The following is a 45,738-nucleotide window of genomic DNA, read 5'->3' as shown; positions in this document are numbered from 1 at the left end:
GCCCATCGGTGGATCGAGGTTAAGAGACTAGGGGGCGGGCGGTTCGGGTACTCGGCATGCGCGGATTCGCCTGTGGGAGCATCCTCCCGTCATCACGTGGCCCGGCGGGGCGTTCGCGTCCGGGCGGTTGCCGGCGGCCATCCGCTGGCCGACGAGGTGGCGGACGGCGCCGAGGCCGTCGGGGCGGTGCGACCCGTGGCGGGCGGCGCGCCCTACGGCTCGGACCTGCGCCTCTACGCCGCGGCCGGGGTGCCGACGCTCCAGTACGGCCCTGGCGACGTCCGGCTCGCGCACTCGCCGCGGGAGTCGGTCGACCTCGGCGAGCTCGTCAAGGTCACGCGTGCGCTCTGCGTCCTCGCCGTCCGCCGGCTCACCACCCCCGCCCCCTGACCCCCTGGACCGCGCTGAGACCGTCCGGATCCCGGGCGGGGTTCCGCCGGGGGCGCGCACCGCCTACCATCAGGCCGGTCAGCAGCGTCGCGACGAGAGGACCCGCCATGCCCCTGGAGAACCCGTTCTACACGCCCGAGATCCAGGGGCCTTACGAGCTGCGGTCGATCGGCCGCTTCGAGCTCGAGGAGGGCGGCGTCATCCCCGACCTCCAGCTGGCCGTCGCGACCTTCGGCGAGCTCAACGAGACGAGGGACAACGCGATCCTCGTGCCGACGTGGTTCTCCGGGACGCACGCGACGTGGTGGCAGGTGTACATCGGCGAGGGTCGCGCGCTCGACCCGACGAAGTGGTTCATCGCCGTCGTCAACCAGATCGGCAACGGCCTCTCGACCTCGCCCCACACGACCGATGACCCGTCCATCGCCATGTCGCGCTTCCCGCAGGTCCGCATCGGCGACGACGTCCGTGCACAGGAGCAGCTGATGCGCGAGCACTACGGTGTCGAGCGGTTCGCGCTCGTCGTCGGCGGCTCGATGGGCGCCCAGCAGACGTGGGAGTGGGCCGTCCGCTACCCCGACAAGGTGCTGCGGGCCGCGCCGATCGCCGGGACGGCGCAGAACACGCCGCACGACACGCTCTTCACGAAGACGCTCATGGACGCCATCACCTCCGACCCCGGCTGGGAGGGCGGCGAGTACGCCTCGCACGAGGATGTGCGCGACGGCCTGACCCGGCACGCCGACATCTGGGCGACGATGGGGCTGACGACAGACTTCTGGAAGACGGAGTTCTGGAGGGGCATCCCGCCGATCGCCGAGGGCCTGGAGTTCTCGACCTACGAGGAGTTCCAGCAGAACTTCGTGCGGGCCCTCTTCACGATGATGGACCCGAACGCGCTGCTGACGATGGCCTGGAAGTGGCAGCGCGGCGACGTCGCCCGCAACGCCGGCGGCGACCTCGCGGCCGCCCTCGCGCGCGTCACTGCCAAGGTCTTCGTCATGCCGATCGAGCAGGACATGTTCTTCCCGCCGCGCGACTGCGAGCCCGAGGCCGCGATGACGCCGGGCGCCGAGGTGCGGATGCTGCACAGCATCGCCGGCCACTACGGGCTCTTCGGCTTCGAGCAGTCCTACCTCGACGAGCTGGACGCGCACCTGCGCGAGCTCCTCGACACCCCCGTCTGACCCCGCCTCATCGCGACCGTGGGTGAGATCGCCGAGGACCACCGGCTTTCACCCACGGTCGAGGGAGGGGCAGGGGTCGTCGGCCCTCCCGCCGACGACCCGGGGGGATGGGCGTGTGGGGGATGAGACCCGGGGATGACCTCGCGGACGGCGCGACACTGGCTGGCCCCCCGGGGCAGGACCTGCCTCGACTGCGGCGATCGCCCGTCGCACCGTGTCGGGGTCCTCACCGAGGGCCTCGGCGAGCCAGAGCAGCCCGGGGGCGCACTGGAACGGTTGTAGGCCAGGCGCGGGTCCGTCGAACCCTGCTTGCGCCCGTAGGAGCCGACGCTCGCACCCAGCCCGGCGTCGAGCCGGGCCCCCGAGCCATGCACGAGGTGGTAGGCGGCGTGAGGGACGGCGAAGACCAGAACGGAGCCGAGCCCCAGCGCGGCCAGGTCGCGGCTGCGGCGCCATACCGCCGCTGACAGGATCGGGACCGGGGGCGGGAGGCGGCAGAGCGCCATACGCTGCAGGCATGAGCGACGAGTCCCTCCACCGCATCCTGGAGCTCCCGGACCGCACCGGGGTCCTGACCACGATCAAGCGCGACGGCCGGCCGCAGATGTCGGTCGTGAGGCATCACTACGACCCGGCCACGCGCACGCTGTCCGTCTCGGTCACCGACGACCGCGCCAAGACCCGCAACCTGCGGCGGGACCCGCGAGCCAGCTACCTCGTGGCCGGCAACAGCCAGTGGGAGTATGTCGTCGCCGAGGGCACCGCCCGGGTGGGCGAGGTGGCGATCGATCCGCACGATGCGGCGGCGGACGAGCTGGTCGAGCTCTACCGCCAGCTGAGCGGCGAGCACCCGGACTGGGAGGAGTACCGCGCGGCGATGATCGAGCAGCGGCGCCTCGTGCTGCGCATCGTGGTGGACCGCGTCTATGGCATGGCGCCGTGACGCGCGGGCGCCTCGCGGGACGTGGTGTCGGGGCCCGCGCTCAGGCGTCGCTCACTGCGTGCACTGCGGTGCTGCAGTGGTCGTGGGCATGGGTGACGCGGGCCGCTTCGTCGTGACCGCACTGATGTGAGGACGCAGGGCCTGCGCGATCGCCAGCTCGTCAGGATCCCCGTCGTGGCTCTGCTCGTGGGCCAGGGCCGCCCGAAGGATCGTCCCGGTCAGCAGGGCATCACCCGGGTCGAGCCCGCTGAGGCGGATTCGCGTCTTGAACGGGGCATCGATGGCCACGACCCCGTGGTTGGGGCAACCACCGAGGCACTGGACGAACCGGGCGCGGAGCGGCCTTCCGTCCACCTGCTCGGGCCCGTTCTGGGCCATCAGGGCGGCCTGCATGCGGGGGCCGAAGGAGCCTCGGTTGGGCCGGTCGTAGCGGGGACAGGTCCCGCAGATAAGAATCGTCATGATGGTGGGTGCGAAGGTGGGGCGGGCCAGCCGTACGTCGCGGCCGCCCGCCCCACCCGTCACGGTCGCTGCAGGACCGTCTCGGCTGCGGCGTCGTGGATGATGTCGGCGGCGTCGCTTGGTGCGGATGGACGGAATGCTTCGTCCTCAGGTTCCTTGTGGAAGCGGCCGTCCTTCATGACGAAGTCCATCTTGGAGGGGTCCTGGAGAATGGTGATGTCCTCGAGGGGGTCACCATCCACGACGATCAGGTCGGCGAGATAGCCCGGTTGCACCTTGCCCAGCTCATCGGGCTGCAGCATGATCTCGCCGCCCCACGCCGTCGCCGAGATGATCGCCTCCATCGGCGTGAAGTCGAGCAGCTCGACGAAGTGCTGCAGGTCCCTGGCATAGGTGCCGTGCGGGGTCCAGGCGAATCCGTAGTCTCCACCAGGCAGTATCTTGACGCCCCGGCGGTGCATCTCCTTCAGTCCCGAGATGGCCGCATCCAGCTCTCGCCTGTAACCGACGGCCTCGGCTGCCTCCTGGGGGAAGCCGAAGGCCTCCGCCTCGTAGAGGGTCGCAACGAGCCAGTTCAGTCCCGGCGCCACGAACACCCAGTCGCGGTTGGCCTCGAGCAGGTCGAGGCCCTCGGCGTCCGTGTAACTGGCGTGATAGATGATGTCGACCTTGTGCCGCAGGCACATCTTGACGCTCTCGGCGGAACGTGCGTGGGCGCATACCCGGCGCCCACGACGGTGCGCCTCGGTGACGGCTGCGGCGACCTCCTCGTCGGAGAAGTAGGTGTCCTCGGCGTGCTTGGACCCCGTGATCTCCTCCCCGGTCATCGAGAGCTTGATCTGGTCCACGCCGATGTCGACCAGCTCTCGCACAACTCGGCGCATGCCTTCGGGGCCATCGGCGAACTTGGTGATGCCCTTGACCAGAGCACCTCCGGTGACGGCGATCTCAGGTCCGTTGGCGAGATATCTCGGGCCGGGGAATCGACCGGCAGCGATGGCGTCGCGGCAGACGACGTCCAGACGGTCCTTGGCGGACGCGGCGCCCAAGCACATGGTGTAGCCCGAGTCGAGATAGGTCCGCGCAGACTCGAGGGCGAACAGGAGGTGCTCCTCCACCGGGAGCGTTCCGAGACCGTCCAGGTCTGCACTGTTGTTCCACGTGAAGTGCGTGTGGGCGTCGCACAGCCCGGACATCAGCGTGCGGCCGCGTCCGTTGACGGTGCGTGCGCCCTCAGGGGTCGCGTCGACGTGCCCGACCTGACGGATCCGTCCGTCCGTCACCAGGACGTCGCCCCGGTATGGCTGTGCACCAGTGGAATCGATGATGTTGACGTCCCGGAAGTGGACGGCGTTGCTGGTCGTACTCATGACTGCTCCTCGTTGAGCGTGCAGGTCGGGATGGTGGTAGGGCAAGACGTGTGGGGAGATCTCTCCACTTGACTCAGAGATGAGCGACGAGCTGCTCGGTGACCTCGGTAGCTGCCTCCAGGGCCGTCCAGTGACCCACGCCCGGGAGGATGACCACCGAGGCGTTGTCGCGAGCCTCGGCGAGGCGCTGGCTGGCCGCCGGCGGTCCCACCTTGTCCTCGTCACCGGTGATGAGGAGCAGGGGGAGGTCAGCAGGCAGGGCGCCAGGCTCGGTCGCATTGGCGAGCGCCTCACAGTTGCGGGCATAGCCCTCAGGGTCTTGGCGCATGATCAGCTCGCGTACGAAGGCGGCTACCTCGGGCTTGGACTCGCGCGTCTGCGCGGACAGGGCGTTGGCCACGACGCCCGGCGCGACGGCCGCCGTGCCCTGGTCGCGCAGCAAGGCTGCGCGATCCCGCTGTGCCTGTCGAGCGGCCTGGGCAGGCACGTCGACGGCGCCGAGGAGGACCACCTTGCGGACGAGGTCTGGGTGACGGGACGCGAAGGATCGCACGACCAGGGTGCCCATGGAGTGGCCGACCACGTCAGCCGGCCCGCAGTCGAGCTCCCCGAGCACGGCTGCAAGGTCGTCGGCGTGGGATTCGATGCTGATGTCGGCCGCGAGCTCTGACCGACCGGCGCCGGCGCTGTCGACACGGATGACCGTGTGGTTGTCCTGCAGCGCGTCGGCCTGCACCTGGTAGAAGTTCGAGGTGCCACCCAGACCATGGACCATGAGAACGGCCGGTCCGCTGCCGCTGATCTCGACAGCCAGTTCGTGTCCGTTGATGTTCATTGTGTTCCAGCTCCTTCGGGTTGGGGCATGTCTGAGGGCTCAGGCCACGCTGTTGCGCTGGGAGCCAAGCCCGGTGATGGAGACCTCGACGACGTCGCCGCTGGTCATGAACTTCGGTGGCTCGAAACCGATCCCGACCCCGGCCGGCGTGCCGGTGGCGATGATGTCTCCCGGTTGCAGGGTGATGCCGGCCGAGATCGTCTCGATGAGGGTGGGGATGTCGAAGATGAGGTCAGCCACGGTGGCGGACTGCCGCATCTCACCATTGACGAAGCTCTCCACGCGGAGGGTGGTCGGGTCCGGGATCTCGTCTGCGGTCACCGCCAGCGGGCCCATGGGGCAGTGGGTGTCAAGGGACTTCCCGATCAACCACTGCTTGTGCTTGCGCTGCAGGTCGCGGGCGGTGAAGTCGTCGATGATCGTGTAACCCCACACGTGCTCGGCTGCTTGCTCCCGCGAGATGCCGCGTCCGCCCACGCCGATGATGACGCCCAGCTCGGCCTCGTAGTCCAGCTCTGAGGTGACCCCGGGGTGGGGGTCGATGTCGTCGTAGGGTCCGGTGACCGAGCTGGGAGCCTTGGAGAACACCACCGGAAATTCGGGGATGGCCTCGGAACGGTCGGGGGAGTCGTAGCCAGATCGTCCGAACTCGACCACGTGCTCCCGGTAGTTCTTGCCGACGCAGAAGATGTTTCGCCGGGGCACCGGGATGGGTGCGAGAACCCGGACCGACGAGACGGCTGTCGAGGGCAGGTCTGCCGGCTGGGCGAGCTGCGGGGCCAGCGTCGACCAGCGCTCGATGAGGTCGACGAGATCGGCTCCCCCCGGCAGCGTGTCGGTGAGGTCATGGACGACGGCGGTGTCGCCCTCCCCCGTGACCAGACCGACTCGACGGACCGAGTCCCCGTGGGTGAAGGTCATGAACTTCATGCTGCTCCAATCGAGACCATTACGACCAATATAAACCATCTCCAGAGTAGGACGGCTCGTCCCCTGCCGTCTACCCCTAGATTCCTGCGGACAGCGTCGCGACCGTGCTGGCCTATTGGTCTGAATTGGTTCATCGGGTTAGACTTGGGCATGCTCAGCCCGGATCGCGCGTTGCGTGCCCTCGTCGAGGACGGGATCTCCTGTGGTGAGCTGGCGCCTGGTTCCAAGCTGCCGACGGAGCGTGAGCTCGTTGCGACGCTGCAGCTGCCGCGAAGTGCTGTCCGCCGTGCGCTGTCCCGCCTCGAGCAGGAGGGGATGGTGGTGCGCGAGGTGGGCCGGGGGACCTTCTTGCGGGAGGGCTACGTGGCGGAGGGGGTGGCCAGGGACGCCAGTCCGGCGGACATCATGCAGGCGCGCATGGTCCTCGAGCCCTCCGTCGCCGTCCTTGCGGCGCATGCGGCGACCCAGGCGGATCTGTCCCGCATCGCCAGCTTCGCCGATCAGGGAGGCAGGTCGGAGGACTTCGACAGCTTCGAGACGTGGGACAGCAAGTTTCATCGGGCGATCGGCGAGGCGACGCACAACGATCTGGTCCTGGCCATGTTCGACGTCATCAACGCTGGTCGCGCGCTCCCCGTGTGGGGAAGCCTCAAACGGCGCACCTCCACACCGGAGCGACGACGCTGCTATCACCAGCAGCACGTCAGCATCCTCGAGGCCCTCAACGACCGTGACCCTGCTGGGGCCGAGCGCGCGATGCGCGCTCACCTGAAGTCCGTCACGGACAACCTGATCGGCAACGCCTGACCGCGGTCGCGCGGTGATGCGTTCAGGGCCCCGTCGGGACTTCCACCGGCACACTGGAAGCATCCACCCTGACTCGAGGAGCCTGCGTGAGTCAACGCGTCGATTTCACGAACGTGTCCGCCCAGGGCCTGGAGTCCTCCGCGGTCAGCGATGCGCTCGCCGGGCTGAGGGCGAACGAGGCGCGCTACTTCCACACGAAGTACGGGCACGAGTTCACGGTCAGCGAGGCCGCCGACGCCCCCGACACCGTCGCGTGGGTTGCCGGCATCCTCGAGGATGAGCGCGGCATCGTCATCGCCTCGCGCCCGCTGCAGGTGACCGTCTGCGACGTCGACGGGATCCACTGGGTGCATGTCTTCTACGAGTCCGGGCTCGGGGTCAACGTGCTCTGGACCGTCGAGCCGGGCGGGAAGCGCGCGGTGGGCTTCAAGCTGTCGGAGGGGATGGACGTCCCGGAGGAGCTGTCGTCCTTCAAGTTCGCTCGGCAGAAGTCGAAGCTCGCCGGCGTCATCCGCGGGTCCTACTTCGTGATCAAGGGTGGGTACTGACCTCCTCCCTAGAGTCGTGGTAACGCGGCTACGGGATTCCTGACGAATGTCAGGGTTGGGTGCGCCCAAAGACCGTCCTCTCCCTCGCCATCGCGGCTACGGTCAGCGAAGGTGGGACACGCTTGCAGCGGACGGGGGAGCACATGGATCACGAGATCGACCTGGTGAGCGACGGCGATGGCGTGGCAGTCATCGGAGATGAGGCTGCCATCGAGCGCTTCTTGGCCGCGGAAGGTCTGGAGTCCAGGGACCTCGGGCTGCCGCGGCTCACGAGCGCCCTCGCAACCGGGGGAGCTGCCAGTCAGATGACCTCCGTCATCGCCGCCAATTCCGGGCGTTGGGTGAAGCTGACGCCAGACTCCGCCAAGGCGCTGCACACCTTCGAGGCCATGCAGGGCTCTAGCGCTGGCGTAAGTCGAGCCGTGCTCACACAAGAGGGCAAGATCAAGCAGATCTTGGAGTTCACGACGGGCCCCGGAGCACTGCTGGCCAACCCGGCTGTGCTGGCGGGTGCCGCCGGCATCATGGCCCAGCTGGCGATGCAGCAGACCATGGACGAGATCACTGACTACCTCGCGACGATCGACGAAAAGGTCGATGACATCCTGCGCAGGCAGACGGACGCGGTTGTGGCGCGCATGATCGGCGCCGGCCTCGTGATCCAGGAAGCAATGACGATCCGCGAGCACGGTGGTCGCGTCAACGAGGTCACGTGGTCCAAGGTGCAGGCCGTGCCGGGCACGATCGCCGAGACCCAGGCTTACGCCTTGCGCCAGCTGGATGGGATCGCTGAAAGGCTGGAGCGCAAGAAGGCCGTTGGCGACCTGGCCAAGACGGCGCGCGACGCCGAGTCGGCCGTGCGCGAGTGGCTCGCCGTGCTGGCCCGGTGCTTCCAGCTGCATGACGCGATCTCCGTCCTCGAGCTGGATCGAGTGCTCGCAGCAGCCCCGGACGACCTGGAGGCACACCGAGTCGGCATTCACGCAGCACGTGAAGACCGGCGCACGCTCATCGCCCAGAGCACCGAGCGACTGATCGCACGCATGGACATGGCCGCAGACCTGGCCAACAGCAAGGTCCTCCTGCACCCGGCGGCCTCAGGTGCCGTGGTTCGGTCGAGCAATGCGGTCGCCGCCACGGTCAACGACTTTCACGAGCTGCTCGGCGTCCAGGGGGACAGGCAATCCCTTGAGGCCAGGCGATGGAGCGACGCTGCATCGCAGGTACGTGACCGGGCACTCGAGTCAGGTGCGGCAGGCGTCGATGCCGCCTGGCGCCGCGGTGACGAGGCGTTCACTCGAGCGCGGCTGATCGGCGGCCGGGTCTCGCGCGCGGTTGTCGAGCGCGCACCCCGCCGGCGCGACGCCGACAAGGATGCCGATGACAAGTCCTGAGCAGCGGGCACCCTCGGCGGCGCACAAACCGCTAGACGGTGGGGCCCGTCGGCCCCTGCTCGGCCGCCTCGCCGGACTGGGATGGTTCACCCAGATGGGAGAACCCGCAGCGACCCAGGCCGTGTGGATGCTGCTCGACGATCCCCTCCTGCGACAGGCGATGGTCGAGTACCTGGGGCGACGAACCCAGGTCGATCTCACTGGCGTCGAGTGGTTCGTGCCGGAGGTTGTGCATCTGGATCGTGCTCGCCCGGATCTCGAGGGGATGCAGGTGGTCGAGGGCGAAGCCGTTCCCCGGGTAGTCGTCGAGATGAAGTTCGGAGCGGGTCTCGGCACCGAGCAGATCGTGGCCTATCTGCGCAACCAAGACGCCCGGCTTGGGAGCTCCCCTGGCGCCATCGTCCTTCTGGTTCCGCGACAGAGACGCGCCGAGGCGGAGCGTGTGCTCGCCGCCAGCCTCGACCTGTGGAAGGGCGGTCTCGTCGACAGGGACGTGGGCCATGCGGTGGTGACCTGGGACGAGTGGCTCGATGTCTGGGACGACGCTGCTTCGACAGTGCCCTGGGGACCGCAGTCGATAGCCGCTGACGTGGCCCAGCTACGTGCCATGTGCGCCACCCTGTCCGGTAATTTCATCGCCCCCTTCTCTGGTCCCGATCTCGTGGGTTGGCGCGAGCGCGAGGGCGACCTGCAACAGTTGGTGAGGGAGGTCACCAGGGGCTTGACGGATCCCAGCTCGCGTCTCTTGCCCGCGCGGGACATGGGCGCATTCTGGGGGAGATATGTCTGTGTCTGGCCGGGCCGCGATAGCTACTACGCTGTGGCCGTCGTTCCGAGGCTTGCCGCCGTGGGTGGTACACCCCTCTGGGTCTTGTTCCACCAACAAACGGATCTGTTCCACCTCATCCGCGCTCGGATCCTGAGCAGCGTCGCTGGGCGTAATGCTCGGCAAGATGACGGATCTCTGTGGCTCCCTCTGACCGTGCCTGAAGGTCTGGCTGGGGTCGAGCTGATCGAGTCAGTGACAGCGCAGGTCAGAGAGATCGTCGCCGTCGCGACCCAGCCTGACGACGACGTGGGATAGCACTGGCCACAGGTGGCCTGGGTCCTGCGCGCCCGATGATTGACGCGACCCACGTTGTCAGGCCGGGCCGGCTGAACCCGTCCACCGGATCTCGCCGTCGATCATCACGTCCGTGGGAACGAGACCGAGGTGTGTGGCGACACGTGAAGATGCCTCGTGGTCGGGGTGGATGTGGGCGACGAGGTGGTGCACGCCGCGCCGTGCCAGCTCCTTGACCATGAGGCGGGCGGCGCCGGTGGCGTGGCCGCGGCCTTGCCAGGGCGTCCCGATCACCCAGGAGATCTCGGCGGTGTCGCCGTCGACCGGCACCGTCGCCTGCACGTAGCCCACCGGCCGTTGGTCGGGGCCTGCCAGCACGATCCAGTTGAGCCACTGCTCGGAGCCGTCCGCCGAGCGTCCTACGACCTGCCGGGCATAGCGGGCGGCCAGCTCCTCGCGGGTGGGCGGCTCGCCGCCCGTGAACAGATGGAGCGACGGGTCCGCGAGGACCTCGACCATGGCGTCGGCGTCCGCGACGCGCAGCGGCCGCAGGGACAGGGCGGGCGTCATACGGCCAGTTGATCGGCACCCCGCGAGGTCCGCAACCCCGATCCCCGCCGGACACAGTCTCTCGGCCGATCGTCAGGAGCCTGGACCGGACCCGTCAACGCTCCTGACGCGCCGAAAATCGATGGCCCGACGCCACGCTCACGCACCGCTCCCACCCCTCACGCCTCGCGACCACGGACGCCGTGCGACAGCACGTCGGCGCCCCGACCCCCGAGAGGAGGGTCGGGGCGCCGCCCGGAGCGGTCAGCGCGTCGCGACGGGATAGCCGACGACCGTCGAGGGCCCGGGGTTCGTGGCGTCGACCGGGGCGCCGACGCCGTTGACGACGGAGTCGATGCCGCCATCGCCGTCGAGCCACCTCGTGAGCAGGTGGTTGAGGCGCACGCCCGGCCTGGTCGGCGAGACGAAGGCCGTGCTCAGGTGGATGCCCTGGTGCTGGTTGAAGAAGCTGTAGCTGCCCATGCCCCAGCCCTCGAAGGACCGCACGCCGGACGTGACCTGGAACGCGGGGTAACCCTTGAAGGTGGGGGTCATCATCCAGGCCGACTGGGACGGCACGTCGTACGGCTTCTCGTTCTGGAAGAAGTAGACCCGACCACGCTCGCCGTTCCAGACCACCTCCGTGCGCAGGAAGTGCTCGACGAACAGGCCGTATGCCGTGACGTCGTCCCCGTTGACGACGACGCCGTGGTCAGCGGGGTTGACCGTCCAGCCGACACCCTCGCCGTGGTCGGCGCGCCACGCCCAGATGTTGTCGAGGATGACGTTGGAGGCGTCGACCGTCACCGCTGTCGTCGTCGACCCGGCCGCCGCGCCACCGACGCGCAGGAACACGTCGGACACCAGGGTGGGGGTGCTCCCTGCGCCGGCGGACCGACGCTTGGAGCCCGCGTTGCCGTGGGCGTCGCCGACCTGGAGGATCGTCTTCGAGCGCTTCGGCCCGGCGTCGAGCATGACCCCGCTGATCGTCACCCCCGGCACGGACGACGTCGCGATCACGGGCTGCCCCGTCCGCTGCGAGAGGGCGGGAAGCCCCAGGCCGAGCACGACCGTCCCGGGCTGCGTGACCTTGATCGTCTGCTGCAGCGAGTAGGTGCCCGGGGTGAGGAGCAGGTGCTTCCCCTCGCGCAGCGCCTTGTTGATGGCGGGCACGCGGGACGACGGCGAAGCGATGACGAACTGGTCCAGCGGGATCACGCGGCCCGAGGTCGTGGACGGGCCGGCGCTGTCCGTGCGGACGCCCGGCACCAGGACCCCGCGGGTGCCGTCCGGCTGCGTCACGAGCCGTGGCGTCTCCCGGACGACGGGAGTGCGGTCGATCGTCGTGTACGGGCCCGGGTCGGTGCCCGGGAAGGTCGTCGCGGGCGCCCCGGGCGAGCCCACGAACATCTGGTTCCACACGCCGTTGCTCCACCCGGGCAGGGTCGTGTTGCGTACGAAGAACTGCTGCTGCGAGCCGTTGACGACCGGCGGCCCGGTCAGGGTCGAGTTCGCGATGAAGCCGCCGCTGGCGTACTGCGGGCCGGCGGTGCAGTAGTCCATGAGCGTGGTGCGGCCGTTGATGACGACGTCGCGCATCGGCGCGGCCTGCGAGACCGCCCAGAACTGGGTGTCCTTGCGGCAGCCCTCGCCGCCGGCGACGTTGATCGTGAGGTTGGACAGGGAGCGCCAGAAGTTGTTGAGCGCGATGCAGCCGTTGGCGTCGCACTGGTTGTAGACGTTGATCGAGCCGTGGACGACGACGTCCGCCGGCGTCCGCCCCAGCCCGGCGACCTGCGTCCCGTAGCCGACCTGGACGACGAGCGGGTTCGCGGCGGAGCCGTAGGTGCCGGGCTCGAAGACGATGGCGTACCGCTCGGGCCCGAAGTGGTTGGGGACCTGTCGCTGCGCCACCGTGTCGAACACGCTCCGGATCTGCTCGACGCTCATCGTCGGCTTCATCACGAGCACGTTCGGCCCGAGCTGCGGGTCGGCGTAGGCGCGCAGGTCGACGGCCGCAGCCGCCAGCGCGGCCGGGGCTGCGCCAGACAGCTGATCGGGGGCGGGGACGGTGGAGCGGTGGGCGGGGTGCGCGGCATACGTGATCGCACCCGCAGGCGCGGTCACCGCCCCCGAGAGGGCGATGCTCACAGCGGCTGCGCCGATCGCTCGACGGGCTCGGGGACGGGTGATGGGGGTTCGCATCATGACTCCTTCGTGATGAGGCGGGGGTGACGTGCGTGCGCCCATTCCCTCACGAAGCGCTCCCCGGTGGGGCGATGGGCGCGGACGGACCCCTGGCCTCGCCGTGGTGCTCGCCCCGCTCACGAGGATGCGGTGGTGGCCATGACGGGGACGTTGTTCGTGCGCATCGCCGCCTGCTCGGACCTGACGGGGTCGACGACCGGTTGCGTTTGGACGAGCCGTGCCCGGGGCGGGTCGGTCAGGAGACCGTGACGGTGATGGTGTGGTGGCCGGTCGCGCCGTTCGGCGCCGGCGGGGCGAGCTCTGCGGTCTGCGGCTGCCCGGTCGCGTCGATCGCTCGTATGCCGATCGTGTGCCGCCCCGACGTGGCCGGCCACTCGTAGACCCACTGGCGCCAGGCGTCGGACGTGGCGTCCGCGCCGAGCCGGGCGTCGACCCAGGGGCCGCCGTCGACCCGCACCTGCACGCCCGTGATCCCGCGGTGCTGCGCCCACGCGACGCCCGCCACGGCGACGGTGCCGGCGGCCACTGTCGCCCCGTCGCGGGGGACGTCGATGCGGGACTGGGTCTTGACCGGACCGAGCGCCGACCAGCCGCGCGGTGTCCAGTAGCCCTGGTCCGCCGCGAAGGTCGTGACCTTGAGCTCGGTCACCCACTTCGTAGCGCTGACGTAGCCGTAGAGGCCAGGCACGACCAGGCGCACGGGGAAGCCGTGCTCGGGCAGCAGGGGCTGGCCGTTCTGCGCGACGACGAGCAGCGCGTCCCGGTCGTCGGTCAGGGCCTCCAGCGGGGTGCCGGCGGTGAAACCGTCGACGCTGGTAGACAGCACCATGTCAGCGCCGTCTCGAACCCGGGCCTCGCGCAACAGCTCTCGCACGGGCCACCCGGTCCAGACGGCGTTGCCGTTGAGGGTGCCGCCCACCTCGTTGGAGACGCACATCAGCGTCACCATCGACTCCTGCATGGGCTTGGCGAGCAGGGTCGCCCAGTCGAGGGTGACCTCGCGGTCGACCAGGCCGGTCACCCGCAGGGACCAGCCGGCGGGGTCGACCTGCGGCACGACGAGCGCCGTGTCGATGCGGTAGAAGTCGGCGTTGGGCACGATGAACGGCGTCACGCCGGCGATGCCGAGCGAGGCGCCCGCGGGCACGACGACGGGCTTGGCCACCTTGGGCACGACGAACGCCGCCCGCGCCATCGCCCCGGCTCGCGCACCTCCCGCCACGACCCGCCCCACCGCCACGGCCGCAGCCCCCGCCACGACGGCGGCGACGCCCGACCCCAGCAGAACCCGCCGCGACACCGGCCGCGGCTCGGTCATGGAGACGGCCGCCACGGTTGCCGAGGCAGGAGCCGCCCAGCGCGAGAGCGCCCACATCCCCGCCAGGCCACCGAGCAGCAACGGGACCAGGTCGGTGACGGCGGCCTGGGGGCGGGACAGCACCGCGGCCATGGCGACGCCGACCAGCAGAGCGAGGGCGACCAGGGCGCCCCGCGCCGTGCGGAGCGCCAGGAGCCCGATGCCGCAGGCGAGCACCACGAGGGTGACGGCGATCCCGGCATACAGCACGGCCTTGTCGTTGGTGCCGAAGGTCGCGACGGCAAAGTCCTTGAGCCACGGGGGAGTCCGGTCGACGAAGGCACCCCCGACCGCGTCGATCGGGGAGGGCGTGCCGCTGGACCAGGTGGCCCGCTGCGCGAAGCCGGCCAGCAGCTCGGCGACGCCGACGGTCACCGCTCCAGACGCCAGGCCGACGATCGCTCCCCGGGCGGCCGGGGAGACCCGGTCGCCTGGCCGGTCCGATGTCGCGCCGCCGTCGAGGTTCACGCCACTGACGCTATGCCTGGACCCTGGGAGGTGTGGTCCTGCGCCTGCGACGAGCCTGGGCGCCGCGCGAGGCGGGGGCTAGCCTTGGTCCATGAGGAACGGCGTTCCTCGCGACAGCCCTCAGCGAGTGCGGTTCTGCCGATCGTCCGACGGGACGACGATCGCCTACGCCGTCCACGGGGCCGGGCCCCCGCTGGTCCTCGACAGCTGCTGGCTGAGCCACCTCGAGTTCGACTGGCAGTCGCCGGTATGGCGTCACTACCTCGTCGAGCTGGGGCGCACGCGCACGGTGGTGCGGTTCGACGAGCGCGGGCACGGGTTGTCCGACCGCGAGGTCACCGACTTCGGGCTCGAGCGGCGCATCGAGGACCTCGTCGCGGTGGTGGAGGACGCGGGGCTGGAGCGGTTCGCGCTGATGGCGATGGCGCAGGGCGGCCCGGTGGCGCTGCACTACGCGGCGCGGCATCCCGAGCGAGTGACGCACCTGGTGTGCGCCAGCACCTACGCCGGCGCCCTGCGCCACGTCACCGACGACGACCGCGAGCTGGAGGCGGCCTTCGAGGCGATGATCCGCGCGGGCTGGGACCGCCGGGACCCCGTCTTTCGCCGGGTCTTCACGTCGATGATGATCCCGGACGCGACCGAGGAGCAGATGCGCTGGCTCGACGACCTGCACCGCCGCGCGGTGAGCGCGCGCACGGCCTACGAGTCCCGCCGGCAGCGGGGTCAGGCCGATGCGACCGACCTGCTGGCGACCCTCGACGTCCCGACCCTGGTGGTGCACTCGCGGCACGAGCGGATGAACGACGTCGAGCACTCGCGGATCCTCGCCCGCGGGATCCCGGGCGCCCGACTGGTGCTGCTCGACAGCCGCAACCACATCCTGCTCGAGGACGAGCCGGCCTGGCCGGTGTTCCTCCGCGAGGTGTCGGCCTTTCTCGCGGAGGGCGCGGACGGTGGTGTCGCGCCGGCGGTCTCGGCGCGCGAGCTGCTCACCCCGCGCGAGGGCGAGGTGCTGGCGCTCGCGGCGCAGGGGCTCGACAACGCCGGCATCGGCGCCATCCTGTCGCTCAGCGTCCGCACCGTCGAGCGGCACCTCCAGAACGCCTATGCCCGCCTCGGCGTCGGCGGCCCCACGGCACGCGCGGCCGCCGTGGCGCAATGGGTCCGCGAGGGCTGAGCGAGCACGAGCGGGCGGGGGCGGGCGGGGGCGACTACGCGCGGGCTGGGCGCGCGGCCTCGCGTTGGGTGGCGGCACCGATGCGATCCCGTGGCGTGCCGGCCTAGCGTCGGCTTGTCGGGCCCAGCAGCGGCCCCCAGCACGAGGAGCGCACCATGAGCAAGGCAGCCATCAGCCTGACCACCGGCCTGGAGGACCCGGAGCGCGTCACCGTCGCGTTCCTCGTCGCCGTCGGCGCCGCGGAGTCGGGCCGAGAGACCACGATGTTCCTCACCAAGGAGGCCGTGCGCCTCGCCGTCGACGGGGTCGCCCGGGGGGTCGCCTGCGACGGGTGCCCGCCCCTGCCGACCCTGCTCTCGCGGTATGCCGCCGCGGGCGGCACCATGATCGTCTGCGGGATCTGCGTGGACGCCAAGGGGCTCGACCCGTCGACCTTCCTCGACAACGCCCGCAAGGGTGGGTCCGTCCAGCTGTGGGAGTGGATCGGCGACGAGGGGGCCACGACCTTCAGCTACTGAGACTCGGGGCGGCAGGCGCCGTCGCGCGGGACATCACCCGCGATCCGCCCGATGACCGGGGGGTGAGCGGCCCCTCCGCGGGACTCGCTGATCACGCTCGCCGACGCGCGCTTCTCCGTGAGCGAGATCTCCCACCTCGACTCCGGTCGGCCCTCATCGCCGCCCTCGCGGCCCGCCACCCGGCCGTCGAGCAGCTGACCGCGGACCTGGAGGCTGGCCTCGCCCGGCTCCACGACCCCGCCATGGAGAGACCGGCCGCCTGGACCCTCGCCAACATGGCCTTCGCCCGCGGCCGCGTCGTGCGGGCGGTTCGTCATACCGGGTCCGCCCTCGCACCCGCATGCCGCAGCCACCCTCGACGGGCCGTCCTGCACGTGCCAGCCTGGACGCCATGCAGCACGACCGGCGCGTGCACCCCGCTCTGGCGGGCCTGGTCCACCGGATGTCGGGCTATGACCTGCGCCTCGACCCGCGCGCGGTGCACCACGGCGTGCCCGGCCCGAGCGCGACCGTCATCATCAGCTTCGACGAGCCGCTCGACGTGACCTGGTGCGACCAGCCCGACGCGCGTTCGCGGCAGTGGCTGCTCGCCTCCGGGCTCCACACCCGCCCGGCGCTGATCCGCACCCACGGCGTGCAGCACGGCATCCAGCTGGACCTCACGCCGGCCGGCTGCCGTGCGCTGCTGGGGGTGCCAGCCGCCGCGATCGCCCGCGGTCTCGTCGCCCACGCCGACCTGCCCACGGGCATCCCCCACGACCTGCACGAGCGGCTGGCGGGGCTGAATCGGTGGGGCTGGGACGCGCGGTTCGCCCTGCTCGAGGAGCATCTGCTGCAGGTTGCCTCCCGCGAACGGTCCGTCGTGCCAGACGATCTCGCGCACGCGTGGCGGCTGCTCGACCGCCGGGGCGGGCGGGTGACGGTATCCGGCCTCGCGTCCGAGGTGGGCTGGTCGCGGCGCCACCTGGTCACCCGCTTCACCGGCGAGTTCGGGCTGCCGCCGCAGGAGGTCCGGCAGCTCCACAGGTTCGGTGCGGCGATGCGCCTCGCGCGCGCCGGGCAGCCGTGGGTCGAGGTCGCCGCCCGCGCGGGGTATGCCGACCAGGCCCACCTCAGCCGCGAGTTCCGTGCACTCGCCGGGCAGACGCCCACGCAGTGGCGGTCCGAGGTGTTCCCCATCGTTCAAGACGATCCGGCGTGAGCCGCAGGAGGCTGGAGCCATGACCACACCAACCCTGTTCCACAGCGTCCACTTCGACGACGCCGACGCGGGCCTGACCTTCCTGCGGGCGCTGGGCTTCGACGAGCGCGCGGTCCACCGCGACCCCGACGACCCGAGCACGGTCGTGCACGCCGAGCTCGCCTGGGGCGCCGCCGGTGGCGTCATGTGCGGCTCCGCGGGGCGGGCCGTCCCGTCCGGCAGCGACTACCAGCGGCGCGTCGGCGTCGCCACCTGCTATCTCGTCGTCCCCACCGACGAGCAGGTCGACGAGGTCCACGAGCGCGCGCTCGCGGCGGGCGGCACCTCGCTCATGGCGCCGTCGGACCAGGACTACGGCGGCCGGTCGGCCTCGGTCGCCGACCCCGAGGGCAATCAGTACTCCATCGGGTCCTACGCGGGGGCGTGAGGGCGGGCCGGGGCCGTGCAGCCGTGCCAGGCCCGGGCGCGTCAGCGGCGGGGATCGATGATCGTGATGCCGGCGGGCGCGGCCGTGTCCATCGCGGGCAGCAGCCGCACCGCGTCCGCCAGGCCGACGACCCGCTCGACCAGGTCCTGCGGTCGCAGCGCACCGCCCTCGATCAGCGCCAGCATCCCGGGGTAGTCCGCGGCCGCCATGCCGTGGCTGCCGAGCAGGTCGAGCTCCCAGGCGATCACGCGGTCCATGGGGAGGCGCGGATGGCCGTCCACGGGCGGCAGCAGACCGACCTGCACGTGTCGCCCGCGTCGGCGCAGGCTGAGCACGGCGCTCGCGGCGGTCTGCTCGCTGCCCACCGCGTCGACGCTGACGTGCACCCCGCCGGTCAGGGCCTGCACCTCGGCGGGGACGTCCACCCCGGTCTCGCTGAGGACCGTGCTGGTCGCGCCCATCGCGGCGGCGCGCTCGAGCGCCCCGACCGACCGGTCCACCGCGACGACCCGCGCCCCGAGCGCGCTCGCGACCATGACCGCGCTGAGCCCGACGCCCCCGGCCCCCACGACGCACACCCACTCGCCGGGCTGCACGTCGGCACGAGCGGTGAGGGCGCGGTAGGCCGTCGCGAACCGGCAGCCCAGGCTGGCCGCCGCCTCGGTCGTGACGCCGTCGGGGATGGCGACGAGATTGGTGTCGGCGGCGTGCAGCACCACCCGCTCGGCAAAGGATCCCCAGTGCGTGAAACCGGGCTGCTCCTGCGCGGGGCACACCTGCGCCTGACCGGTGAGGCACCAGTCGCAGCGTCCGCACCCGCACACGAAGGGCACCGTCACGCGATCGCCGACCCGCCAGCGCGAGACGCCCGTGCCGACGACGCTGACCACGCCGGCCAGCTCGTGCCCTGGCACGTGGGGCAGCGCGACGTCGTCGTGCCCGGCCCAGGCGTGCCAGTCGCTGCGGCACAGTCCCGTGGCGTGCACGTCGACGACCACCCCGCCCGCGGGCGGCGCGGGGTCGGCCACCTCCCGCACCTGCAGCGGCCCGGCCAGCTCGTCCATCACGACAGCACGCACGCTCGCTCCTCTCGACTGCCCGCGAGTCTAGGTGCCCGCCCGTCGAGCCCGCCCTCCCGCCTCCCTCCCGCCCTCCTTCGTCGAGAGGCGACAAATGGGGGTGATGAGCCGGCCACAACCCCCGTTTGTCGCCTCTCAACGGGTGGGTGGGAGCCTCTCGACGGGGTGGGCGGGGGCGTCTCGGCGGGTGGTGGGGGAGGATGGCGTCATGAGCACCTGGATCGGCTTCCTGCGGGCGATCAACCTCGCCGGCAAGCGGACGTTCTCGCCCCAGCAGATCGTCGCGTGCCTGGAGGCGGCGGGGTTCACCGACGTCGCCACCCACATCAACACCGGCAACGTGCGCCTCACCACGACGATGCGCTCGCGCGACAAGGTCGTCGCCGCGATGGAGCGGGCATTCCTGGACGACAGGGGATTCGAGGTGCCGGTGGCGCTGCTGACGCCGGCGGAGGTCCGCGCGGTGGCCGACGAGCTGGACGAGGTCGCCGAGGGGCACGAGGGCAGGCACTACGTGTCCTTCCTGCCGCAGGAGCCGTCCGCGGAGGTGGTCACTGCGCTGCACGCCCTCGAGGCTCCCGGCGAGCGGGTCGTGCCCCGTGGGCGGGCCGTGCACCTGCTGCTCGGCCCCGACTACCACCGGTCGCGACTCACCAACACGGCCGTCGAGCGCGTCGCAGGGATGGCCACCAACCGCAACCGCACCGTGGTCGAGGCGATCGCGGCCAAGTGGTGCTGAGACGGGTCGCCCGGCTGGGGCAGCTACGGCGCGCCGGAGTGCGTGGGCGCGGCCGCCCTGCGGGCCCAGGGCGCCAACGGCTGGTCCGAGGTGTGGAGCGGCCAGGACACGCCGACCTGCGCGACCCTGCGGTCCAGGGCGCCGGGCATGCCCACCTCGATCGTCGACACGTGCGTGGGTGACGCAGGCAAGGCAGAGCCCTGGCGTCCGACGCGCTGATCGGCTCGAGCCGGGGCGGGGCTGCGGAATCGCGCGGCCCGCCCCGGTGTTGGGGAGGGCATGAACGTGAGCGAGATCCTCCCCCCCGGCGTCGCCCTGCCGCAGGCCAGCACCATCACGATGTTCTCCACCACCTGGTGCGGCTACTGCCGCCGCCTCAAGGGCGACCTCGACCGCGCCGGGATCGGCTACACCGAGGTCAACATCGAGGACTCGTCCGCCAGCGCCGAGCTGGTCGAGACCATCAACCACGGCAACCAGACGGTGCCGACCGTGGTCTTTCCCGACGGCAGCTCGGCCACCAATCCCTCGCTGGCCGAGGTCCGTTCGCGGCTCGGCTGAGTCTCCCGTGCCGTCGCCATCGCCGTGGTCAGCCGTATGACGCGGCTGCTGGTGGTCGCGGACACGCACGCTCCCCGGCGCTGGAAGTCCGTGCCGCCCAGGCTCGTTCCCCTGCTGGAGGGGGCGGACCTCGTCCTGCACGCGGGTGACGTGTGCGTGCCGGCGGTGCTCGACGAGCTGTCGGCGTTCGCGCCCGTCCGGGTCGTCCTCGGCAACAACGACGGCCCGGAGGTCGCCGCGTGGGGAGGCGGTGTCCCGGAGACGCTGTCGCTCGAGGTCGACGGCGTCCGCCTCGCGATGATCCACGACGCCGGTCCCCGGCAGGGGCGAGGGCGGCGGATGCGGCGGCGGTTCCCGGAGGCCGACGTTGTCGTCTACGGCCACTCCCACATCCCCATGGACCTCGTGGAGGACGGGACGCATCTGTTCAACCCCGGGTCGCCGACCGACCAGAGGCGGCAGCCGCGGCACACGGCCGGGATCCTCGAGATCGCCGCAGGCGAGCTCGTCCGCCACGAGATCGTGGCCCTCTGAGGCTGAGGCGTCCTTGCGCCTGGCGCGCGTCATCGGGTGAGTCCGCTGCTCGTCGACGAGCAGCAGACTCACCCGATCCGGGTCAGACGGTGAGGCCGAGCCCGGTCAGCAGGGCGCGGTAGCCCTCGCGATAGGTCGGGTGCTGCAGCGTGAAGCCGGTCGCCCGTAGACGCGCGTTGGACAGGCAGCGACCCTCGGCCACGGATCGACCAGGGGTGCTGACCGACCACGAGATCCCCAGCAGCGCAGCGACATACGCGCTCAGCTCGCCGCTGGTGCAGGGCTCGTCGTCGGTGACGACGTAGAGCGGGTCCGGCGCCTCGGGGCGGGTCAGGAGGTGGACGACGGCGGCCGCCGCGTCGTGCCGGTGCAGCCGATTGGTCCACCGGTGCGGGTGCGGGTCCTCGCCGCGGCGCACCTGCGCGACGATGCGGGGCTCGCGGTCGCCGTACAGGCCGCTGAGCCGGGCCACCGTGCCGTGCGGCACCGCCTCCCGGAACGCCGACTCGGCCTCGAGCAGCACCCGCGAGGTCGCGCGTGACGGCTCCGGCGTGGTGGCCTCGTCCACGAGACCGGTGGCGTCGCCATACACCCCGGTCGAGGACACGAGCACCGCCCGGCGAGGTGACCGGCCCGCCCGGGTGGCCGCCTCGAGAGCGCGCGACATCCCTTCGACATAGGTGCGCCGGTAGCCCGCCTCGTCCCGCTCGTCGGCGGTCAGGCACACCACGAGCAGGTCGGCGGACAGGTCGGGCAGGGGCGTGCGGTCGTCGGTGATGTCGGCGGCGATGCCGTGCAGCGGATCCGGGACGCGGTCGACCTGACGACGCACCGCGCGCACGGCCACGCCCAGCGACGCGAGGAGCAGCCCGATCCGGGCCCCGAGGTCGCCGCACCCGATCAGGGTGGCGGTAGTCCCATCCTCGACGCTGCGCGCCTCGACGCTGCACGTCTCGGTGCTCCCCGTGTCGGTGCTCCGCGCCTCAGTCATCGAGGGAGCTGGTGTCGTCGGGCACGTCGACGGCATACGCCCGCAGCACCTCCAGCGGCACGATCCCCAGCACGGCCTGGTTGGTCGCGGCCAGCCGCACCGGCGCGGCGGCCCCAGCCTCGTGCGCCATCAGCCAGTTGCGCGCCGTCACGCACCAGGTGTCGCCGGGCTGCAGCGCCGCGAAGCCGTACTGCGGGCGTGGCGTCGACAGGTCGTTGCCGATCGACCGCTGGTGCGCCAGGAACTCGACGGTGACGACCGCGCAGATCGAGTGGTGCCCCAGGTCCTCCGGACCGATCGTGCAGGTCGCGTCGCGATAGAACCCGGTCACGGGGTCCTGCCCGCACTCGTCGAGCGGACCGCCGAGGACGTTGAGCTGGGTCATGGGGCCAGTATGCCGGGGCCCGACGGTCGGTGGGGCCTGGGCCCGACGCCGGGTCACCGTCAGGAGGGGTGCCCGGGCGCGGGGTCCTCTGCCACCAGACCCAACGTCCACCATCCTTGGACCAAACCCTCACGATCCTCGGGGGTGCCCAGGAGGTATGGCGCGCCCCGGGGGCACGGCGGGGCGCGTCAGGAGTTGAGCGGCCAGTCGTCGCGCACCGGGGCGCCGCCCTCGACCACGTCCTCCGGCTCGTCGGTGCGCTCGGTCCACGAGTCCTGCGGCCGGTAGCCGAGCTCGAGCATCGTGTTGGTGAGGTCCCAGCGGCGGTTGGGGTTGTCGGAGATCGCATAGTAGAGCCCGAAGGTCACCTCGGCCTCGATCGCGCAGCGAAAGACCCGCTCGGTGTCGTCCTCGCTGAGCCACATGGCGTGGAGCACGTCCTCGTCGGCGTCGAACGGGTCGTCGGACATCCACCCGATGCGGAGCGCGATGACGTCCAGTCCGTGCTCGTCGTGGTAGTAGCGGCCCAGCGTCTCGCCGAACACCTTGGACACGCCGTACAGCGAGTCGGCGCGCGGCAGCTGGTGGGGATAGACGGGCCACTGCTCGAGCCGGTCGTACATCCCCATCGCGTGGTTGGACGACGCGTAGACCACGCGGCGCACCCCGGCCTCGCGAGCCGCCTCGAGCACGTTGCGGTAGCCCACGATGTTGGCGGCGAGCACGTCGTCCCAGTCGGACTCGGGGGAGGCGGAGCCCGCGAGGTGCAGGACGGTGTCGACGCCCTCCATGAGCGGCAGCACCTCGGCGTAGTCCTCGAGGTCGGCCCGCTGGAGCACTCGCTCCTGCTCGTCGTTCTTGGGGGTGCGGCCGTGCTGCACGATCTCGTAGTCGTCGCGCAGGCGGTCAGCCAGCAGCAGCCCGATGCCTCCGGTCGCGCCGGTGATGAGGATCCGTCGCCTGGTCCGCGTGGTGCCCGTGTCCGTGTCGGTGTCGGTCATGGCTCCATCATCGCGCGCAGGTCGGCCCGCATGGCGGGAAAGGCGGTGGTGGAAAAGCCTGCTCGTTCGTAAAGGTGGCGTCCCTCGGCGGTCGCCATCAGCTCGGCGCGGGGCACCCCGGTCTCGCGGGCTGCGTCGACGTCGGTCATGGGCCGACTCTCGCCACGGGCGCTGGACAGGAGGTGAACACGTGCTGCACAACCCCTGGTCACGGCGCTCGGTAGCGCGACTCGGTCGACGGGTCCAGCGCGCGCCGGCGCACCAGCTCCCTTATGGCGTGCAGCGCCACCCCACGCTGGTCGTAGACGACGTGCGCGACCAGCGCCAGGTGGCGCAGCTGCTCGTCGTCGAGCAGGTCGAGGCGCGTGAGGTCTCGGACGTACAGGACGTCGGCCTCGACGAGCTGGTGGGCGCGTCCCTCGTCGGCGTCGGCCCACTGCACGGGAGCCAGGGGCCAGGTCTTGGTCGACACGAATTCCTGCGGCACGAAACCCTGCTCGCGCAGCTCGAGGTCGATGTCGGCGAAGGTCGGCTGGTCGCGGTAGAGGCGGTGGAAGCCCACCTCCACCTGGATGCTCGTGGCGCGGGCCAACGTCTCGCGGCCGCCGCGAAAGACCATGAGCTCGGCGCCCTGGACGTCGATCTTGAGGTGGTCGAGCAGCTCGATCTCCCGGACGTCGTCGAGATGGGTCGTGGTGAGCGAGATACGGTCGACCACCGTTGCCAGCCGGGGGAAGTCGACGAGCAGCTCGAGCTGCGCGGGGTCGGGCTCGTAGAGGCTGGAGAACCCGGACGAGGCGCACAGGTGCAGGGTGTGGGTGGCGCCGTCGCCGATGGCATAGGGGAGGTAGCGCTCGAGATCGCCTGCGGCCGAGCGCAGTCGCTCGATCGCCTCGGGCTGCGGCTCGAATCCCGTGACCCGGCAGGCGCCCTCGCGCAGCATGGCGAGATAGGGCGGCTCGTCCTCGAGCGGGTTGGCCCCGATGTCGACGACCTCCGTGAGCCGCGTCGGCCCGAGCAGGTCTGCCAGACGGTCGGACTCGCGTCGTGGGGAGATCGTCCCGGACATGCTGCTCCTCGTGTCGCGCCGGCGGTCCGTCGACCCTAGAGGGGGCGGTCGTCGCGGTGGGGGTTAGCCCGGTGGCTGGTCGAGGGCAGCGCGCCGGTCGTGCAGGTGGCTGAGCTCGGCCTCGTTGCGGCACAAGGAGATCGCCGCGTCGTATGCCGTCCTGGCCGCCGCCACTCGCCCGGCCCGGGTCAGGAGCTCGGCGCGCACGGCGTCGAACCGGTGGCTCGCGCCGACCCCGCCGACCCCGCTGATCGCCGCGATAGCGGCCAGGCCGGCCCCTGGCCCGCGGGCCTGCGCCACCGCCACGGCGCGGGCGAGCTCGACGCTCGGGCCGGGCGCCACCGCCACGAGCAGGTCGTAGTGCGCGACGATCCGGTCCCAGCGGGTGTCGTCGGGCCGCGGCGCCAGCGCGTGCTCCGCCGCGATGCGCGCCTGCAGGAGGTAGGCGGCGGCCTGGACCGGCAGCCCGCCACGCAGGGGTGCGGACTCGAGCAGGGCCACCGCCTCGGCGATCTCGTCGCGGTGCCAGCGGCTCCGGTCCTGGTCCGCGAGCAGCACTAGCCGCCCGGCGTCGTCCGTGCGGGCGTCCCGGCGCGAGTGCTGCAGCAGCACCAGGGCGAGCAAGGCCGTGAGGGTGGGGTCCCCGGGCGTCAGCGCCCGCACCGCACGGACCAGGCGGACCGCCTCGCCGGCCAGCTCGGCGCGCACCGGGTCAGGCCCGCTGCCCGGGGCATACCCGGCGGTGAACGCGAGGTAGACCGTCTGCGCGACCGTCGACAGCCGGCCCGGCAGCTCGGCGGCACCCGGCACGGCGAAGGGGATGCCGGCCGCCACGACCTTCTTCTTGGCCCGCGTCAGCCGGGCCGCCATCGTGGCCTCGGGCACCAGGAACAGCCGGGCGATGTCGGGCGTGCTGACCCCCACCACCAGACGCAGGGCGAGGGCGCTCGCGGCCTCCGGCGCCAGCGCGGGGTGGGTGCACATGAGGACGAGCCTCAGGAGGTCGTCCTCCACCAGACCCCCGGGGTCGGCCATGGCGCCTCCGCTCCCTGCGGTGCGCTGGATGTCGCTGACCAGCAACGGCATACGGCGGTGCTGCATGGCCTCGGCGCGCAGCCGGTCGAGCACCCGCCGCGCGGCCGCGGTGTGGAGCCAGGCCACCGGGCTGTCCGGGACTCCGTCCACGGGCCACCGTCGCGCGGCGGCCTCGACGGCGTCGGCCAGGGCGTCCTCGACCAGGTCGAGCCGGCGGAAGCGCGCGAGGAGCAGGGACGTCAGGCGTCCCCACTCCTCGCGCACGACGGACCCGAGCAGCGCGAGCGACGCGTCAGGTTCGCCGGTCACGGCGCCTCAGCCGAGCTCGATCGTCGGACGGATCTCGACGGTGTAGGTCGCCGGCAGCAGCCGCGCCACCGCCACCGCTGCGTCCAGGTCGGGCAGCTCGACGTCGTAGTAGCCGGCGATCATCTCGGCCGTCTCCGCGAACGGACCGTCCGTCACCACGACCTCGCCGCCCTCGTGGCGCACCGTCGTTGCGGTGTCTGCCCCCGCGAGGGGCGCCGAGCCGAGGCGGCGGCCGCGCGCGTCGACGGCGGCCTCGAAGGCGGCGTGCGCGTCGACATACTCCTGCTGCTCCTCCGCCGTCGCCGACTCCCAGGTGCGCGGGTCGTAGGCGAGAAGCACGAGATAGCGCGTCACTACGGGCGATCCGCGGGATCGACGTTGGGGCGGACCTCGACGCCGTCGCCCGTCTCGGCGATGATCTGGCAGCACTCGAGCAGGCCGTCCAGGTCGTCCGTCTCGATCTGGTAGTAGCCCCCGACCTGCTCGGCCGTCTCGGCGTAGGGCCCCTCGGTCACGGGCCCGCCGCCCGCAGGGATCGACCTCGACTGCGACGAACGGGTCAGCTCCGCACCACCCACGACGCGGTGGCCGCCCGCGGCGAGGGCCTCGCCGAACCTCTCGTACTGCGCGTAGCCGTCCTTGCGCTCCGCCAGGCTCATCGAGGTCCACCAACGGTCGGCGTCTCCCACGATCAGCACGGTGTAGTCAGCCATGGTCATCTCCCATCCGGGTTGCGGGCCGCGGGTGCGACCTCACCACTGTGACGCGCGGGCCCCCACGAGATCGACAGCTGAGGGGAGGGAAATGACGGCGAGGCGCTCGTGTGAGACCCCCTCCCTGCCGGGTAGGTGCACGAACAAGCCCACCATCGAAGGAGAGTCACATGTCCGACGACACCAACACCACCACCGTGGACCAGCTGACGCTGCAGGACCCCGTGAAGCGGTACCCCTCGATCACGCCGCCCGCCGAGGCGCTGCCCGGCACCGGTCTGGACGCCGAGATGACGCCCAAGGCGGACCTGGGCGAGAAGTCCTACCGCGGCACCGGTCGGCTCGAGGGTCGCAAGGCGCTCATCACCGGTGGCGACTCCGGCATCGGCGCGGCCACCGCGATCGCCTACGCCCGCGAGGGCGCCGACGTCGTCATCACCTACCTCCCCGAGGAGGAGAAGGATGCCAAGAAGGTCGCCGCGATCATCGAGGCCGAGGGCCGCACCGTCGGCACCGTCCCGGGTGACCTGCGCGACAAGGCCTTTGCCAAGACCCTGGTCGACGAGGCCGTCAAGACCCTCGGTGGTCTGGACATCCTGGTCAACAACGGCGGCAAGCAGGTCGCCACGGAGTCCTTCGACGACATCGACGACGAGCAGCTCGAGGCGACCTACGACATCAACATCCTCGCGATGTTCCGCCTCGTGCGCGCCGCCCTGCCGCACCTCGAGCCGGGCGCGACGATCATCAACACCACGTCGATCCAGGCCTACTCCCCGTCGGCGACGCTGATCGACTACGCGTCGACCAAGGCCGCGATCAACAACTTCACCAAGGGCCTGGCGGAGCAGCTGGCGCCCAAGGGGATTCGCGTCAACGCGGTGGCCCCGGGCCCGATCTGGACCCCGCTGCAGCCGTCCGGCGGCCAGCTCCCCGACGACCTGCCGGAGTTCGGCAAGTCGACCGCCCTCGGCCGCGCCGGCCAGCCGACCGAGCTCGCCCCCGCCTACGTCTTCCTCGCCTCGCCCGAGTCGAGCTACGTGATCGGCGAGACGCTCAACGTCAACGGCGGTATGCCGACCCCCTGATCCCGCACCACCCCCAAGATCGTGAGGGTTTGGTCCAACATCCTTGGACCAACCCTCACGATCTTTGTGCTCTGGGGCTCTGGGGCTCTGGGGCTCTGGGGCTCTGGGGCGCGGGCGCTGGCGCTCTGGGGCGCTGAGGCGCTGGGACGTCGACTCCCCGACCCCGGGCGTCAGCTGTAGGTGGGGCGGTCGTCGTCCGCCGGGTCCTCGGTGCCCTGGACGTCGGTGTCGTGCGTCGCCGGGGTCCAGCTCGGGTCGCCGTGCAGCACGGTGCCGTCGTCGAGGGAGATGGTGAGGTTGCTGGCCTGGGCGATGTTCTCCGAGAGGCGGTCGACGACGTGCTTGGGCTGCTCGATGCCGAGCTTGGTCAGGCGCTCGCCGAGCATCTCCGACACCGCGTGGTGGTCCCGCCCGGACTGGGACAGCTCGACCAGGTCGTTGACCAGGATGCGGCGCTGCCGGTCGTCGAGCTGCTCGAGCATGGGGGTGCTGAGCGTGACGATCGCGTCGCGGCTCTCGACGTGCTCGTGACCTGGCTGAAAGCTCTCGGACATGGGGGCCTCCCGGTGGACTGGGCGCCGAGCCGGATGCTCGTCCGCCATGACGTTCCTCGAGCCTAGTTCGCTGGCCGCGCCTGGCGGCCCTTGCGGCCCCCCGCCCCGATCATCGTGAGGATGAGCGTCAGGACGCGGATCGTCCGCAACGGGCCCTAGCGTCGGGGCCATGAGCTATCGCGTGGTCCCTCTCGGACCGGACACCTGGGAGCCGTTCGCCGAGCTCGTCGAGCGCAACAACGGGGTGTATGGCGGCTGCTGGTGCATCGGCTTCCACCCCGAGTGCGGGCAGCGCATCGACCACCGCGCAGCCAAGCGCGAGCGCGTCATGACGGACGGCGCGCACGCCGCGCTCGTGATCGACGAGGACGGGCTCGCGCAGGGCTGGGCTCAGTACGGCGACCCCGACGAGCTCGCCGGCATCAAGCACAAGCGGGCCTACGACCAGGACCCGCCGCCCGAGCCGGACTGGCGCATCACCTGCATCTACGTCGACCGCCGCCACCGCGGGCAGGGGATCGCCCGGCTCGCCCTCAGCGGCGCGCTCGAGCTCATCGCCGCCGCAGGAGGTGGCCTCGTGGAGGCGATCAGCGAGACCACCGTGGGGCGGCAGGCCCAGGGACGGTTCCTGTTCAGCGCCACGGCCGAGCTCTACGAGGACCACGACTTCCAGCGCGTGCGCCAGGTCGGCAAGCACGCCTGGATCCTCAGCCGCACCGTCGCCCCTGCCCACGCGACCCCTGCCACCCCCGTCCACGGCATACCCGCACCATCCGCGCAGGCCGCGCGAGTCCACCCACCGAAGGAGACGCCATGACCACCACCGACCTCCCGCCGTGGGAGCCCCCGATCGCCGCCGGCGAGGCCGAGCACCTCGTCGGCATGCTGGACCGCCTGCGCGCGACGTTCCGCTGGAAGGCGGACGGCCTCGACCTGGCCCAGCTCCGGTCCGGCATACCGTCCTCGACCCTCACGATGGGCGGGCTGCTCAAGCACCTCGCCCTCGTGGAGGACGATGTCCTGTGCTGGGCCATCGCCGGCGAGCGGCCCGTCACCAGGACGCGGGTGCCCCAGGGCGAGGACGTGGACGTGGACGTGTGGCAGTTCACCGTGGGGGAGGGGAAGACGGCCGAGGAGATCTACGCCCTGTATGACGAGGCCGTCGCCCGCTCGCGCACGCGGCTCGCCGAGATCGTGGCGCAGGGGCGTCTCGACGAGCCCGCGCACCTGCAGCCCGACGGGCTGCGGCCCAGCATCCGGCGATTCGTGTGCGACCTGGTCGAGGAGTACGGCCGCCACACCGGCCACGCCGATCTGCTGCGCGAGGCGATCGACGGCCGCGTCGGCGAGGACCCGCCCGGCGACTGGGCGTGGCCCGCTCTGAGGCCCGCCCTCTGACCGCCGGTGCGCGTGGGCCCGCGCGGATCGGTGCAGGTCGTACGTCAGATCTGACACCGGACCTGCACCGATCTGCCAGGGCTCACCCATCTGCCAGGGCCCACCGAACTGCCAGGGCCCACCCATCTCCACGTGTCCGCCCGAGCCGGTCAGAGCCAGCCGTTGCGGCGGGCCACGCGCGCGGCTTCGGTCCTGGTGCGCGTCGCCGTCTTGCCGATCGCGCTGGACAGGTAGTTGCGCACCGTGCTCCGCGACAGGTGCAGCCGGCCGGCGATGTCGGAGGTCGAGCCACCGTGCTCCGCCTCCACCAGCACGGCCCGTTCGCGCTCGGTGAGGGGGCTGGCGCCGCTGCGCAGCGCGTGCCGGGCGAGCTCCGGGTCGATGACCGTGGCTCCGGCGACGACCTGGCGGATGGCGTCGACCAGCGCCTCGACCGGCCCGTCCTTGGCGACGAAGCCCCGCGCCCCCACCGCCATCGCGCGCTGCACGTAGCCGGGGCGGGCGAAGGTCGTGACGATCACGATCGCGCACCCCGGCAGCACCGTCACCAGCTCGGCTGCGACGTCGAGCCCGCTGCGCCCGGGGAGCTCGATGTCGATCAGCGCGACGTCCGGGCGTGACCGGGACGCCACCGCGAGGAGCGACTCGGCGTCACCCACCTCGGCGACCACTTCCATGTCGTCCTCGAGGTTCAGGAGCAGGGCCAGCGCGCTGCGCATCATCGCCTGGTCCTCGGCCAGCAGGAGACGGATCATGCCTCCCCCTGCTCGTCGGGGACCCAGGCGGTGAGGGTGAACCCCTCGGGGGTGCCGCGGGTCGTCATACCTCCGCCGGCGGACTCCAGGCGCACGCGCAGGCCCTCCAGGCCGCCCTGCCCATGGGGACGGCCACGCGACCCGACGCCGTCGTCGCAGACGGTCAGCCGGTGGGCGCCCCCGGCGCGCACCAGGGTGATCCAGCAGTGGTCGGCCGAGGCGTGGCGCAGGACATTGGTGACCCCCTCGCGCAGCGTCCAGGCCAGCAGCTCGTCGGCCACGCCGACCGGTCGGGACTCGACGCGGATGCTGGTCACCACGTCGGCCGCGGACAGGGCGTCGCGGGCAGCGCCGAGCTGCTCCTCCAGGGTGGGCACCTGGGCGTCGTGGATGGTGTCGCGGACCTGGCTCATCGCCGTCCGCCCGATGCGCTCGATGCCCTCGGCGTGGCTCGCGGCCGCTGCCGGGTCGGTCGGGGCGAGCCGACGGACCGCCGCGGCCTTGACGACCATGAGCGACAGGGTGTGGCCGAGGACGTCGTGCAGGTCTCGCGCGACGCGCTCCCGCTCGGCGCCGACCGCGCTGACGGCCAGCTGCTCGCGGGTGCGCCGCAGCGCCTCGGCCGTGGCCACGAGCCGGCTCAGCGCGGCGGCGGTGGTGCCGGCCAGGGCGACGACGAACGCCTGCGGCACCGTCGCGTCGTCGACCCCCGAGACCTGGGACATGGTCACCCCGGCGGCGACCGCGCAGGCCGGTATGGCGACAAGCCCGTGACGACCCCGCAGCGCTACTCCGGCGGTCATGGCCACCAGCAGCCACGCGGGCTCCCACCCCGGCCAGGCCAGCGTCGATCCGAGGACGACGACGGCCAGCGCGAGGAGGGCGAGCGTCGAGCGCCACGTGGGGGTCGGCCAGCTGAGCAGCACCGCCGTGACGCAGGTGACCGCCGCGACGAGGCCCAGCGCGAGGCTGAGGTAGGCCGCCGACCCCGCCGGTCGCGACACGACGAGCTGCGCCAGGAGCACGGGGACCCACACCAGGACGGCGGCGTGCCGCTGGGTGACGGTGCTGCGCACCCGCATGAGACTCACCGTACGCCGGTGCTCAGCACGTCCGGGAGCGCCAGCCGGCCGCGATGACGACCGCCGCCACCACCGAGTGCAGCGAGACCAGCGTCATGGTCGCATCGCGGCTGACCCCGGCGGTCGTGCCCAGCAGCGAGACCAGCGCCACGACCGTGGCGGTCACCAGCCAGATCCGCAGGGCCCGGCGCGTGCGGGTGAGGCGCTCGAGCAGCCGCAGCGTGAGGAACCCGGCAGCCGCGCTGACGGCGGCGGCCACCACGACGTCGAGCGGGCCGACCTGCCGGGTCTACCCGCCGGTCAGGACGGTCAGGTCCACACCGACCAGGGGGACGGCGCAGGCCCAGGTCACGAGCGCGCAGACGACCGCGGCCCCCGTCCCCGCGAGGTCGGCCGTCCACGGCGCGCGGCTCGTGCGGCGGGACGGGAGGGGATGGGTGGCGAGCGAAGCGGTGCGTGTCATGGGGTGCTCCTGCGGGTCGTGGGTGGTGGCCGTCGGAGGCCATGTCATCGACGCTAGGAGCCGGGGTCGGGCGGGGGCAGGGACGGCGGGGGCACGCCTGGCAGGACAGATGTCCTGCCGAGCACGGCGGACCTGCTGCGCGAGGCGCCCGCGTGGGCCCGCCAGGACCGGTGCAGGTCGTACGTCAGATCTGACACCGGACCTGCACCGATCTGCCAGGGCCCACCGATCTGCCAGGGCCCACCCATCTCCTGCCGAGCGGGCGGTCGGCGTCTAGATTGACGAGCCACGGCTCGACCAGCCGTGACCCCCACCCCCCGAAGGGATCCGACGATGACGTCCATCCGTTCTGCCTGGTTCATCCATCCTGACAGCGCCACCCGGTCTGCCCGGTCCACGCGATCCACCGGACCCGCGCGAGCGACGCGTGCCGCAGCGGCCGTCGTGGCGCTGGCCGCGACCACCGCCCTCGCCGCGGCACCGAGCGCCACGGCCGTGCCGGCCCCCGGCTCGTCGGCGACCGCCTCGGCAGCCGCCAGGCCCGCACCGCCCGGAGGCCCCACGACCGGCGCGTGCGGCTTCACCCCGCTCGAGGACCGCACCTACTCCACGTGGGTGGGGCTGCCGCCCGACCCCAAGAAGGCCCAGACCCACGGCAAGGCCGCCGTCGTCCTGCAGACCAACCGGGGCGACATACCCCTGGTCCTCGACAAGGCCGGAGCCCCCTGCACCGTGCAGAGCTTCCTGTTCCTCACCCGCCAGAAGTTCTACGACGGCACGACCTGCCACCGGCTCACGGCCTACCACACGCCCCCGGCGGCGCTGTCGGTCCTGCAGTGCGGTGACCCGCTCGGGACGGGCTGGGGCGACCCCGGCTACTCGTTCAAGGACGAGCTGACCACGGCCCAGGCTCTGACCAACTGGCCGGGCTTCCCCGACGGCAGCCGCAAGCTCTATCCCCGCGGCACCCTCGCCATGGCCAACGGCGGCCCGGACACCAACGGCAGCCAGTTCTTCCTCGTCTACGAGGGCTCGCGGCTGCGACCGGACTACACCGTCTTCGGCCACGTGACCGAGGAGGGCATGCAGGTCCTCGACCAGATCGCCGCCGGCGGGATCGACCCCGGCACCGAGGGCACGCCCCAGGACGGTGCCCCGGCGCTCACCACGGTCATCGAGCGCGAGAAGCGCACCGGGGTCGGCGCCACCCGCTGAGGGAGAGCACGTCGGGCATCTCCCGCGGCCCCGCGCCCGATCCGCCAAGCGTTGCGCCCGCCGAACGCCCGCGCGTCCCCCTCGGTACTGTGGCAGGACCTCAGAGGAGAGGGAACGGCTATGGCAGGCAAGGCGATCAGTCGCAGGGAGGTGCTTCGGCTCGGCGCGGGACTGACCGCGGGAGCCGCCCTCGCCGCGTGCTCGCCCGCCCCCGACTCGGTCACCTCCGAGCTGATCCACGGCGCCACCGGCGGTGGGCTCAAGGACACCGTCGACCCGCACTTCCCGGTGACGATGCCGGACATCGCGCGGGTGCGCAGCCTGTTCGAGCCGCTGCTGCGGTTCACCCCGGACTACCGCATCGAGCCGTGCCTGGCCGAGAGCGTGGAGCACAACACCGACGCCACCCGCTGGACCTTCCACCTGCGCGAGGGGGTGACCTTCCACGACGGGCGGCCCCTCACCGCCACGGACGTCAAGGCCTCGCTCGAGCGGATGGGCGACCCCAAGAACCCCACCGCCCTGCTCAGCGACGTCGCCCCGCTCATCGACTTCGCGGCGAGCCGGGCGGTCGACCCGCGCACCTACCAGCTCGTCCTCAAGCAGCCCTACGGGATCATGGACCAGCTGCTCGCGGCCTACACGATGGGCATCGTCCCCCAGGACTTCGACCTGGCCCGTCCGATCGGCACGGGCCCCTTCCGCTACGAGTCCTTCGTGCCGGGGCAGCGCTCGAGATTCCTTCGCCACGACGGCTACTGGGACCGCAAGGCCAGCGTCGACTCGCTCGTGATCATCGACTTCACCGACGACGCCGCCAAGGTCTCGGCGCTGCTCGCCGGCCAGGTCCACACCATCGACAACCTCCCGGCCTACCTCGCGGGGGCGATCGAGCGGCAGGGCGCCCACACCCTCGTCTCCGAGACGGGCGGCTGGGTGCCGTTCACGATGCGGGTCGACGCCAAGCCGTTCTCCGACAACCGGGTCCGTCAGGCGATGCGCCTCATCGTGGACCGCCAGCAGATGATCGACCAGGCGCTGAGCGGCTTCGGGCGGCCCGGCAACGACCTCTACGGCCCGTTCGACCCGGACTACCTCGGCGGCGCGCTGCCGCAGCGGCACCAGGACATCGCCCAGGCCAGGCACCTGCTCAAGGCCGCCGGCCAGGAGGACCTGCAGGTCGAGCTGGTCACCTCCACCGCCGTCGGCACCGGCGGCGTCGAGTCCGCCAACCTCTTCGTCCAGCAGGCCGCCAAGGCGGGCGTCCAGGTGCGCGTCACCAAGGCCGACGCCGGCGCCTTCTATGGCGAGCGCTACCTGTCCTGGGTGTTCGCCCAGGACTTCTGGTCGACCCGCCTCTACCTCCCGCAGGCGATCGCGTGCGCGCTCAAGACCTCGGCCTACAACGAGACCCACTTCAACCACCCGCAGTTCACCGAGCTGATCACCGCGGCCCGCCGCACCACCGATCCCGCGCGGCGCCGCACGCTCGTGCAGGACGCGCAGCGGATCGAGCACGAGGAGGGCGGCCTGATCATCTGGGCGTTCGCCAACCAGGTCGACGGCTACAGCCACCAGGTCACCGGCCTGCAGCCGGCTCGCGAGCAACCCGTCTCGGCATACCGGTTCAACACGATCACGCTGAAGGGGAGCTGATGGGAGCCACCCCGCACACCCCGCGCACCCCGCGCCCCGCGCACACCGCCCCGTCCGCGTCGGCGTCGAGCGAGAGCGCCGCCGCCTCGAGCCGCCGCTCGCCGGCCCGGGCCTGGACCCGCTGGCTCGTCCGCCGGGTCCTGCTCGCCCTCGCCAGCCTCTGGGTGGTCTCGGTCATCGTCTTCCTCGCGACCACCGCCCTCGGCGACCCGGTCCGCGCGATCCTCGGCAAGGACTATGCCGTCAGCCCCGAGCGCGTCGCCCAGATCCGCGAGACGCTGCACCTGGACCAGTCGCTGCCCGAGCGCTACCTCACCTGGCTCGGCGGGCTGCTCCGCGGCGACCTCGGCACCAGCATCGCCAGCCAGCAACCGGTCGGCCAGCTCCTCGCCGACAAGGTCGCCAACAGCGCCTTCCTCGTCCTCGTGGTCGCCCTCGTGATGGTGCCGCTCTCGCTCGGTCTCGCGGTCCTGGCCGCGCGGCACCGCGGCCGCGCCGTCGACAACGTCCTGCAGGTCATCACCCTCGCGCTCGCGGGCGTGCCGGAGTTCGTGACGGGCATCCTGCTCGTGGCGCTGCTGTCCACCAGCGTCTTCCACGTCCTGCCCGCCGTCACGGTCCTGCCCGCCGGGGCGATGGTCTGGGAGCGTCCCGCGTCGCTGGTCCTGCCCGTGGCCACCCTCGTCGTCGCCGTCGTCCCCTACCTGATCCGCATCCTGCGCTCCAACCTCGTCGAGACCCTCGACTCGGACTACGTCGAGCTCGCCCGGCTCAAGGGCATCCCCGAGGACCGCGTGCTGCGCCGCCACGCCCTGCCCAACACCCTGGTCCCCACCGTCCAGGTCACCGCGCTGCAGCTGGCCTGGCTGGTCGGCGGCGTCGTCCTGGTCGAGTACCTCTTCAACTTCCCCGGCATCGGCGCGACCCTCGTCGACTCGGTCCGCAACTCCGACTACCCGATGGTGCAGGCGCTCGCGATGCTCATCGCCGCGGCCTACGTCCTGCTCAACCTCGTGGCGGACGCCCTGTCGATCCTGCTGACGCCGCGCGCCCGGACGGGGATGGTCGCATGAGCAGCAGCAGCAGCAGCAGCAGCACCAGCACCGGCGGCCAGACCGGCACCGGCACGCGCTCCCGGTCGCGTCTCGCCGGGCTGGCGCGCGACCCCCGCGTCGTCATCGGGACGATCCTGACCCTGGTCGTCGTGCTGCTCGGCGTGTGCGGCCCGTGGATCGCCCCGCACGGCGAGTTCGACATCGTGGGAAGGCCGTTCACGCGCCAGGGCTCCTTCCTCGGCACCGACTACCTCGGGCAGGACGTCCTGTCCCGGGTGCTGCACGGCGGGCGCGCCATCCTGGTCACCTCGGTCCTCGCGACCGTCCTGGGCGTGCTGGTGGGAGTCGTGTATGGCGTCCTCGCCGCCTACGCGGGTGGCTGGGCCGACGAGCTGCTGATGCGGGCCAACGACGTCCTCCTGGCGTTCCCGCAGATCCTCGTGGCGCTGCTCGTGCTGTCCGCCGTCAAGCAGCCGGCCTGGTGGGTGATCGTGCTGTTCGTCGGCCTCGCGCACTTCCCCCGGGTGGCGCGCGTGGCGCGCGGCGTCGCCCTGACCTATGTCCACCAGGACTTCGTCGGGGCCGCGGAGGCCATCGGCGAGAAGCGCTGGCGGATCGTGGCGACCGAGCTCGGCCCCAACCTCACCGTGCCGCTGCTCGCCGAGGCGGGGCTGCGCCTGACCTACTCCATCGGCCTCATCGCCGGCATCGGGTTCCTCGGGTTCGCCTCCGACCCCGGCGCCGCCGACTGGGGGCAGATGACCAACGAGAACCGACTCGGCCTGCTCGTGCAGCCCTGGGGCGTGCTCGCGCCGGTGCTGATCATCGCGGTCTTCACCATCGGCACCAACCTCATCGCGGACGCGCTGGGCGCCCGGGCCGCCAAGGGGGAGTGATGGACAGCACCGGACCCGCGAGAGACGCGGCGAGCACCACCCCCGACACCCCCGAGGGCCCCGTCTGCGTGGTCGAGGGCCTGCGCGTCGGGCTCACCGGACGCGGGCTCGACGTGGTCGAGGACGTCGACCTCGTCGTGTCCGCCGGCGAGGTGCTCGGCCTGGTCGGCGAGTCCGGCTCGGGCAAGACCACCACGGGCACGGCGCTGCTGGGCTATGCCCGCACCGGCGCCGAGATCACCGGCGGCCGCATCGACGTCGCCGGGCACGACCTGCGCTCGATGAGCTGGCAGCAGGTGCGGGCCGTGCGCGGGCTCGACGTCGGCTACGTCCCCCAGGACCCGAGCTCGGCGCTCAACCCCGCCATCCGGATCGGGCAGCAGCTGCGCGAGCTGCTGGACCTGCACTCGATCGGGACCCCGCAGGAGCGCGACGAGCGCGTCCGCGAGATCCTGCCCGAGGTGGGGCTGCCCGCCGACGACGCCTTCCTGCGCCGCTACCCCCACCAGCTGTCCGGCGGGCAGGTGCAACGGGTGGCCCTGGCCATGGTCTTCCTGCCGCGCCCGGCGGTGCTCGTCCTCGACGAGCCCACCACGGGCCTCGACGTCACGACCCAGGGCAAGGTCCTCGACACCCTCGGGGAGCTGTGCCGCCGGTTCGACGTCGCCGCGCTCTACGTCACCCACGACCTGTCGGTGGTCGCCACCATCGCCGACCGCGTCGCGGTGATGTATGCCGGACAGGTCGTCGAGGTCGGCGCCACGCGTGCGGTGTTCGCCGAGCCGGCCCACCCCTACACGCGGGCGTTGCTGCGCGCCATACCGCACCTGCACAAGCCCTATGCCCTCAGCGGCATCCCCGGCCTCGCTCCCGCACCGGGGCGACGGCCCGACGGGTGCCGCTTCAACGACCGGTGCGAGCACGCGGTCGAGGCGTGCCGGGCCACCCAGCCCGCCCTCGTCGAGGTCTCGCGGACGGGCGGCGAGAGCCACGTCGCGCGCTGCATCCGCGTCGACGAGCTGCCACCGTGGGACCCCGAGGACCGCGCGGTCAGCGACACCGTCCCCGACCGGGAGCGCGAGATCGTGCTCGAGGTCGCGGGGCTGGACGTGAGCTATGGCCGCACCCAGGTCGTCCACGACGTCAGCTTCGACCTGGCCCGCCGCGAGATCGTCGCGCTGGTCGGGGAGTCCGGCTCCGGCAAGACCACCACGTCGCGGTGCGTCGCCGGCCTGCACCAGGACTGGACCGGCCGGATCGAGCTCGAGGGCGAGCAGCTCGTGGCGTCGGCGCGGCGGCGCTCCCCGGAGCAGCGCAAGCGGGTGCAGTACATCTTCCAGAACCCCTACCAGTCGCTGAACCCCCGCCGCACGGTCGAGCAGATCCTCACCCGCCCGCTCGCGCTCTTCGGGATCGCTCGTGGCCGGGCGGCCCGCGAGCGCTCGGCGGAGCTGCTCGACCAGGTCCAGCTCGATCCCTCCCTGCTGAGGCTGCGCGCGGGGCGGCTGTCCGGCGGCGAGCGACAGCGGGTCGCGATCGCGCGAGCCCTCGCCGCCGAGCCGGACGTGCTGGTGTGCGATGAGATCACCTCCGCCCTCGACGTCTCGATCCAGGGCTCGATCACGGCGCTGCTCGACCGGATCAAGGCCGAGCGCGGCATCTCCATGCTGTTCGTGACGCACGACCTCGCCCTCGTGCGCTCGATCGCCGACCGCATCGTCGTGCTCAGCGACGGCCGGGTCGTCGAGCAGGGGCTCACGGCGCAGGTGCTCGACCACCCGCAGGAGGACTACACGCGCGAGCTGCTGGCCCACACCCCGCAGCTGGCCAACGCGTTCGACTGAGCCGACCGCCCCGGCCGTCAGCCGGCGGCGTCCTCGAGGAGGCTCCACAGGGCCGCGACCCCATCGGCCAGGGCCTGCTCCAGCTCGCCGACGTGCTCCGCGACACCGTCGGTCCAGCTCAGCGTGAACTCCACGACTCCTTGGTCGGGCAGCGGCACGTAGTAGATGCCGATGCCGCCCTCGCTCGTCGCCGCGAAGGCCGCCCGCACGATGCGCGAGGGGTCGCCCAGCGACGTCGTCGACAGGAAGTCGGTGGTGAGCCGGCCGTATGCCGGGTCGTCGTGCAGCGGCACGGCATACCCGTGGCGATCCGCCATCAGCCGCAGGCCGAAGAGGTGCCGGTCGATCCCCTGACCGCTCTTGCACCGCTTGACCTGCGTGCGGTGCGAGTCCAGGTGGGCCAGCAGGAGATCCGGGGTGGCGGTGCCGTCGACGAGGGCGCTCGCCAGCTCGACGGCCGCCCTGGTGTTGGGGCGCAGGCACTCGGTGCGGCCGCCCTGGTACTCCCGCATGTCCACGGACTCGTAGGTCGAGCGGACCCGGCCGTAGGTCCGCAGTTGGGCGTAGAGCATGACGGCCTGCAGGCAGGCGTCCATCGAGACCTTGACCGGCAGGGTGGGCAGCGGGCCGGCCGGCACGCGCAGGATGCGCACACGCTGCCGGTCCGCCTCGCGGGCGTAGTCGCCGACGCCCTGCTCCAGGGCCGCGCGCTGGTCGGCCGAGAGGGCCCAGGCGAGGGGCTCCGTCGACGCGGGCTCGTCGTGCGGGCCGCCCTGGTCGAGGGTCACGTCCTGGGCCCGGCCGAGGATCGCCACGAGGGTGGACCCGTCGAGGGTGCTGTGCTCGAGGTGCAGGCCCGTGAAGTCGTCGGCCAGGTCGACCTGCAGCGTGACCGGCTTGAACGGCCAGGCCAGACCGGGTGCGAACGCCACCTGCCGCAGGTGGTCCGCCGTGTCCGCTCCGTCCTCCGGCGCTGCGGCTTCGGTGGCTTCAGTGACCTTGGAGGCCTTGGAGGCCTTGGTGACCGCGGTGACCTCGGTGGACCCGGTGACCTCGGAGGCCTCGGCGGAGGAGTCGGTGAGGGCGATGAGGAACAACGCCTCCCGCAGCCGCGAGTAGGTGTGGGCGTTGTCGCCGTCCTGCTGCAGCTCGGCCAGCATCGCGGCGGCGTCGTCACCCGCGAGGTAGCCCGCAGCGGTGAACCCTGGCCCCTCGGCCTCCGGCAGCGCCACGACCTCGTCGAGCCCGGCGCGGATCGCCGTGACCGACAACGGTTCTCCGGAGGTGTCGCTCACGCCCACCGCCACCGCGCGCCCGCGCCACAGGGCCACGACCTCGCGGTCGGCGGCGTCCTGGCGGCCGGGCAGGAAGACGTCCAGGCCCTGCCTCGGGTCGCGGAGGCCGCCCTCGACGTGGTCCCACTGCTGCTGGCACAACGGCTCGCCGCGCGGGCTGACGTCGGCGCCCGCGTCCCCGCGCAGGTGCGCGAGGTAGGCCGCGGCCATCCGGTGCACCAGCTCGGCCGCGCGGTCCAGACCGCTCCCGGTCGTCGGCATGGCCAGCTCGAAGCCCACGTTGCTCGACAGCGGCAGCGCCACCCGCGTCACGTGGTAGGCCTCGAGCCAGGCCTCCCACAGCCAGCTCCGCCCGAGCGCGTCCTCCTCGGCCGCGAAGGCCTCGAGGGCGGACTGGCAGGCCGGCCCGTCGCCGGACGCGAAGGCCTCGACCGCACCACGCGTGACCTCGAGCTCCTCCGGCGACAGCAGCACGGCCACCGTCTCGAGATAGCGGTCGAGCGTCTGGCGCAGCGGGGGCACCGGCAGTGTCTTCGAGGTCGTGGGGGTGGGCGTGCTCGCAGCGGTCATGGACCCTCCTTGCGCGTCAGCCTAGCCACCGTCAGACGCGGGGCGGCGGCGTCATACGGCCCTGGAGCGATGCTGCCGGACGACAGAGTGGTCACAGACCCGACACCAGGGCGCCCCAGACGTCGGATCTGCGACCACTCTGTCGCAGCGGACGAACGACGGCCCCCTCCACACCGGGTGGAGGGGGCCGTCAGGTCGACGGGCGCGAGGCGCGAGGGACCAGGTCAGTTGGCGATCGAGTCGACGACCAGGGAGCCGGCGATGCCGAGCATGAAGACGTCCTTGGCCACGCCCGTGCCCTCCTGGGTGGGGCGGATGCCGTCGATCGTCATGCCGGGGGTCTGGCGGTACATGTTGAGCAGGCCGGCGCTGAACGCACCGAGGCCCGCACCGGCGAGCCAGCCCGGGACGACGGGGAGCAGCAGGGCCGCGCCGAGCGCGATCTCGCCGTAGGCCAGCGCCTGACCGAACTGCTTGGCCGGCACGTCCTTGAGCTGCGGGACGCCCACGGCGCCCATGTCGCGCAGGCCCTGGGCGGCCTCCTCGGGCAGGTTGCGCTTGCCGAGGCCGGAGTTGATCAGGAAGAGGCCGGTGGCGATGCGGGCGGGGGCTGCGGCGATGCTCATGCGTTGTCTCCTGGGGTCTGCGGGGTCAGATGGGTCACGGGTCGAACCGTACTCGTTGAAGCGTCAACGAAAAGTCACGCCCCGTTGTTCCCGCTGCGGGCGTGGACCCGGTCACAGTGTGTCACCGTCAACCAACTAGGGCGCGGCACAAGCCCTTCGGCGGCAGTGACGCCGCCCCGATGCAACGGAGCACGCGTGAGCCTCATCATCGTCCTGGCCGCCCTGGCCTTCCTCATGTACATGGCCTACCGCGGCCACAGCGTGATCCTCTTCGCCCCCATCGCGGCCATGGCGGCGGTGCTGGTGACCGACCCGCAGCTCGTGGCGCCCGTCTTCACCGGCCTCTTCATGGACAAGATGGTCGGCTTCATCAAGAACTACTTCCCCGTCTTCCTGCTCGGAGCGATCTTCGGCAAGCTCATGGAGACCTCGGGATTCGCCCAGGCCATCGTCACGTCGGTCATGCGGATCGTCGGGCCCAAGCGGGCCATGCTCTCGATCGTCCTGGTCGGGGCGATCCTGACCTATGGCGGCGTCTCGCTGTTCGTCGTCGTCTTCGCCGTCTATCCCTTCGCCGCAGAGATGTTCCGCCAGAGCGACATCCCCAAGCGGCTCATCCCCGCCACCATCGCGCTCGGCGCGTTCACCTTCACCATGGACGCCCTGCCGGGCACGCCCCAGATCCAGAACATCATCCCCACCACCTTCTTCGAGACCGACGCGTATGCCGCCCCGGTGCTCGGCCTCGTCGGGGGCGCGTTCGTGCTGGCGATCGGCATGGCGTACCTCGAGTGGCAGCGCCGGCGCGCCGCAGCACGCGGCGAGGGCTACGGCAAGGAGCACAGCAACGAGCCCACGGCATACGAGGGCGGTCGGCTGCCGCACGCTCTGCTGGCCATCGTCCCGCTGGTCCTGGTCGGCGTCGTCAACAAGGTCCTCACCACGGTCATCCCCGGGTTCTACGGCGAGTCCGTCTCGTTCAACCCGGCGGTGGTCGGGGCGGCCAAGCCCGTCAGCGTCCCCGTCGCCGCCAGCACCGCCATCTGGGCCGTCGAGGGGGCCCTGCTCGTCGGGATCCTCAGCGTCTTCGTCCTCGCGTGGCGGCCCGTGGTCACGTCCTTCGCCGAGAGCGCCAAGCCCGCCATCAGCGGGTCCCTGCTGGCCACCATGAACACCGCCTCCGAGTACGGCTTCGGTGCCGTCATCGCCTCCCTCGCCGGCTTCCTCACGGTCGCCGAGGGCTTCAAGGCGATCCCGAACCCCCTGGTCAACGAGGCGATCTCGGTGACCGCGCTCGCCGGCATCACCGGGTCCGCGTCGGGCGGGATGAGCATCGCGCTCGGCGCCATGGCCGACCAGTTCATCGCCAACGCGCAGGCCTCCGGGATCCCCATGGAGGTGCTGCACCGCGTGGCCTCGATGGCGAGCGGCGGCATGGACACGCTTCCCACAACGGCGCCGTCATCACGCTGCTCGCCGTCACCGGCCTGACCCACCGCGAGTCCTACAAGGACATCTTCGTCATGACCATCATCAAGACCGTCGCCGTCTTCGTCGTCATCGGCGTCTTCTACGCCACCGGCCTGGTCTGACCGCGCCGCACCCGGCCGTATGCCGCTCCTCCCGCCCGATCCGGCCTCCCACCACCCGACCCGACCTCGCCCGACCCGATCTCGCACCGCCCGATCCGACCCAGGGAGAACCTGATGAGCCCGACCATCGACCACACCGGCCGCGGCGCCCTCGTCACCGGAGCCGCCCCAGCGGCATCGGCGCCGCCTGTTGCGAGAGCCTCGCTGCGAGCGGGGCGCACGTCCTCGCCGTGGACCGCGACGCCGACGGACTGGCGGCGCTCGCCGCGCGGGTCCAGGGGGTCGAGGCCGTGCCCTGCGACCTGTCCGACCTCGACGGCCTCGCCGCCCTGCCCCACGACGTCGACATCCTGGTCCACAACGCCGGCATCCAGCACGTCTCGCCGATCGAGGAGTTCCCGCTCGAGCGGTTCGAGCTGATCATGCGGCTCATGCTGCACGCGCCGTTCTACCTCGTCCGCCAGTCCCTGCCCCACATGTACTCCCGCGGCTGGGGCCGGGTCGTCAACGTGTCGAGCGTCCACGGGCTGCGGGCGAGCGCCTTCAAGTCGGCGTACGTCACGGCCAAGCACGGCATGGAGGGCCTCAGCAAGACGGTGGCCCTGGAGGGCGCCGCGCACGGCGTGACGAGCGTGACGGTCAACCCGGCCTACGTGCGGACCCCGTTGGTGGAGAAGCAGATCGCCGACCAGGCCCGGACCCACGGCATCCCGGAGGACCAGGTCGTCGAGCAGATCATGCTGACACCGGTCGCCGTCAAGCGCCTGGTCGAGCCGGCGGAGGTCGCGGACCTCGTCACCTTCTTGACGGGTCCGTCCGCTGCCTCGATGAGCGGGTCGTCATACGCCCTGGACGGGGGCTGGACCGCCCACTGACCCCGGCCGAGGCTCCGCGGGCGGGGAGACGATCGCCTCCGCCAGGAGAACGCCCCTGACCCCTCACAACCTTGGAGGGGTCAGGGGCGTCCTAGATACGTAACGGTGACGCTACGAAGCGGTACCGTCGCGAATAGTGCAGTTGCCAATGATTCGCAAGGGAGAAGTGGATGTCTCGGGGGGACCAGGGAACGACGGTGCAGCGAGGGCGCGGCCGTCAGGTCGGGGGATCCGTGCTCGGGGTCGTCGTGCTCGGCGTCAGCGCCGTCCTGCTCGCGGCCTGCACGACCGGGAGCAACGACGGCGGCGGCCAGGCCGCGCGCTCCGGCGGGGCGAACGGCGCGACGTCGGGCGGGTCTGCAGGTTCCTCGGGTGCGGGCTCGACCCCGACGCCGACCCCCACCCAGGACGCGCTCGCCAAGGCCAAGGTCCAGGCTGCGCAGTACGACTACGACGGCGCCCTCAAGACGCTGTCCGCCGACGGGTCCGACGAGGCCAAGGCGCAGGTCGCCCAGGTGCAGGCCGCCAAGGCCAAGGCCGTGAGGTGGGCCGACAACACCAAGATCCCGCACCTCTTCTACCACTCGCTGTCCGTGGACCCCGCCAAGACCTTCACCGGTGGCTCGGAGGGTGTCGGGTTCAGCCAGTACATGGCGACGGTCGACGAGTTCAAGGCCCAGATCAAGCAGATGCACGAGCGGGGCTTCGTGCTGGTGCACCCGCAGCGCATCGCCAAGAAGGGCCCCGACGGGGTCATGCGCTTCCAGCCGATCATGCTGCCGCCCGGCAAGAAGCCCGTCGTGCTGTCCCTCGACGACCTCAGCTACTACGAGTACATGATGGGCAAGGGCTTCGCGAACGTCCTGATCAAGAAGGACGACGGCCGCGTCGTCAACACCTACACCGACCGGTCCGGCAAGACCGTCGAGGGCAGCTACGACTGCGTGCCGATCCTGGACGACTTCGTGCGCGAGCACCCGGACTTCGCCTACCACGGCGACAAGGGGTCCATCGCGATGACCGGCTACAACGGCGTCCTCGGCTACCGCACCTCCGAGCGCAAGTACGGCGCGAACCCCACCACCAAGGACGCCCAGGCCAAGGCCAAGGTCGTCGCCGACGCCATCAAGGCCAACGGCTGGAAGTTCGCCTCGCACTCCTGGGGCCACATCAACATGACCCGCAGCGGGCTCGGGCAGATCAAGGCCGACGCGGGCCGCTGGGACCGTGAGGTCCGCCCGATCCTCGGCGACACCGACCTGATGATCTATCCCTTCGGCGCCGACGTCTCCGACGCCAAGCCCTACAGCGACGCCAACCCCAAGGTCGCCTTCCTGCGCGGCACCGAGAAGTTCGACTACTTCTTCGGCGTCGACGGGACCTCGCCGAGCTGGGTGCAGCTCGGCCCGACGACCCTGCGGCAGGCGCGAGTCAACGTCGACGGGCTGTCGATGCAGCGTGCCCTCGACGGCAAGCGCTCCGCGATCACCCAGTTCTTCGACATCAGGTCCACGATCGACAAGAAGCGGCCCCTGCCCGTGCCGTCCATCGGCGGACCCACCGCCGGCGGCTGACTAGGATCGGCGGGTGCTGCGCATCGCCTCCTTCAACGTCAACGGGATCCGGGCCACGCAGCGTCGTGGCTTCGACGACTGGCTCGCCGCGCGCGGCTGCGACGTCGTGGCGCTGCAGGAGGTCCGGTGCCCCGTCCCGCTCCTGCCGGACGGCGTCTTCCGTGACTACCACCTGACGTATGACGCCGGCCAGACGGCCGGGCGCAACGGCGTGGCCGTGCTGACGCGCGAGGCGCCGGCCGCCGTGCGGAGCTGGGGTGCGGGCGTGCTCGTCCGCGCACCCGGCGACAGCCACGTCGAGCTGCGCGAGCACGCCGAGACCGGCTCTCTCGCCCGGGAGCTCAAGGCGTTCGCCGCCGAGGGGCGTTACGTGGAGGTCGATCTCGCGGACCAGCCGCTCACGGTGGCGTCCCTCTACCTCCCCAAGGGCGGGCTGCCCGCGCACCTGCAGCAACCGGGCCGGATGCGCGAGAAGCCCGACGGGGGAGCGAAGTACGAGCGCAAGATGCGCTTCCTGCGGGGCTTCGCGCGACACCTGACGGCGACCCGCCGGGCAGCCGCGGCGCAAGGCCGGGAGCTCCTCGTGATGGGGGACTTCAACGTCGCCCACACCCGGCTGGACGTCAAGAACTGGCGCACCAGCCAGCGCTCTGAGGGATTCCTGCCGGAGGAGCGCGAGTGGTTCGGGTCGATCCTGTCGCCGCGCTCGCTGGTCGACGTGGTGCGCCGGCTGCACCCGGACGTGGACGGCCCCTACTCGTGGTGGAGCTGGATGGGAGGGGCCTTCGACCGGGACACCGGCTGGCGCATCGACTACCATCTCGCCTCCCCGCGCCTCGCCAAGGCGGCGATCGCGGGCGGGACGGACCGCGAGGCCTCGGCGGCCGAGCGCCTCAGCGACCACGCCCCGGTCGTCGTCGACTACGACCTACCCCAGGTAGTCACAT

48 protein-coding genes and 2 pseudogenes are annotated in these 45,738 nt (G+C 71.7%); 26 read left to right on the top strand and 24 right to left on the bottom strand.

The window, feature by feature from the left end; translation table 11 throughout:
- Positions 1-72: 72 nt before the first annotated feature.
- From B2P18_RS09845 to B2P18_RS09835, 3 genes are all read left to right on the top strand, one after another.
- Positions 73-390: a M20/M25/M40 family metallo-hydrolase gene (locus B2P18_RS09845; RefSeq protein WP_286958588.1), complete on the top strand. Its 318-nt coding sequence runs from the start codon at positions 73-75 to the stop codon at positions 388-390.
- Positions 391-497: 107 nt separating this feature from the next.
- A complete protein-coding gene (locus B2P18_RS09840) occupies positions 498-1,577 on the top strand; it encodes an alpha/beta fold hydrolase (RefSeq protein ID WP_286958586.1) in 1,080 nt (359 codons plus the stop codon).
- Between the two features lie 517 nt (positions 1,578-2,094).
- Positions 2,095-2,520, top strand: a complete 426-nt coding sequence (locus B2P18_RS09835) for a PPOX class F420-dependent oxidoreductase (protein ID WP_286958584.1) — start codon at positions 2,095-2,097, stop codon at positions 2,518-2,520.
- 51 nt (positions 2,521-2,571) lie between these two features.
- Here the strand turns inward: B2P18_RS09835 and B2P18_RS09830 are convergent, their stop codons facing one another.
- The 4 genes from B2P18_RS09830 to B2P18_RS09815 form a co-directional block, all read right to left on the bottom strand.
- The gene (locus tag B2P18_RS09830) at positions 2,572-2,982 is read right to left on the bottom strand and encodes a hypothetical protein (protein WP_286958583.1); all 411 of its coding nucleotides are present in this window, start codon (positions 2,980-2,982) and stop codon (positions 2,572-2,574) included.
- A 59-nt stretch (positions 2,983-3,041) separates the two neighbouring features.
- Positions 3,042-4,352, bottom strand: coding sequence for a metal-dependent hydrolase family protein (locus tag B2P18_RS09825; protein ID WP_286958582.1), 1,311 nt, complete (start codon positions 4,350-4,352; stop codon positions 3,042-3,044).
- 73 nt (positions 4,353-4,425) lie between these two features.
- Positions 4,426-5,187, bottom strand: coding sequence for an alpha/beta fold hydrolase (locus tag B2P18_RS09820; RefSeq protein WP_286958581.1), 762 nt, complete (start codon positions 5,185-5,187; stop codon positions 4,426-4,428).
- 39 nt (positions 5,188-5,226) lie between these two features.
- Positions 5,227-6,108: a fumarylacetoacetate hydrolase family protein gene (locus B2P18_RS09815; protein WP_286958580.1), complete on the bottom strand. Its 882-nt coding sequence runs from the start codon at positions 6,106-6,108 to the stop codon at positions 5,227-5,229.
- A 159-nt stretch (positions 6,109-6,267) separates the two neighbouring features.
- Between B2P18_RS09815 and B2P18_RS09810 the strand changes: the two genes are divergently transcribed.
- The 4 genes from B2P18_RS09810 to B2P18_RS09795 all read left to right on the top strand — a co-directional run bounded on the left by B2P18_RS09810 (position 6,268) and on the right by B2P18_RS09795 (position 9,950).
- Positions 6,268-6,924, top strand: a complete 657-nt coding sequence (locus B2P18_RS09810; RefSeq protein ID WP_286958590.1) for a FadR/GntR family transcriptional regulator — start codon at positions 6,268-6,270, stop codon at positions 6,922-6,924.
- 86 nt (positions 6,925-7,010) lie between these two features.
- Positions 7,011-7,472, top strand: a complete 462-nt coding sequence (locus B2P18_RS09805; RefSeq protein ID WP_286958579.1) for a phage tail protein — start codon at positions 7,011-7,013, stop codon at positions 7,470-7,472.
- Positions 7,473-7,615: 143 nt separating this feature from the next.
- Positions 7,616-8,866: a hypothetical protein gene (locus B2P18_RS09800; RefSeq protein ID WP_286958578.1), complete on the top strand. Its 1,251-nt coding sequence runs from the start codon at positions 7,616-7,618 to the stop codon at positions 8,864-8,866.
- Positions 8,867-8,993: 127 nt separating this feature from the next.
- The gene (locus B2P18_RS09795) at positions 8,994-9,950 is read left to right on the top strand and encodes a hypothetical protein (protein WP_286958576.1); all 957 of its coding nucleotides are present in this window, start codon (positions 8,994-8,996) and stop codon (positions 9,948-9,950) included.
- 57 nt (positions 9,951-10,007) lie between these two features.
- On the opposite strand, the gene B2P18_RS09790 is transcribed toward B2P18_RS09795, so the two are convergent.
- The 3 genes from B2P18_RS09790 to B2P18_RS09780 form a co-directional block, all read right to left on the bottom strand.
- Entirely contained in the window at positions 10,008-10,499 is a 492-nt protein-coding gene (locus B2P18_RS09790) for a GNAT family N-acetyltransferase (RefSeq protein ID WP_286958575.1), read from the bottom strand.
- A 243-nt stretch (positions 10,500-10,742) separates the two neighbouring features.
- Positions 10,743-12,686: a glycosyl hydrolase family 28-related protein gene (locus B2P18_RS09785; RefSeq protein WP_286958574.1), complete on the bottom strand. Its 1,944-nt coding sequence runs from the start codon at positions 12,684-12,686 to the stop codon at positions 10,743-10,745.
- A 235-nt stretch (positions 12,687-12,921) separates the two neighbouring features.
- Entirely contained in the window at positions 12,922-14,511 is a 1,590-nt protein-coding gene (locus tag B2P18_RS09780; RefSeq protein WP_286958573.1) for a molybdopterin-dependent oxidoreductase, read from the bottom strand.
- 91 nt (positions 14,512-14,602) lie between these two features.
- On the opposite strand from B2P18_RS09780, the gene B2P18_RS09775 reads away from it, so the two are divergent.
- From B2P18_RS09775 to B2P18_RS09760, 4 genes are all read left to right on the top strand, one after another.
- Complete coding sequence (locus B2P18_RS09775; protein WP_286958572.1) at positions 14,603-15,691, top strand: alpha/beta fold hydrolase; 1,089 nt, start codon at positions 14,603-14,605, stop codon at positions 15,689-15,691.
- Between the two features lie 155 nt (positions 15,692-15,846).
- Positions 15,847-16,209, top strand: coding sequence for a DsrE family protein (locus tag B2P18_RS09770; protein ID WP_019286808.1), 363 nt, complete (start codon positions 15,847-15,849; stop codon positions 16,207-16,209).
- Between the two features lie 391 nt (positions 16,210-16,600).
- Positions 16,601-17,410, top strand: a complete 810-nt coding sequence (locus B2P18_RS09765; protein WP_029211088.1) for a helix-turn-helix domain-containing protein — start codon at positions 16,601-16,603, stop codon at positions 17,408-17,410.
- Between the two features lie 19 nt (positions 17,411-17,429).
- Positions 17,430-17,837, top strand: coding sequence for a VOC family protein (locus B2P18_RS09760; protein ID WP_029211089.1), 408 nt, complete (start codon positions 17,430-17,432; stop codon positions 17,835-17,837).
- 41 nt (positions 17,838-17,878) lie between these two features.
- Here the strand turns inward: B2P18_RS09760 and B2P18_RS09755 are convergent, their stop codons facing one another.
- The gene (locus tag B2P18_RS09755) at positions 17,879-18,916 is read right to left on the bottom strand and encodes a zinc-binding dehydrogenase (protein ID WP_286958570.1); all 1,038 of its coding nucleotides are present in this window, start codon (positions 18,914-18,916) and stop codon (positions 17,879-17,881) included.
- A gap of 208 nt (positions 18,917-19,124) precedes the next feature.
- Between B2P18_RS09755 and B2P18_RS09750 the strand changes: the two genes are divergently transcribed.
- Entirely contained in the window at positions 19,125-19,655 is a 531-nt protein-coding gene (locus B2P18_RS09750) for a DUF1697 domain-containing protein (protein ID WP_286958568.1), read from the top strand.
- 23 nt (positions 19,656-19,678) lie between these two features.
- On the opposite strand, the gene B2P18_RS09745 is transcribed toward B2P18_RS09750, so the two are convergent.
- The gene (locus B2P18_RS09745; RefSeq protein ID WP_286958566.1) at positions 19,679-19,846 is read right to left on the bottom strand and encodes a hypothetical protein; all 168 of its coding nucleotides are present in this window, start codon (positions 19,844-19,846) and stop codon (positions 19,679-19,681) included.
- Positions 19,847-19,934: 88 nt separating this feature from the next.
- On the opposite strand from B2P18_RS09745, the gene B2P18_RS09740 reads away from it, so the two are divergent.
- Positions 19,935-20,216 (top strand): mycoredoxin, encoded by a 282-nt coding sequence (locus B2P18_RS09740; RefSeq protein WP_286958565.1) that lies wholly within the window; start codon positions 19,935-19,937, stop codon positions 20,214-20,216.
- Positions 20,217-20,252: 36 nt separating this feature from the next.
- Positions 20,253-20,750, top strand: coding sequence for a metallophosphoesterase family protein (locus B2P18_RS09735; RefSeq protein ID WP_286958563.1), 498 nt, complete (start codon positions 20,253-20,255; stop codon positions 20,748-20,750).
- Positions 20,751-20,832: 82 nt separating this feature from the next.
- On the opposite strand, the gene B2P18_RS09730 is transcribed toward B2P18_RS09735, so the two are convergent.
- The 8 genes from B2P18_RS09730 to B2P18_RS09695 all read right to left on the bottom strand — a co-directional run bounded on the left by B2P18_RS09730 (position 20,833) and on the right by B2P18_RS09695 (position 26,253).
- Positions 20,833-21,741, bottom strand: a complete 909-nt coding sequence (locus B2P18_RS09730) for an NAD-dependent epimerase/dehydratase family protein (RefSeq protein WP_286958561.1) — start codon at positions 21,739-21,741, stop codon at positions 20,833-20,835.
- A complete protein-coding gene (locus tag B2P18_RS09725; RefSeq protein WP_286958560.1) occupies positions 21,734-22,126 on the bottom strand; it encodes a DUF2237 family protein in 393 nt (130 codons plus the stop codon). The genes B2P18_RS09730 and B2P18_RS09725 overlap by 8 nt, the downstream gene beginning before the upstream one ends.
- Positions 22,127-22,314: 188 nt before the next feature.
- Positions 22,315-23,127, bottom strand: a complete 813-nt coding sequence (locus tag B2P18_RS09720; protein WP_286958558.1) for an NAD-dependent epimerase/dehydratase family protein — start codon at positions 23,125-23,127, stop codon at positions 22,315-22,317.
- Complete coding sequence (locus tag B2P18_RS09715; protein ID WP_286958555.1) at positions 23,124-23,276, bottom strand: hypothetical protein; 153 nt, start codon at positions 23,274-23,276, stop codon at positions 23,124-23,126. The genes B2P18_RS09720 and B2P18_RS09715 overlap by 4 nt, the downstream gene beginning before the upstream one ends.
- Positions 23,277-23,335: 59 nt before the next feature.
- Positions 23,336-24,196, bottom strand: coding sequence for an FkbM family methyltransferase (locus B2P18_RS09710; RefSeq protein ID WP_286958553.1), 861 nt, complete (start codon positions 24,194-24,196; stop codon positions 23,336-23,338).
- Positions 24,197-24,259: 63 nt separating this feature from the next.
- Entirely contained in the window at positions 24,260-25,540 is a 1,281-nt protein-coding gene (locus tag B2P18_RS09705; RefSeq protein ID WP_286958551.1) for an RNA polymerase sigma factor, read from the bottom strand.
- A gap of 6 nt (positions 25,541-25,546) precedes the next feature.
- Positions 25,547-25,894 (bottom strand): YciI family protein, encoded by a 348-nt coding sequence (locus tag B2P18_RS09700; RefSeq protein ID WP_019286792.1) that lies wholly within the window; start codon positions 25,892-25,894, stop codon positions 25,547-25,549.
- Positions 25,894-26,253 carry a YciI family protein gene (locus B2P18_RS09695; RefSeq protein ID WP_286958546.1) on the bottom strand — a complete coding sequence of 120 codons (360 nt, stop codon included), beginning with the start codon at positions 26,251-26,253 and terminating at the stop codon, positions 25,894-25,896. The genes B2P18_RS09700 and B2P18_RS09695 overlap by 1 nt, the downstream gene beginning before the upstream one ends.
- A 170-nt stretch (positions 26,254-26,423) precedes the next feature.
- On the opposite strand from B2P18_RS09695, the gene B2P18_RS09690 reads away from it, so the two are divergent.
- A complete protein-coding gene (locus B2P18_RS09690) occupies positions 26,424-27,341 on the top strand; it encodes an SDR family oxidoreductase (RefSeq protein ID WP_019286790.1) in 918 nt (305 codons plus the stop codon).
- 170 nt (positions 27,342-27,511) lie between these two features.
- Here B2P18_RS09690 and B2P18_RS09685 read toward each other — a convergent pair whose 3' ends face one another.
- Positions 27,512-27,895: a hypothetical protein gene (locus tag B2P18_RS09685; RefSeq protein WP_286958540.1), complete on the bottom strand. Its 384-nt coding sequence runs from the start codon at positions 27,893-27,895 to the stop codon at positions 27,512-27,514.
- A gap of 169 nt (positions 27,896-28,064) precedes the next feature.
- Between B2P18_RS09685 and B2P18_RS09680 the strand changes: the two genes are divergently transcribed.
- On the top strand, positions 28,065-28,712 hold the full coding sequence (locus B2P18_RS09680; protein WP_019286788.1) for a GNAT family N-acetyltransferase: 648 nt from the start codon (positions 28,065-28,067) through the stop codon (positions 28,710-28,712).
- Positions 28,709-29,293: a DUF664 domain-containing protein gene (locus tag B2P18_RS09675; RefSeq protein ID WP_286958535.1), complete on the top strand. Its 585-nt coding sequence runs from the start codon at positions 28,709-28,711 to the stop codon at positions 29,291-29,293. The genes B2P18_RS09680 and B2P18_RS09675 overlap by 4 nt, the downstream gene beginning before the upstream one ends.
- A 149-nt stretch (positions 29,294-29,442) precedes the next feature.
- Here B2P18_RS09675 and B2P18_RS09670 read toward each other — a convergent pair whose 3' ends face one another.
- The 4 genes and pseudogenes from B2P18_RS09670 to B2P18_RS09655 form a co-directional block, all read right to left on the bottom strand.
- On the bottom strand, positions 29,443-30,048 hold the full coding sequence (locus tag B2P18_RS09670) for a response regulator transcription factor (RefSeq protein ID WP_286958534.1): 606 nt from the start codon (positions 30,046-30,048) through the stop codon (positions 29,443-29,445).
- Positions 30,045-31,130, bottom strand: a complete 1,086-nt coding sequence (locus B2P18_RS09665; protein WP_286958527.1) for a sensor histidine kinase — start codon at positions 31,128-31,130, stop codon at positions 30,045-30,047. The genes B2P18_RS09670 and B2P18_RS09665 overlap by 4 nt, the downstream gene beginning before the upstream one ends.
- A 22-nt stretch (positions 31,131-31,152) precedes the next feature.
- Positions 31,153-31,404, bottom strand: a pseudogene (locus tag B2P18_RS09660) (DUF6069 family protein); the annotation flags it as partial.
- A gap of 15 nt (positions 31,405-31,419) precedes the next feature.
- A complete protein-coding gene (locus tag B2P18_RS09655; protein WP_156911228.1) occupies positions 31,420-31,593 on the bottom strand; it encodes a hypothetical protein in 174 nt (57 codons plus the stop codon).
- A 333-nt stretch (positions 31,594-31,926) separates the two neighbouring features.
- Here B2P18_RS09655 and B2P18_RS09650 point away from each other — a divergent pair, with 333 nt between their 5' ends.
- The 5 genes from B2P18_RS09650 to B2P18_RS09630 all read left to right on the top strand — a co-directional run bounded on the left by B2P18_RS09650 (position 31,927) and on the right by B2P18_RS09630 (position 38,259).
- A complete protein-coding gene (locus B2P18_RS09650; RefSeq protein WP_286958522.1) occupies positions 31,927-32,808 on the top strand; it encodes a peptidylprolyl isomerase in 882 nt (293 codons plus the stop codon).
- 120 nt (positions 32,809-32,928) lie between these two features.
- Positions 32,929-34,464, top strand: a complete 1,536-nt coding sequence (locus B2P18_RS09645) for an ABC transporter substrate-binding protein (protein WP_286958518.1) — start codon at positions 32,929-32,931, stop codon at positions 34,462-34,464.
- Positions 34,464-35,537 (top strand): ABC transporter permease, encoded by a 1,074-nt coding sequence (locus B2P18_RS09640; protein WP_286958512.1) that lies wholly within the window; start codon positions 34,464-34,466, stop codon positions 35,535-35,537. The genes B2P18_RS09645 and B2P18_RS09640 overlap by 1 nt, the downstream gene beginning before the upstream one ends.
- Positions 35,534-36,415, top strand: coding sequence for an ABC transporter permease (locus tag B2P18_RS09635; protein WP_286958509.1), 882 nt, complete (start codon positions 35,534-35,536; stop codon positions 36,413-36,415). The genes B2P18_RS09640 and B2P18_RS09635 overlap by 4 nt, the downstream gene beginning before the upstream one ends.
- Positions 36,415-38,259 (top strand): ABC transporter ATP-binding protein, encoded by a 1,845-nt coding sequence (locus tag B2P18_RS09630; RefSeq protein ID WP_286958506.1) that lies wholly within the window; start codon positions 36,415-36,417, stop codon positions 38,257-38,259. Before B2P18_RS09635 ends, B2P18_RS09630 begins: the two co-directional genes overlap by 1 nt.
- A gap of 17 nt (positions 38,260-38,276) precedes the next feature.
- Here B2P18_RS09630 and B2P18_RS09625 read toward each other — a convergent pair whose 3' ends face one another.
- Both B2P18_RS09625 and B2P18_RS09620 read right to left on the bottom strand, forming a co-directional pair.
- On the bottom strand, positions 38,277-40,124 hold the full coding sequence (locus tag B2P18_RS09625) for a choline/carnitine O-acyltransferase (protein ID WP_286958495.1): 1,848 nt from the start codon (positions 40,122-40,124) through the stop codon (positions 38,277-38,279).
- Between the two features lie 224 nt (positions 40,125-40,348).
- Positions 40,349-40,750, bottom strand: coding sequence for a membrane protein (locus B2P18_RS09620; protein WP_029211111.1), 402 nt, complete (start codon positions 40,748-40,750; stop codon positions 40,349-40,351).
- A 195-nt stretch (positions 40,751-40,945) separates the two neighbouring features.
- Between B2P18_RS09620 and B2P18_RS09615 the strand changes: the two genes are divergently transcribed.
- The 4 genes and pseudogenes from B2P18_RS09615 to B2P18_RS09600 form a co-directional block, all read left to right on the top strand.
- Entirely contained in the window at positions 40,946-42,241 is a 1,296-nt protein-coding gene (locus B2P18_RS09615) for a GntP family permease (protein WP_286958492.1), read from the top strand.
- Positions 42,242-42,456: 215 nt separating this feature from the next.
- Positions 42,457-43,217: pseudogene (locus tag B2P18_RS09610) on the top strand (3-hydroxybutyrate dehydrogenase).
- Between the two features lie 170 nt (positions 43,218-43,387).
- A complete protein-coding gene (locus B2P18_RS09605) occupies positions 43,388-44,791 on the top strand; it encodes a polysaccharide deacetylase (RefSeq protein ID WP_286958490.1) in 1,404 nt (467 codons plus the stop codon).
- 13 nt (positions 44,792-44,804) lie between these two features.
- Positions 44,805-45,738: exodeoxyribonuclease III (locus B2P18_RS09600; RefSeq protein ID WP_286958485.1), on the top strand; the 934-nt coding region annotated here is incomplete at its 3' end.

Source organism: Arsenicicoccus sp. UBA2120 (assembly GCF_002330965.1).
In the GTDB taxonomy this organism is placed as follows: domain Bacteria; phylum Actinomycetota; class Actinomycetes; order Actinomycetales; family Dermatophilaceae; genus Arsenicicoccus; species Arsenicicoccus bolidensis.
This window is presented reverse-complemented; position numbering and strand designations above follow the sequence as displayed.

What these genes read in the sequence shown, in the direction of transcription:
- B2P18_RS09840 (WP_286958586.1), top strand. Translation starts at nt 498, where the DNA reads ATGCCCCTGGAGAACCCGTTCTACACGCCCGAGATCCAGGGGCCTTAC.
- B2P18_RS09835 (WP_286958584.1), top strand. Translation starts at nt 2,095, where the DNA reads ATGAGCGACGAGTCCCTCCACCGCATCCTGGAGCTCCCGGACCGCACC.
- B2P18_RS09830 (WP_286958583.1), bottom strand. Translation starts at nt 2,982, where the DNA reads ATGACGATTCTTATCTGCGGGACCTGTCCCCGCTACGACCGGCCCAAC.
- B2P18_RS09825 (WP_286958582.1), bottom strand. Translation starts at nt 4,352, where the DNA reads ATGAGTACGACCAGCAACGCCGTCCACTTCCGGGACGTCAACATCATC.
- B2P18_RS09820 (WP_286958581.1), bottom strand. Translation starts at nt 5,187, where the DNA reads ATGAACATCAACGGACACGAACTGGCTGTCGAGATCAGCGGCAGCGGA.
- B2P18_RS09815 (WP_286958580.1), bottom strand. Translation starts at nt 6,108, where the DNA reads ATGACCTTCACCCACGGGGACTCGGTCCGTCGAGTCGGTCTGGTCACG.
- B2P18_RS09810 (WP_286958590.1), top strand. Translation starts at nt 6,268, where the DNA reads ATGCTCAGCCCGGATCGCGCGTTGCGTGCCCTCGTCGAGGACGGGATC.
- B2P18_RS09800 (WP_286958578.1), top strand. Translation starts at nt 7,616, where the DNA reads ATGGATCACGAGATCGACCTGGTGAGCGACGGCGATGGCGTGGCAGTC.
- B2P18_RS09795 (WP_286958576.1), top strand. Translation starts at nt 8,994, where the DNA reads ATGCTGCTCGACGATCCCCTCCTGCGACAGGCGATGGTCGAGTACCTG.
- B2P18_RS09790 (WP_286958575.1), bottom strand. Translation starts at nt 10,499, where the DNA reads ATGACGCCCGCCCTGTCCCTGCGGCCGCTGCGCGTCGCGGACGCCGAC.
- B2P18_RS09785 (WP_286958574.1), bottom strand. Translation starts at nt 12,686, where the DNA reads ATGATGCGAACCCCCATCACCCGTCCCCGAGCCCGTCGAGCGATCGGC.
- B2P18_RS09775 (WP_286958572.1), top strand. Translation starts at nt 14,603, where the DNA reads ATGAGGAACGGCGTTCCTCGCGACAGCCCTCAGCGAGTGCGGTTCTGC.
- B2P18_RS09770 (WP_019286808.1), top strand. Translation starts at nt 15,847, where the DNA reads ATGAGCAAGGCAGCCATCAGCCTGACCACCGGCCTGGAGGACCCGGAG.
- B2P18_RS09765 (WP_029211088.1), top strand. Translation starts at nt 16,601, where the DNA reads ATGCAGCACGACCGGCGCGTGCACCCCGCTCTGGCGGGCCTGGTCCAC.
- B2P18_RS09760 (WP_029211089.1), top strand. Translation starts at nt 17,430, where the DNA reads ATGACCACACCAACCCTGTTCCACAGCGTCCACTTCGACGACGCCGAC.
- B2P18_RS09750 (WP_286958568.1), top strand. Translation starts at nt 19,125, where the DNA reads ATGAGCACCTGGATCGGCTTCCTGCGGGCGATCAACCTCGCCGGCAAG.
- B2P18_RS09740 (WP_286958565.1), top strand. Translation starts at nt 19,935, where the DNA reads ATGAACGTGAGCGAGATCCTCCCCCCCGGCGTCGCCCTGCCGCAGGCC.
- B2P18_RS09735 (WP_286958563.1), top strand. Translation starts at nt 20,253, where the DNA reads ATGACGCGGCTGCTGGTGGTCGCGGACACGCACGCTCCCCGGCGCTGG.
- B2P18_RS09730 (WP_286958561.1), bottom strand. Translation starts at nt 21,741, where the DNA reads ATGACTGAGGCGCGGAGCACCGACACGGGGAGCACCGAGACGTGCAGC.
- B2P18_RS09725 (WP_286958560.1), bottom strand. Translation starts at nt 22,126, where the DNA reads ATGACCCAGCTCAACGTCCTCGGCGGTCCGCTCGACGAGTGCGGGCAG.
- B2P18_RS09720 (WP_286958558.1), bottom strand. Translation starts at nt 23,127, where the DNA reads ATGACCGACACCGACACGGACACGGGCACCACGCGGACCAGGCGACGG.
- B2P18_RS09715 (WP_286958555.1), bottom strand. Translation starts at nt 23,276, where the DNA reads ATGACCGACGTCGACGCAGCCCGCGAGACCGGGGTGCCCCGCGCCGAG.
- B2P18_RS09710 (WP_286958553.1), bottom strand. Translation starts at nt 24,196, where the DNA reads ATGTCCGGGACGATCTCCCCACGACGCGAGTCCGACCGTCTGGCAGAC.
- B2P18_RS09695 (WP_286958546.1), bottom strand. Translation starts at nt 26,253, where the DNA reads ATGGCTGACTACACCGTGCTGATCGTGGGAGACGCCGACCGTTGGTGG.
- B2P18_RS09690 (WP_019286790.1), top strand. Translation starts at nt 26,424, where the DNA reads ATGTCCGACGACACCAACACCACCACCGTGGACCAGCTGACGCTGCAG.
- B2P18_RS09685 (WP_286958540.1), bottom strand. Translation starts at nt 27,895, where the DNA reads ATGTCCGAGAGCTTTCAGCCAGGTCACGAGCACGTCGAGAGCCGCGAC.
- B2P18_RS09680 (WP_019286788.1), top strand. Translation starts at nt 28,065, where the DNA reads ATGAGCTATCGCGTGGTCCCTCTCGGACCGGACACCTGGGAGCCGTTC.
- B2P18_RS09675 (WP_286958535.1), top strand. Translation starts at nt 28,709, where the DNA reads ATGACCACCACCGACCTCCCGCCGTGGGAGCCCCCGATCGCCGCCGGC.
- B2P18_RS09670 (WP_286958534.1), bottom strand. Translation starts at nt 30,048, where the DNA reads ATGATCCGTCTCCTGCTGGCCGAGGACCAGGCGATGATGCGCAGCGCG.
- B2P18_RS09665 (WP_286958527.1), bottom strand. Translation starts at nt 31,130, where the DNA reads ATGCGGGTGCGCAGCACCGTCACCCAGCGGCACGCCGCCGTCCTGGTG.
- B2P18_RS09655 (WP_156911228.1), bottom strand. Translation starts at nt 31,593, where the DNA reads ATGACACGCACCGCTTCGCTCGCCACCCATCCCCTCCCGTCCCGCCGC.
- B2P18_RS09650 (WP_286958522.1), top strand. Translation starts at nt 31,927, where the DNA reads ATGACGTCCATCCGTTCTGCCTGGTTCATCCATCCTGACAGCGCCACC.
- B2P18_RS09645 (WP_286958518.1), top strand. Translation starts at nt 32,929, where the DNA reads ATGGCAGGCAAGGCGATCAGTCGCAGGGAGGTGCTTCGGCTCGGCGCG.
- B2P18_RS09640 (WP_286958512.1), top strand. Translation starts at nt 34,464, where the DNA reads ATGGGAGCCACCCCGCACACCCCGCGCACCCCGCGCCCCGCGCACACC.
- B2P18_RS09635 (WP_286958509.1), top strand. Translation starts at nt 35,534, where the DNA reads ATGAGCAGCAGCAGCAGCAGCAGCAGCACCAGCACCGGCGGCCAGACC.
- B2P18_RS09630 (WP_286958506.1), top strand. Translation starts at nt 36,415, where the DNA reads ATGGACAGCACCGGACCCGCGAGAGACGCGGCGAGCACCACCCCCGAC.
- B2P18_RS09625 (WP_286958495.1), bottom strand. Translation starts at nt 40,124, where the DNA reads ATGACCGCTGCGAGCACGCCCACCCCCACGACCTCGAAGACACTGCCG.
- B2P18_RS09620 (WP_029211111.1), bottom strand. Translation starts at nt 40,750, where the DNA reads ATGAGCATCGCCGCAGCCCCCGCCCGCATCGCCACCGGCCTCTTCCTG.
- B2P18_RS09605 (WP_286958490.1), top strand. Translation starts at nt 43,388, where the DNA reads ATGTCTCGGGGGGACCAGGGAACGACGGTGCAGCGAGGGCGCGGCCGT.